Consider the following 57,671-nt stretch of genomic DNA (forward strand, 5'->3'; position numbering starts at 1 on the left):
AATCCCATCTGCAATCTCCCAGACAACTGTCAGAGCCGGGGAGTGTGACATTCCAACTTTGCAGAAACAGGACATTCTAACTTTGCGGCTACATGAAAATTACTGATAATATATATTATGGAACGTAAAGCTCCGGCGACTCAAGGGTGTTTAGGACACAATTGAAGGCGACCATTGTCGCCGCCTTGAACAGGAAAACCCACAACGACCGTCGGGCCCGGCACGCTTCGCCCGGCCCGAGCACCAGAATTGGTCAGAAGGTCCAGCATACAATTGCATTCCCACCGGGTCGCTCCCAAGAGGCCACATCAGCCAGCACAGACTTTCTCGGCTGCAGCGTCGCGGCATCCCACCATATCCTGATCAGCCTCGTCTCCGCCTGACTTGCTCCTCGGGTTTTGACTAAAGGCTGACGCGAGCAGCAAGCATCTGACATATACAGAACATCAGATCAGCAACAATTGCGGTTTGTGAATTGTGTGTTGACATCTCAACTCGATTGATCATTATGACATCCGAGTTGAGATATCAACTCATGCGATCTGGTCTGGAGGAGCAGACCAAACGCAGTGATTTGGGAGGATCACATGCTGAATCTGAAGAGCGCTGTCCTTGGGGCAGCGATCGCGGCGCTGTGTGCGAGCGCCAGTTGGGCCGACACCATCAAGGTGGGCGTCATTGCCGAATTTTCCGGCCCGTTCGCCATCTATGGCAAGCAGTACAAGGAAGCGATCGAAGTCTATGTCGCGAAGCACGGCAACAAGGCCGGCGAACACAAGATCGACTTCATCTACAAGGACGTGGGCGGCGCCAATCCTGATCTGGCAAAGACCCTGGCACAGGAACTCCTGATCCGGGAAAAGGTGGATTATCTCGCCGGCTTCACCTTCACACCCAATGCTCTGGCCGTGGCACCGCTCATCGACCAGTCCGAAACACCCACTGTCATTTTCAACGCGGCGACATCGGCCATCAACAAGGGGTCCCGCTATTTCCTGCGGTCAAGCTATACGCTGTGGCAGGTTTCCGTGCCGCTGGCCGATTGGGCCTATGACCGGGGCATCAAGACCGTCGTGACAGCCGTATCGGACTACGGGCCCGGGATTGACGCCGAAAAGGCCTTCAAATCGGCCTTCGAAAAGAAGGGCGGCACCGTGGTGGATAGCATCCGCATGCCGGTCGCGACGACGGATTTCACCCCCTTCATCCAGCGCGTGCGTGGCCAGTCCCCCAATGCGGTCTTTGCCTTCCTGCCCGGCGGGCCACCGACCTTTGGGTTTACAAAGACCTATAACGAAAATGGCCTTGCGGCGGCCGGCATCCGCTTTCTCGGCACGGCCGAGACGGAGGAATCCAATCTCCAAGCGCTCGGCGATGCGGCGATCGGGCTGACCACGGCCTATCACTATTCCGGTGCGCATGATTCCGAGCTCAACCGCGAATTCACCAAGACTCTGGCCGAGAAATTTCCCGGAGCGGTCGCGAACTGGGCGTCGGTCGGCGCCTATGACGGCACGCACCTGATTTATGAAATGGTGAAGGCAGCCGGCAGCGATGGCCCGAAAGCTCTGGAAGCGGTGAAGGACCTCAAGTGGGAAAGCCCGCGCGGTCCGCTGGAGATGGATCCGGAGACCCATACTGTCAAGCAGAGCGTCTATATTCGCGAGGTCGAGCGCGACAACGATACGGGCTTGCTCGTCAACCGCGAAAAGGGCGTCATCGCGACCGTCGGCGATCTCGGCTGGACCCAGTAAGCACTCTGTTCGTCTCAAGACCTACCCCATCCGCGTGTTCGCGCGGATGGCTGGCCCCTCTTGCCTTCCGGGAGCAGACGATGTCACTCATTCCCAACATCGCCATCGACGGCATTGCCTATGGAATGATCCTGTTCATGATCTCCGTCGGCCTGTCCGTGACCATGGGCCTGATGCGCGTGATCAACCTTGCCCATGGTGCCTTTGCCCTCATCGGCGGGGCGCTTGCCCATTTTCTCATTCTGAAGATCGGCCTTGGCTACCTCATGGCCGTACCGATGGCCATCGCTGGTGTCACTGTGCTGGCATTTATCGGTGAACGCGTGCTCTTCCGCCGCATCTATGCCCTGGGCGAGTTGCAGCAGGTGCTTGCCACGATCGGTATCACCTTCATGGTGATCGCCGTCGTCAACAAGCTTCTCGGATCCAGCCTGCTGGCCATTCCGCTGCCGGGCTTCCTGCAGCAATCCGTCAATCTCGGCTTCCGGGTGCTGCCTGCCCATCGGCTGGCCGTCATTGCCACCGGCCTCGGCGTCATCGTCGGACTATATTTCATGCTGGAACGCAGCCGCTTCGGGACACGGCTCCGCGCCGCGGTTGATAACCGCGCCATCGCCAGTGCGCTCGGCATCAACACCGATAGGATCTATGCAGCAACCTTCTGTCTGGGCGCGGCTTTGGCCGCGCTCGGCGGCATCCTGGGAGCCGAGCTTCTGCCGGTCGATGCCTATTACCCGCTGCGCTACATGGTGCTGTTCCTGATCGTCGTCTCGGTTGGCGGACTGGGGTCGATCTCGGGCTCTTTCGCCGCTGCCATCGCGCTCGGCATCCTTGAAACCGCCTCCCGCTACCTGATCCCGGATTTCGGCACCATCATCTTCTTTGCCGCCGTGATGGCACTTCTGGCCATGCGCCCCGCTGGCCTACTCGGAAAGGCGTGACATGGCCCTTAAAGACCTCATCACGGCCAAACCTCGCCGTATGGAGCACCGTCTGCCGCTCCTTCCGGAAGTGGTTATGCTGACACTGGCGATAGCAGCCTATTTTGCCTTTCCCTACGACCTGGCACTGGTCACCCGGTTCCTGATCATGATCCTGTTTGTGCTCTCGCTGGATCTGGTTCTTGGCTATGCCGGCATTGCGACCCTCGGCCATGCTGCTCTTTATGGCACGGGTGCCTATGCGGCCGGCCTGTTCGCGGTCCATGTGTCGGGCGACCCGATCATCGGTCTTGCCGTGGGCGGGGCAGCCGGCGCGCTGCTTGCCTTTGCCTCCGGCCTGCTCCTGATGCGCGTCCATGGACTGACATTGCTGATGCTGTCCATTGCCGTCACGCTGATCTGCCAGGAAATCGCCAACAAGGCACGCGATTTGACCGGAGGTGCGGACGGGCTTCGCGGCATCCGCATGGAGCCTGTGCTCGGGCTCTTCAAGTTCGATTTTGTCGGTCGGACGGGCTACTGGTACACGCTTGTTGTCGTCTGTCTCTGCTACGCCCTGCTGAAGATCGTCACCGTCTCACCGCTTGGCCTGTCGATCCGCGGCGTGCGCGACAGCGCGGCCCGCATGGTGGCGATCGGAAGCCCCGTCTACTGGCGGCTTGTCACCGCCTACACGATCGGCGGCGCCATTGCCGGTATCGCCGGCGCGCTGGCAGCGCAGGTGACCCAGCTCGTCAGCCTGGAAGCCTACGCCTTCAATCTCTCGGCCGAGGCTTTGATCATGCTGATCCTCGGCGGCGCGGGACGGCTTTATGGGGCCGTGATCGGCGTCGCCATCTTCATGACCGTCCACCATGTGGCCGCAGCGGTGGACCCCTTCAACTGGCTGTTCGTGATCGGCGCCATGGTTCTCGCCGTCGTCTTCTTCGTGCCCAAGGGCATCCTGGACCTGCCCCATACAATCACCGCGCTTATCGGGAGGAACGACAATGCAAGGACTTGAGGTGCGCGGGCTCAAAAAATCGTTTGGCGGGCTGACGGTGGCAGAAAATATCGATTTCGATCTGCCGCCCGGCGCACGCAAGGCGCTGATCGGACCAAATGGAGCCGGCAAGACTACCTTTGCCAATCTGGTCACGGGAAAACTGCCCCCCAGTGGTGGGGCCATCCGGTTCGACGGAGTCGACATCGGCAGCCTCGGCGAGGCCGAGCGGGTGAAGCGCGGGATTACCAAGACATTCCAGATCACCACCCTGTTCCGCACCCTCACCGTGCGCGAGAATATCCGCCTGCCGATCCTGGAACGGCTTGGACGCGGCGGCAGCTTGTTTCGCAGGGCGGCCGGTGACCCCTTCGTTGAAGCCGAGATCGAGGCCCTTCTTGATCAGTTCGCGCTGATGCCACTCGCGGACAAGCCGATCCATCTTCTGGCCTATGGGCAGCAGCGGCTGGTGGAACTGGCTCTGACGCTGGCGCTGAGGCCGCGTGTCGTCATCCTGGACGAGCCGGCAGCTGGGGTGCCGTCAAGCGAGAGCCATCTCATTCTTCAGGCTATCGAACGACTGCCGGACGATCTGGCCGTGCTGATCATCGAACATGACATGGACCTGGTCTTCCGCATCGCCCGCTCCATCGTGGTTCTGGTCAATGGACGCATCCTGATGGAGGGCGCGCCCCTCGAAATCAGTACTGATCCGCGGGTGCGTCAGCTCTATCTGGGGGAGGCTCACCATGCCTGAGACGCAATCCCCGACGGCACTGACCCTGGAAAATGTCACCGCCGGCTATGGTCAGACCCACATCCTGCGCGACCTTTCCCTCACCATTGCACGCGGCGAGCGGATCGCCGTAATCGGCCGCAATGGCGCCGGCAAGACCACCATGCTGTCCACCATCATGGGCCTGACGCGGCTTCACGGCGGGCGTGTTCACCTGGGCGACGAAAACATATCGCAACTTTCGCCGCACCAGCGCTCAATGCGGGGGCTGGGGCTCGTTCCCCAGACCCGCGACATTTTCCCGTCGCTGACTGTCGAAGAGAACCTCACCGCCGTCATGCGCGGCAGGACCTCGCTTGAAGAGGCCTATGCGCTCTTCCCGCGCCTGAAGGAGCGACGCAGGAACGGCGGCACACAGCTATCGGGTGGGGAGCAGCAGATGCTGACCATCGCCCGCACCTTGATGACCGAGCCCGACGTGATCCTGCTGGACGAGCCGCTGGAGGGGCTGGCGCCGGTCATTTGCGAACAACTGATGCGCGCCTTCGAACAACTCGCGGCCGACGGACGGCGCACGCTGGTCCTGGTGGAGCAGCATGCCGCAGCAGCCCTCGCCTTTGCCACCCGCGCGATCATCATCACCAACGGCGCCATCGTTTATGATGGAAGCGCCGCCGCCCTCAAACAACAACCGGATCTGCTGGAACGCCATATCGGCGTGGCCCATGGCTGACCGGCGGGGAGACAAAAAGACCATGAACATGCCCATGAATATGATCGAAGGCCACACGGTATTCGAACCCGCTGCAGGCATCCCCGTCTGGGATATCGATCCCTATGCAGAGGACATTCTGCTTGACCCCGCGCCATACTACGCCGAGCTGCGCGCCCGCGGTCCGCTCGTCTACATCCCGAAATGGTCCGTCCTGGCGTCCGGCCGCTACGAGGAGACGCGGGAGATCTTTTCAGATCATGCGCGGTTCGTTTCCTCCCGCGGCGTCGGCCTCAACGACTTCAAATACGGCAAGCCCTGGCGTCCGCCGTCGATCATCCTGGAGGTGGACCCGCCCGATCACACCAAGACACGCAAGGTGATGGCCCGTGCGCTTTCGCCAAAGGCGATCGCTGGGCTGAAGGAGGACTTTCGCACGGTGGCGGAAACGATCATCGACCAGCTTATCGAGCGTGGCACCTTCGAGGCCGTAGCCGATCTGGCGGAAGCCTTTCCGGTTGCGGTCTTTCCAAAGGCCGTCGGCATGGTGGACAGCGATCGTCGTCGTCTCGTTGACTACGGCGCGATGGTGTTCAATGCGCTTGGACCGGACAACAAGTTCCGGCGTGCCGCCATGGACCAGGCAGCCGACATCGTTCCCTGGATCACCGCAGCCTGCGCCCGCGGCCGCCTGACCACGGATGGCCTGGGTGCGCTGATTTACGCCGCAGCAGACGATGGCGAGGTAACGGCGGAGGAAGCCGCCATGCTGGTTCGCTCCTTCCTGTCAGCCGGCGTGGATACGACCGTGACGGGCATTGGCAGTGCGCTCTGGTGCCTGGCCTCCAATCCGGGCGAATATGAGCGACTGAAGGCCGATCCGGCACTGGCGCGCGCCTGCTTTGAGGAGGTGCTTCGCTTTACCTCGCCGGTCCACACCTTTGCCCGGACTGCGAACCAGGACACCGAGATTGCCGGTCTCGGCATCGCCGAAGGGAGCAAGATCCTCTGCGCTCTGGCGTCAGCCAATCTCGATCCGCACAAATGGGGGGATCCACAGGTTTTCCGGATCGATCGCAAGCCCGTAGGGCACATGGCATTTGGCGCTGGTGTTCATGGCTGCGTGGGGCAAAACCTCGCCCGGCTGGAACTGGAAACGGTGCTGACCGTGCTCACCGAAAAGGTGGATCGCATCGAGTTCGCCGGAGAGGCGGTCTGGCGGCCGAACAATGCCATCCATGCGCTCGATCGACTGCCGCTGCGCTTTGTCCGGAAGTAGGAGTAGTCCCATGACACGAATTGTTTTCGTATCGCACGATGGCGTAACGACGGAGATCGAGGCGAGCGACGGCGATAACGTCATGCGTGCTGCACTGGCCCATGACGTTGATGGCATCATTGGCGAATGCGGCGGATCGATGATGTGCGCCACCTGTCACTGCTATGTCGACGATGCCTGGGCGGATCGGGTCGGGCCGCGCGCCGATGGCGAGGACGACATGCTGGAAAGCGCGGTGAGCGAATTGAGGCCCACCAGCCGGCTTTCCTGCCAGATCCGCGTCGCGGCAGACCTCGACGGCATGATCATCCACCTGCCGGAGAGCCAGACGTGACGCCAGAGAACGGGAACAGGAACGGGAACGGCATCGTCATCATCGGCACAGGCCAGGGTGGCTTTCAGCTGGCCGCATGCCTGCGACAGGAGGGCTATCAGGGATCGATCACCATGATCGGCGATGAGCCTGGCCTGCCCTACCAACGCCCGCCGTTGTCTAAGGCATACCTGAAAGAAGGGCGTCTTGAGGCCATCCAGTTGAGACCCGACAGTTTTTATGAGCGCAATGCGATCCGACTGATGACACCGGAGCGGGCCATCCGGCTGGATCGGCAGGGAAAAACGGTCGAGACGCTCACTGGCGGGCTGATCGGTTACGATCATCTGGTGCTGGCGACCGGCGCGCGCAATACGATACCACCCATTGCCGGGCTGGGCGCCGCAAATGTGTTTAGTCTGCGCACCTCCAGCGATGCCGACAGGCTGCGCGATGGGCTCGGGGTCAAACGTCAAATCGTCGTTATCGGAGGCGGTTTCATCGGTCTGGAATTCGCCGCCGTCGCAGCATCGGGCGGGCATGACGTGACGGTGGTGGAGGCCGGATCCCGGCTGATGGCGCGTGCCGTCTCGCCGGCAATATCGGAGCATTTCCGGGCCTTTCACGAGGCTCTTGGCACGCGGATTGTCCTTGGCACCGGCGCCGCCGGAGTGACCATCGGATCGGAAGCAACAGCCGTCGGCGTGACACTGGCAGATGGAACAGACCTGCCCTGCGACATGATCCTGCTGGCGGCAGGGGTTCGACCCAATGTCGAACTGGCTGTGGCCGCCGGACTGGCCGTCAACAATGGCATTGTCGTCGATTCCACCCTTCTCACGGAAGACCCCTGTATTTCGGCGCTGGGAGACTGCACCGCATTTCCCGATCCTGTTCGCGGCGATCTGATCCGGCTTGAATCCGTCCAGGCGGCCAGTGACCAGGCGCGTATCATTGCCAAACGCCTGACCGACAAACCCTCTAGCCATGATGCCGTGCCCTGGTTCTGGAGCGACCAGGGCGACTGGAAACTGCAGATCGCAGGCCTGGGAACGGGTGCCGACGAGGATATCGCCATCGAGCAGGCGGCGGCCCGCAAGCTTGTGTTTCGCTTCAAAATGGGCCAGTTGTTGGCGGTAGAAACGATCAACTGCCCTGGCGAACATATGGCCGCCCGACAGCTTCTGCGCCGATCGCAACCGGTCACGCGGGCGATGCTGGAGGAGTGGCAGTTTGATCTCGGCGGTTTGGCGAAGGCGCTGAAAGAGTTGACTGGATGACCCAATCCAAAGGGAGAAAGAACCACGTAACAGCTGAAACGGGCGAAACCTGCCCTGAAGGCCGCATCTCGAGTTCCATTACCACGCGAGACGGCGTCGAGATTCTCGACATCAGCAACTACATCCCCTTTTTCCTTTCGAGCATCAACAATGCCCTGTCGCGCGGCGCCTCGGCAATTTACCGCGAACGCTTCGGAATTGGCATTACGGAATGGCGAACGATCTCCATGCTGGCCATCGAGCCGAAGATCACGGCTGCCCGCATCTGCGAAGTGGTGAACCTCGACAAGGCCGCCGCCAGCCGCGCGCTGGCCACCCTGGACGAGATGGGCTATCTCGGATCGGTTTCCGCCGAAACGGATCCGCGCAAGCGAACCTGGTGGCTCAATGAAAAAGGCTACATGCTGCACGCAACCATCATTGAAATCGCACTGACGCGTGAAAAGGCTCTAATCGACGGCATCGATCCCCAAGATCTGGAGGCCGCAATCCGCGCGATGCGCATCATGATGAGCAATGTCAGACTGATGTAGTATACGCGACTGAGCCACTTCGTTGTCTTGAGGTATCACATACTGCCTCGTCGTGGCCCAATCGACGATAGTCATCGGCCATTGCGCCTGACACAGATGGATCGCCTTCTCGAACTCGACGGGTGACAGCATTCCGTTTCTGACGTGCTTGCGTTTCGGATTGTAGAACATCTCGATGTAATCGAACACATCCTGTCGCGCTTCATCGCGTGAACAGTATACCCTGCGACATATCCTCTGTTGCTTCAGAAGATTGACGCGGCACATCGTGCGCACCGGAAACTGCAGACGATCAAGGGCAATTAGCGCTCAACTATAAATTTTCATCCCTGGCGAAATACGCGGCTGCTTTTTTAGGATGTCGCGCTCCTCGGTGACGCGAGCCAATTCCTTTTTCAGCCGCCTGATCTCCTCGGTCTCGTCGTCACCCTTGGCATTCGACGCTGCAAACTTCTTCTTTCATTCATACAGGGAATGCTGGCTCACGCCGAGGCGCTGCGAAACCTCCGCAACCGGATAGCCTCGCTTCGTGATCGGACGCACAGCGTCGCGCTTAAATGCTTCGGTGAAATTCGATTTGCTCATGATGCTCTTCCTGCCTCAAAATGAGGAAGGAAGGCCCCCACAAATCTCGGGGCTATTCACACAGGAGGTCGTCGGCGATCTGCATCAACGGCCGGTTTGGTGAGGCACAATGGCGTGACTACTGACGAAATTGGCTACCGTAATGGTTGCCTGGCAGCCTGTCGCCTGCACCGAACAAACGCTTGCGAAGCGTGCCATCGCTGTAGGCGGTCTTATAGGCACCGCGTGCCTGTAGCTCAGGCACCACGATATCGATGAAATCGACATAGCTTTCCGGCACCACGGTCCGGGCCAGATTGAAGCCATCGATTTCGCCTTCATCGATCCAGGACATCAGTTCCTCCGCCACCTTTGCGCCATCTCCGACGACGACCGGATAGCGTCCGCCGATCGCCAGTTCCTTCAGAAGCTGCCGCTTTGTCCAGCCCTTCTGCCGCGCCAGTTGCGTGACGGACTGAATGGCATTGCCTGTCGCGTATTCAATTGTCTCATCGAGTTCGAAGCGCGAGAAATCGATACCGCTGCCTGCGGCAAAATGGGCAAGCCCCGCCTCCGGATTGGCATGATCCAGATATTCCGCCAGCTTGGCTTCCGCTTCTGATGCTGTGCGCCCTGGCACGACGGTCATGCCAACGAAAATCTTGATGTCATCAGGCCGTCGTCCAGCCGCCACCGCCTCTTCCCGCAAAGCACGCGATGTTCTCGCCGCCGCCGCCTTGTCGGTCGCATTGATGAAGATGCATTCGGCATGGCGGCCCGCAAACCGCCTACCGCGACCCGATGTGCCCGCCTGATAGAGCACCGGCGTGCGCTGCACCGAGGGCTCCGCCAGATGATAGCCATCGCTTTGATAATAGGGGCCGTTGTGATCGATTTTCCGCACGCGCCCCGGTTCCGTAAAGACGCGGCGGGCCTTGTCCAGAACAACGGCATCATCCGCCCAGCTGCCCTCCCAGAGCTTGTAGAGCACATCGAGATAATCGTCGGCGCGGTCGTAGCGGGTGTCGTGCTCGTTCATGCCTGTCTGGCCCAGCGCACGGGCCGCACTGTCGAGATAGCCAGTGACGATGTTCCAGCCGATCCTGCCTTCGGTCAGATGGTCGAGCGTCGAAATACGCCGCGCAAACGTGTAGGGCGCTTCCACGCTGGTATTGACGGTGACGCCGAAACCGAGATGCTGCGTGGCCGCCGCCATGGCCGAGACCAGCAGGATCGGATCATTGACCGGAAGCTGGATCGACTCCTTCAGCGTCAGATCCACCGAAGACTGGTAGATGTCGTAGACGCCGACGATGTCGGCGAGGAAAATGCCATCGAACAGGCCGCGCTCCAGCGTCTTTGCCAGATCCGTCCAGTAGGACAGCCGCTTGTATTCATGCGAGCGATCGCGCGGATGCGTCCACAGGCCATGGTTGATATGGCCGACGCAGTTCATACTGAAGGCATTGAGCAAAATCTGTTTGCGCGAGGACATGGTGATTCCAGAAGTTTGGCCAGAAGCAGGGATATCGTCAGATCGCGCCGTGGCGCGGCGGACGGCGACCATTCAGATAGTACTGGCCAATGGCCTGATACTTCCAGCGAACGGGATCATGCAGCGTGTGTGTTCGCACGTTTCGCCAATGCCGATCGTAATTGTCTTGCGCCATCGTTGACGATGTGCCGGATAGCTCAAACAGCTTGTTGGCGGCCAGCAATCCGGCTTTCGTCGAGAGGATCTTGGCTTCCGCAACAGCAATCGAGGCTGCAGCGACCGTGTCGTGCGTGGGGTTGCCCATCGCCTCGTCCACCAGACACCCCGCCTTGCGCAGCAAGGCATCGGCGGCACGCAGCCTGACCCGTACCTGTCCGATCTCGCTCAGCGTCAATGGGTCTTCGGCAGCAGTCTCCACCTTGGCGTCGATCCAGGGTCTTGAGCGCTGGCGCACGAATTCAAGCGTATCCCGATAGGCACCTTCGCCAATGCCGAGATCGATCGCCGCATGGATGATCTGCGCCACCGGCCCGATGGTGGTTGCGGTTTCGAAGGAGGACTGAAAGGGCACGATCCATTCCGGCTCCACCGCGACATCCTCGAAGCGCACCGTGCCGCTGCCGGTGACGCGCTGGCCGAAGCCATCCCAATCGTCCAGAATGGTGACGCCCGCTGCATTGCGTGGAACGAAGACGATATAGGTTCTGACGCCACCCTCTTCTTCCGCCGATACGAGCGTTGGAACCCAGTGGGCATAGATGGCACCGGTGCAGTAATATTTGGTGCCGCTGATGCGCCATTGTCCGTCCTGACGGGACAAATGGGTGCGCCGCTTGAAATCCTTGTGACCGGTCTCCGCTAGGGCATTGCCGGTGCGCTCGCCCGCAAGGGCGCGGTCGTAAAAGAAGCGCTTCTGCGCCTCGCTGCCGCCAACCCGCAGCACCTCCAGGGAATAATAATGGTTCTGCGGAATTTGCGAGAGGGACCCGTCTGCCGCGGCGATGATGGCGGTAACCCGCGCCAGCGTGACCGCAGAGACACCGGCGCCTCCATAAGCCTTCGGCACGCTGATACCCCAGAGGCCGGTCGCGACGAAATCATCCAGCTCCTGCCAGGGCAGACGGCGCTCAGCATCACGGGTCGAGGCATCCGTTCGCACCCGATCCGCAAAGGCCTGTGCGACGTCAAGCGCTTCCTGATCGGATGTAATCAGGTGCGGCCTCTTGCGCGGTGCGGGGGCAGGTGTGGCAATTCGGGGATCAGTCATTGCTTAATTCCACTGGTGCCGGGCCGGCAAGATACCGTTCAATTCGTAATTACCGATGAGGTGATATTTCCAGCGCACCGGATCATGCAGCGTATGCACCCGCGCATTGCGCCAGTGACGGTCGAGATTGTGGGCTGCCCGGGTGGCGGCTGAACCGGCGAGATCGAAGAGTTTCTCGCTGGCCTCGAGCGCGATTTCCGTCGTCAGGATCTTCGCCTCCGCCACGGCAACGGAAGCGCGGGCACTGCTTTCGGCCGTTACAGGTTCTGCGGCAACGGCATCGAGAACACGCCCCGCCTCGTAAAGGATTTCCTGCGCCGCATGCAGGTTGGTCGCGAGATGCCCGACTTCGTGGATGATGGTCGGATCGTCCACCGCCCGCTCAAGTCCTGAATCCATCCAGGGACGCGCTTTCTCACGTACAAACACCAGCGCATCCTCCAGTGCTGCACGCGCGATGCCGACATCGATCGCTGCCTGGATGATCTGCGAGATGGGACCGGCCAGACCCGGCCTGTCAACAAAAGCGTAAACCGGGAAGACCAGCAGCGGATCGATGTTCGCATTGTCGAACTTTACCGTGCCGCTGGCAGTCGTTCTCTGGCCGAAGGAATTCCAGTCATCGACAACAGTCACACCCGGATCATCGCGGCGCGCCCAGACCTGGACCGCCCTGCCCTCATCATCCACGGCCCGCGTCGGGATATAATGGGCAAAGATGGAGCCGGTGGAATAGAAGCGCTCGCCGGTGAGTCGCAATGCCTCACCATGCTTTTCCACCCGCGTGGTCGCGATGTTGACGCGCTTCGTCTTGCGCTCAGGCCCGGCATTGCCGATGCGATATCCGGCCAGAACATCGGCGTAAACCCGCGCCTTCTGCGCTTCGCTACCGATGTCATGCACCAGCGCCAGAACCCCGAAATGGTTCTGTGGAATTTGCCCGAGTGCCGGATCGGCCGCGCAGAGGATCTCGAACACCTTCACCAAGGTCTCAAAGCTCACGCCAGCACCGCCATGGCTGCGTGGAACGGTGATCGCGCCGAGCCCGCTTGCCGTGTAGGCCTCGATTTCATCCCAGGGCAGGAGCCGCTCCCGGTCTCGTTCGGACGCGCCCGCCTTGAATGTTTCGGCAAGCGCTTGCGCAATCTCGATGGCCTCCCTGTCATCGCGAATACGATGAACAGGCTTCGGAGGACGTGGCCTTTGTTGCGTCTCGGGATCGCTCGCAAGGGCAAAGTTAGTCTGGGGCAAGGTCATAGCTCCCGCTTCCGTGGAATGAGCCGGATCACCGGGCGCGCAGGCGTCGCACGGCCGTATCGCCGATGAATTGGACGAGGCAGACGGTTGCAATCAGCACCACGATCACGGCCAGCATGACAGTCGTATCGAAGCGCTGGTAGCCGTAACGGATTGCCATATCACCAAGCCCGCCGGCGCCCACCGCTCCAGCCATGGCGGAGGCGCCGATCATGGACACAACCGTAATCGTGAAGCCTCCGATCAGGCCCGGCAGTGCTTCCGGCAGCAGCACATGCCGGATGATATGCCAGCGCCGGCAGCCTATGGCCTGCGCGGCCTCGATCAGACCATGCTCCACCTCACGCAGGCTGACTTCCGCGATGCGGGCAAAGAACGGCGTGGCGCTGATCGACAGGGGGACGATGGCCGCCCAGACCCCGATCGTCGTTCCCGTGACCAGACGGGTGAACGGCAGAAGCGCGACCAGAAGCACGATGAAGGGCGTGGCACGAAAACCGTTGATCACAGCGCCCAGCACACGATTGGCACGCGGGGCATGGATCAGCCCACCGGGCGCGGAGAGCACCAGAAATACGGCCAGCGGAATGCCTGCCAGAAGCGCGACGATGGCGGAGACGCCGACCATCGTCAGCGTATCGAGAAAGGCATGCCAGAGGCGGTCATACATCTGCGGCGTCATAACCGATGATCCTTGCTGCATGCGCCAGTTCAGGATTGGCGATGAGATGTTGCAGATCGGCGCGGGCGGGAGATGCGACGATCAGACGACCGCTGACATGGCTCTGTATGCGGTCCAGATTGCTCTGGATGATCCGTGTTCCATCCCCCAGAACCGCCAGAAGACGGGCGAGATCCGGCTGCAGGCCGCCTGCCCCGGTATAGGTGAATTCGATCAGCGCCGTCGCAGGCTCGCCATTCCAAAGCGAGGTCAGACGCTCCGTCAGATCGTCCGGCAGACCGCGATCCAGCGGTTTCAGGAGAGCCCTTGTTGCCTCATGGCGGGGATTGCCGAACACTTCCCAGACCCGGCCGGTTTCGGCAATCCGCCCTGCCTCCAGCACCAGAACATGGTCGCAGATTTCGCGGATGACGCTCATCTCATGGGTGATCAGAACGATGGTCAGGCCAAGGCGACGGTTGATATCCTTCAGCAGGGACAGGATCGAGAGCGTCGTCTCCGGATCGAGCGCTGAAGTGGCTTCATCGCAGAGCAGTATTTCCGGTCGGCTGACGAGGGCGCGGGCAATGCCGACGCGCTGCTTCTGTCCACCAGAGAGCCGCGAGGGATAGGTGTTCTCCTTGCCCTCAAGTCCGACAAGCTTCAGAACCTCGGCAACCCTTGTCCGGACTTCCTGCGCCGGCACGCCCGCCACCACCAGCGGCAGCGCCACATTGCCGAACACCGTCTTGGCCGAGAGCAGGTTGAAATGCTGGAAAATCATGCCGACGCGGCGGCGCAGCGCCACGAGCTGATCCTCGTTGAAGGCGGAAATATCCTCGCCGTCGACCAGCACCTGGCCGCCGGTTGGTCGCTCCAGCCGGTTGACCGTGCGAAGCAGGCTCGACTTGCCGGCACCGGAGCGCCCGATAATCCCGAAGACGGAACCAGCCGGCACATCAATGGTGATATCGGTCAGAGCCCTTACGGGCCCTGCTGAGGAGAGATAGGTCTTTTCAACCTTCTGAAAACGGATGGAGCCGGCGGCAACCGCCGCCGGTCTCCCCGCGGATGACGGCGCCGATTCCTCGGCGCTGCGCGAAGTTACCCCCACCACGCGTGTAACATCATCCGCTGCGTCGAAAAGAGCGGCGCTCATTTTTCCCACGCAATCGTGTAGAGCTTGGGGTTATTGGCAAAACCCTTGGCGATCGCCTCGCGCACCGTCTTGGAGGTCTGGTAAAGCTCGACCACCTTCTTGAGCGCCGGATTGTCGGCCTTGGCCTTGTTGGCGGCAAAGACGATCGCGAACTGCTTGTCATCGATGCCGGAGAAGATCAACGCCGAACCGGGATCAAAGGTCTTGGCGGCGATGATGAAGTGCGGATAACCCAGCGCCAGATCCACATCCCCGGTGACGCGGGCAAGCTGCGGACCTTCGACTTCCTTGAAGGTAACCTTCTTCGGGTTATCGACGATATCATCCAGCGTGCCGAGGAAGCCGACGCCATCCTTCAGCTTGATCAGGCCGCCCTTGGCGAGCAGCAGCAGCCCGCGGCCCTGGTTGACCGGATCGTTGGCAATGGCCACCGTCGCACCCTGCGGTACGCTGGCGAAATCCTTATGTTTCAGGGAATAGATGCCGATATTGGCAAGCGTACCGACGCCGATCGGCGTGATATTATAGCCCTTCTGCTTGATCGCATTGTTGAGGAAGGGCACGTGCTGGAAGTAGTTGAGATCCAGATCGCCCGCCTGAAGCGCCTCGTTCGGGGTCGTCCAGTCGCTGAACTCGATGACCTGGAGATCAATGCCGGCGGCCTTGGCCTCCGGCACGAGTGCCGCAACGGAATCACCATAGACGCCGGGAACGACGCCGATCTTCACGGTTTCAGCCAGCGCCGGACCAGCGACGGCAAGCAACAGCGCGGACAACAGAGCAGTAAGTTTCATGGAAGCCCCTTCAAATTTATATCTATAAATCTAGTAGATTAAATAGATTTGGAGAGGAATCCTCTGCTCTTTCGCAAAAACCATCAGAAAAAATATTCCAACAAATTCACTGCAAGGCTCTCCTGCACCGAATGCTGCCGAGCTTTGGCAGGGGTGGGGACATGGCGGTGAACGCGTATTGAACGCTCGATCGCCACAGAAGTGGCGATCGATGGGAACGTTGCCGCAAAGGGTCAGGCGGTCTGGATCGTCTTGATGCGCTCAATCCCGCCAACGATGCCGGCGAAATCCTGCCAGACACCCTGCGCGCCCTTCTGCCATTCATCAAAGGCTTCCGGCTTGAGAAGCTTGCCGCCATTCTTCAGCGACTGCTCGACGGATCGCGCTTCATCCTCGACGATCAGTTGATTGAAGTAGGCAGCCCCCTGACGCGATGCGTCCTGAAAGACCGTCTTCTGCTCATCATTCAACTGCTTCCAGAATCCACTCGCATAAAAGATGACGCCGGAGGCCCAGATGTGGCCGGTTTCAGTCATATAGGGTACGACTTCATAGAGCTTGAAGCCGGCATAGGCGGACTTCGTCAGATCCATCGCGTCGGCGACGCCGGTGGAGAGTGCGTTATAGGTTTCGGTAATGGGAATGCCGACCGGCGTGGTGCCGAAGGCGCTCCAGAGCTTGGTGTGCAGGGGGCTCTGGATGACACGTATCTTCTTGCCCTTCAACTGCTCGGGCCGCGTCACCGCCTCCTTGGCGAGAAGATGACGCGCACCATAATTGATGAAGTCGCCGACCACGAAATTCTGGGCCGCGAGCTTCTGCTTCAGGTCTGTGCCCACATCACCGTCAACCGTCCGGCGCACATGAGCCGCATCCCGGAACAGGAAAGGCAGGTCGAGGATCTGCAGTTCCGGCACCCAGCCGGAGAGCGAGGAAACGGTGGAAAGGCTGGCGTGAACCGAGCCCAGCCGTGTGCCTTCGGCCACCTCCTTTTCGCCGCCGAGCGCACCGTTCTTGACGATGTTGAACTTGAACTGCCCAGGCAGTCTCGCATCCACCAACTCGGCGATCTTCACCCAGACCTTGGTTTCCGGTTTGTCGTCCCCGAGAAGCGAGGCGACGGTAATCGTCGTCGTGCGGGCGGATGCGGTGCGGATAAAGGCGGGTGTGGCAAGTGCGAGGCCGGTGGTGGCGGCAGTCTTCAAAAGGCTGCGACGATTGAGATTGGTCATGTCTGATGTCCCCGAAAAGAAGCGTTAGAATAGGATCGCCCAGGCGCAAAGGATCGCGAGGGATACAAGCAGAGCGATGAGGTAGGGCACGACGGCCCGGAAAAGGGCCGTGGCCGGAATGCGTGTAACGCCGCTGACGACGAAGATCAGCATGCCGAGCGGCGGTGTCAGGCCATGGATCATCAGGTTGACGACAAGGATCACGCCGAAGTGGATCGGGTCGATCCCCGCGGCAACGGCTGCCGGCAGCAGGATCGGGCCGAAAAGCAGGATCGCAGCGCCAATATCCAGGACGAGCCCGACGAGAAGCAGGATTGTGTTCGAAAGAACGATGACCGCCAGCGCACTGCCGCCCAGCAGCGTCACGAAATTCGTGACGAGGCCGGAGACATCGTCAACCGCCAGGAGGAAAGCGAAGGGTCCGGCAGTGCCGATCAGCAGCCCGATCGCCGCAGCTTCGGTCGCCGCCTGGCGGAATGCGACGAAGATTGAGGCGAAGCCGAGCCGGGACCAGACCGCGAGACCGACGGTATAGAATGCCGCCAACGCCGCTGCTTCCGTGGTCGTGACAATACCGATGCGAATGCCGACGACCACGATGACGCCGAGGCCGAAGGCCGGGATGGCGGATACTGCGGCCTTCCATCGATCCCTCCCGGAGGCGCGCGGCTGCGTCACCTGCTCGCGAACGGTCAGATGGATGGCGACGGCAAGGCAGACAGCCATCAGCCCCCCGGCAAAGAATCCACCGACCAGCAGCGAACCGACGGAAAGATTGGTCGCGGCGGCGAGGATCAGGAAGGCGATCGAAGGCGGGATCACATTGTCCAGCACAGAGGTTGCCGCAATGATTGCACCCGCCTGCGCCGGGGGATAACCGTGCCGGACCAATTCCGGCTGGAAGGTCGACGCACCGAACGCCGCATTCGCGACAGAAGATCCGGAGGCGCCGGAGAAGAGTACGCTGGTCAGCAGCGTCGTCTGCGCCAGCCCTGCCCGGCGATGCCCCACCATGGAGGCGGCAAACCGCACAAGCTGGTTGGCGACGCCGGAGGCGGTCAGCAATCCGCCGACCAGAAGGAAGAAGGGAATGGCAAGCAGCAGGAACTTGGACATTCCGGTGACGGTCGTGGAGACGATCGCCGGCTCGGGCAGGCTGCTGCCGAAGGCGATCGCCACATAGGCCGCCGCCAGAAAGGCATGCGCCAGGGGCGCGGCCAGAACAAGTCCGAGAGCCGCGACGAGAGCCAGGAAGAGGCTTGGTGGATAGTGTGTGTCGATGCCGATCTCAGGAACGCCGAAATAGAGCGCAGCACCGACCAGGATCGACATTATCACGCCTGCGACACGGCCTTCGGTCAGACGCCGCAGGAAAAGCACAAGAAGAACGAAACCGCCGGCCGCCCCCAGGAATCCGAACCGGATCCATTCGGGAATGCCAAGCGTCGGCGAGATGCCGCCCAGCATCCGCATGATCTCGCCGCCACCGAAGAGCATGATCAACCCGGCCACGACGCTGAACACATCGCCGAGCGCCTGGGTGACCGGGGCGAAACGCTCTGGCAGCATGCGGACGAAGACATCGAGCCGCATGGCGAGTGCGCTGTTGAGGCTGAGAGGTGCACCAAGCGCAATGAGCGCCACATGCATCCAGATGCCGAGGTCTTCCGCGCCGATAAAGCCGGTCGAGAAGAAATAGCGGAGCGTCACGCTGACCAGCACCACCGTCAACAGGACAGCGAGGATGACTGCGGAAACGGCCCCGAGCACAGTCTCGATCAATGTCAGCAGCCGCCCTGCCACACCGGACGAAATTGCCGTTGCGCCATCGACAATGGAGGACTGGCCGGATGCTGCGGCAGATGCCTGCTGGCTCATATCGCTCTCCCTTACGCGCTCTTGACCGTAGAGAGATCGCGATCGAACAGCGTCGACCATGTGAAATGGCGGGCCGGCGACACATCACGGGACACATCCAGCCGGGGGAGAACCTTTTCCCCGAAACGATAGGCTTCTTCCAGAAGCGGCATGCCGGACAGGATGAACGTCTCGACGCCGGCCTTGCGATAGGCCTCCAGAGTCCGGATCACGGTGTCGGGCGAGCCCACGATCGCCGTACCGGGCCCCGGGCGCACGAGGCCGATGCCGGCCCAAAGGTTCGGCGCGACCTCGAGATCCCTGAGATTTGCCGGCTTCAAGCCGCCATGCATTGCCGTCATGCGCTGCTGGCCGACGGAATCGCTCCTACCGACAAAGCGCTGGTTCGCTGCGATCGCCGCTTCGTCCATGCGGTCGTAAAGGTCGGCCGCCGCTTCCCATGCCTTCGCGTCGGTGTCACGCACGATCACGTAGAGACGGATGCCGTATTCCAGCTTTCGGCCATATCGATCCGCCTTCGCCTTCACGGCATCAATCTTTGCCTTGATCTGCTCGGGCGTCTCGCCCCAGGAAAGGTAGGTGTCGACATGCCTGGCCGCGACCTCGAGCGCCTTGTCGGAGGAACCGCCGAACCAGAGCGGCGGCGGCGCAATGCTTTCGCCAACCGGCAGCGCCAGCTTGGCACCATCCGTCTGAAAGTATTTGCCCTGATGGGAGACACTCTCCCCGGCAAACAGGCGATGCCAGATCTGCAGATATTCATCCGCCATGTCGTAGCGCTCGTCATGCGGCATGGTCATGCCATAAGCGCCGAGCATTTTGGCGTCGCCGGACACGACGTTGATCAGCAGCCGCCCGCGGGAAAACTCCTGCAGGGTCGCGGCCATCTTGGCGAGCAATGTCGGCGCGACGAGGCCCGGATGGATCGCGACGAGAAACTTCATCCGCTCCGTCTGGGAAAGCAGCGCGCCTGCCAGGACCCATACGTCGTGGGCGCCGGTCGCAAACAAAGCACCCGTATAGCCCAGATGATCATAGGCCTGAGCAAGCTGCTTGTAATAGCCGAGGTCGACCTTGCGGGAACCTTCCGGCTGCCAGGGATAGGCACCATCGGGTGCGCACATATACCAGAACACGTTCATCTAAGGCACCTCATGCCAGCTTTGCCTGCCGCTGCAGGGCGACCGGATTGGAAAAATGGCCGTGCCGATAAAGCGTATCGGCCTCTGCCTGTTGTTCGGCAATGATGGGATCATCGGCCGGCACCACCGAGAAATCCCGTGAGCGCAGCACACGATCCCATGCAGCGGCATCGCCTTCGCTGCCGGCCTCGCCGGCCAGCAATTCGGCAGCCTTGCGGGTGTCTCCCATCACTTCGCGGCCGATACGATCAAGTTCAAGGACGAGGGCGCGTATCGTCTCCGCCGAGAGCGCATGACGTTGCAGCGTCCAGAACAGCGAGCGGTTCGGGATGGTGGATCCGCAACGCACGATCAGGCGCAGGTCCTTGCGCTCGATGACTTTTTCGAGACGCGGCGACATGGCGACCCAGGCATCGACCCGCCCCTCCAGCAACTCCTTGAGAGAATCCAGATCGCCGCTTTCCACCCTCGTAACATCGGGCAGGCCGAACCCTTCCCCTTCGAGGCTCCTGGCCAGCAGATATGTGTGAAAGGAACCATCCACCAGGGAGATGCGCTTGCCGACAAGATCCGCAACCGATCCGATGTCGCTGTCAGACCGGGCAAAAATCGCGCCATTGGCGGGGCGGGGCGCAGATGCCGCAATATAGCAGACGCCAAGGCCTCTGGCGTCGGCTTCGATCGGTGGCGTGGAGCCGGTTCCGCCAAAATGGATATGGCCACCCTCCAGCAGTGAAGCCGTATCGCGTCCTTCACCATAGGGGACGAATTCCGGATCGAAGTCCGCAAAGCTGCCCGGCCAAAGACTGGCGAGCCTCAGATGTAAATTGTTCGGATGGACCCCAATGCGCATCATCAATCCTGCCTGTCGATTTCGCAGGACAATCTACTTTTTTATAAAATGAATGCGAGCAAGAGCGTGCTCGTCGGGTTCCGGAATCGAAACTAGAAATCTATCGGAAAACTGGAATTTGAAAAAATCCTGCATTTGGTGGCTCGCTTCGTTCCGACTGATTGAATTTTCCCGGCCGACATTTTACTTTTTTCGTAAATCAATGCGGAGCAGTGAAGTGACCAAGCCGGTCTCCAATCGGGTTTGTCGGAGCGTCAGCGAGGCCAGCGAGCTACTGAAGCTGATCGGCAACGCCAATCGCCTCGCCCTTGTCTGTTATCTGATGGAAACAGAAGCCTCGGTATCTGCACTTGAGGAAGAGCTCGGCATTCGCCAGCCGACGCTCTCGCAGCAACTGGCCGAATTGCGGGAAGCCGGCATTGTCGAAGGGCGCCGGGAAGGCAAGGCGATCGTCTATCGCGTCACCGACGCGAGGGTGCAGGCACTCGTTGAAACGCTTCGTGAGCTGTTTGCGGGTCTGGATGATGTGACAGGCCGCCTCACGATGCACAAGCTGCCTGTCGACGAGATGATGTTCGACTGAGCGATGATCGATCTCTACACCTGGATCACCCCGAACGGTCTGAAGATCTCCATTGCGCTGGAAGAATTGGGGCTGGACTACCACGCTCATACCATAGACATTACCAGGGGCGATCAGTTCTCGCCGGAATTCCGCAGGATCAATCCCGGATCGAAGATCCCGGCAATCCACGACCGCAACACGGGCGTCACACTCTCGGAATCCGGCGCAATCCTTCTCTATCTCGCGGAAAAAACCGGCCGTCTCATACCCCCAACGGGTCCGGCGCGGCTTGAGGTGATCGAATGGCTGATGTGGCAGATGGGCGGCTTCGGGCCGACGCTCGGCCACGCACACTATTTCCTGACCTACAACGCGGGCCAGTCACCCATGGCAGAAGCGGTGTTCGCCAAGGAAACCCGGCGCCTCTATGAGACGCTCGATGCCCGCCTGACGGGCCGGGAGCATATCGTCGGTGAATACTCGATTGCCGACATCGCCATCTGGCCCTGGGTCTCGCGCTACGAGCGCCACAAGATCGATCTCAACGATTTCCCGCAAGTGATGCGCTGGTATCTCGCCCTCGCCGCAAGACCGCAGGTCCGACGGGGGTATGAGGTGCCGCATTTCACCGGGGCAATCCCGACGCCATAAACTGGTCCCGCCGATCTCTGTCCTGGCGCCATGCATTCTGCGGATCTGGTGATCAAATGACGGGAGTGACAAATTGGCGCCATGCGATCAGCCCGATATACGCATCTCGTCCCTCTCCAAGCTATCGATGATATCCCCGGCCGAGCGCAATCCGCTCTGCGCATTCCACCTGCAGGCCTGATTTTGCAACATCTCGTTCTGGTTGATACGGCCCCGATGGACGGGGCCGCGGATCAACAGGCCCGGCCATACCGACGGCATCCCGGTGTCCCGGCGATCCGGATCAGCGGTTCCGCCTGCTCCCGTCGGGGCCGAACCAACGGGGGGCCGACGTGTACTACGCCCGTCGCATCCGGCACCAACCCTTTTCTCTCTCGTACCCGAAATTTGGAAAACACGGCCTCCTGCCCTCAAGAAATCCATTTATTCTATGGAAAATATTAATTCGAGAGGACATCATGACCACTGACACGTTTATCGGCGTCAATCGCCGTAATCTCCTGAAGCTGACCGCGGCAGCGGGCGTCGTCGCAGGTGCGGCAGATCTGCTGGCGGCGCGCGGCGCGGTTGCAGAAGAAGCGCTGTCGCTGAAAGGCAAGCGCATTGGCATCAGCACCGCCGGTACCGACCACTTCTTCGACCTCAATGCCTACAATGCGCAGATCGAGGAAGTGAAGCGTCTGGGTGGCGAACCGATTGCTGTGGATGCCGGTCGCAATGATGGCAAGCTGGTCTCGCAGTTGCAGACACTGATTGCCCAGAAGCCGGATGCCATTGTGCAGTTGCTCGGCACTCTGACCGTCATCGACCCTTGGCTCAAGAAGGCGCGTGACGCCGGTATTCCGGTGTTCACCATCGATGTCGGTTCGGCCAACTCGATCAACAATGCCACCTCCGACAACTGGGGCATCGGCAAGGACCTCGCCCTTCAGCTGGTCTCCGATATCGGGGGCGAAGGCAATATCGTCGTCTTCAACGGCTTTTATGGCGTCACGCCCTGCGCCATCCGCTACGACCAGCTGGTCAACGTCACGAAGTACTTCCCCAAGGTGAAGATCGTGCAGCCCGAACTGCGCGACGTGATCCCGAACACCGTGCAGGATGCATTTACCCAAATCACCGCCATCCTCGCGAAGTATCCGGAAAAGGGTTCGATCAAGGCGATCTGGTCGGCCTGGGACATTCCCCAGCTTGGCGCGACACAGGCGCTGGTCGCCGCCGGCCGGACGGAGATCAAGACCTATGGCGTCGATGGCAGCCCGGAAGTGCTGCAGCTCGTTGCCGATGCTGCTTCGCCGGCCGCGGCCGACGTTGCCCAGCAGCCCGCCGAACTTGGCCGGGTGGCGATCCGCAACGTTGCGCGCTATCTCGCCGGCGAGAAACTGCCGCGCGAAACCTACGTGCCGGCGCTCCTCGCCAACAAGCAGAATGTGAAGGAAATCTCGAAAAAGCTTGGCATCGGCTGAGCCCTGGAACCGCTCCTCCCGAGCGACCGTGCCGCCCCTTGCCGAACCGGCAAGGGGCGGCGGCTGGAATACATGCTGTTTCGAGGGATATGACGCCATGCCAGAGGCCCGACAAGAGAAAGAGCCGGTGCTCCGGTTCGAAAACATCGTCAAACGCTTCGGTGGTGCCGAGGCCCTGTCGAAGGCGAACCTTACAGTTCGCCGCGGCAGCGTCCATGGCCTCGTCGGCCAGAACGGCGCCGGCAAGTCGACGCTCATCAAGCTGCTTGCCGGCCTGCATCAGGCAGACGAGGGCCGGATCGAAATCGATGGTGTCGCGCAGGATCGGCTGACGCCGCATCTGGCCGAAGCGCTCGGTATCCACTTCATTCACCAGGACAGACTGCTCGTGCCGAGCTTCACGGTCGGCGAGGCGCTCTTTCTGGGACATGAACCACGGATTGCCGGAACACCGTTTCTCGATCGCCGCGCCATGCGCCGGCAGGCTGAGGAGACGTTGCGACGCTATTTCGATCTCGGTCTTCCGAGCGGCGCCCTGATCGCCGAACTGTCCGCCGCCGAAAAGCAGATCGTGCAGATCACCCGGGCGCTGATCGCCAATCCCAAGGTGCTCGTCTTCGATGAGCCCACCGCCGCGCTCGTGCGCCGCGAGGCCGAACTTCTCTTCCGCCTTATCCGGCGCCTCAGCGCCGAAGGCATCACCATCCTCTATATCTCCCACTATCTCGGGGAGATTGTCGATCTCTGCGACACCGTGACAGTGCTCAGAAACGGGCGCGACGTCGCGACCCTGACCGTCAGCGAAACATCCGCTGCCGAGATCGGCGCGCTCATGGTCAACCGCGAGATTGCCGAGCTTTATCCCAAGCCGACGGTGTCCGCGGGAGAGGTTCTCCTGGAGGCCAGGAATCTGACACTCGCCGGCAGCTACCGGGATATCTCCTTCACACTGCGCCGCGGCGAGGTGCTCGGCATGACCGGACTTGTCGGATCCGGTGCGAAGGAGGTCGTTCGCACCCTCTTCGGCCTGGAAACAGCCACTGGCGGATCGATTGCCGTGAAGGGAGATGTCGTCGTACCAGCCAATCCTGTCGGCGCAGCGTCGCGGGGTCTTGCCCTCGTGCCCGAAGATCGCCGCCGCGACGGCGTTGCCCTGTCGCTTTCCGTGCTGGAAAACACGACACTTGCAAGCCTGAGGCGCTTCTCCCGCGGGCTGATCAACCGTCGCGCGGAACGGCATGGCGCAGACGATCTCGTTCGCCGCCTTCAGATCAAGACGAACGGCATCGATGCGCTGGTCGGCACGCTGTCGGGTGGCAACCAGCAGAAGGTGGCGATTGCGAAATGGCTGAGCCGGCAATCGGAAATCTACCTGCTCGATGAACCGACCGTTGGCGTTGATATCGGGGCCAAGGTCGAAATCTACCGCCTGATCGGCGAGCTTGCCGAGCGCGGCGCAGGCATCATCGTGCTTTCCTCGGACATTGAGGAACTGCGGGGCATCACCGATCGCCTGCTTGTCTTCTTCCGCGGACGCATCGCCCGCACCGTCGCAACGGCAGAAGTCTCCTCCGAACAGATTCTTGCCGACGTGACCGGCGCCCATGAAAGCCTTCGCCATGTCGGTTGAAATTCCCTCCTTCCCCGTGCCGCCTGCCTCCACGTCCCAGACCGCTGGAGCTGAGAGCGGGTACGAGCGTTGGCAGACGACGGACGCCGATCCGCAAACGACACGGCCGGCGCGCCGTAGCCTTGCCATGCTTGCCGTGCGTGCCGGTGCTTTCGCGATCTTTCTCGGCGTCTTCCTCATCTTTGCAGTGACGGCACCTTATTTTCTGACGATCGGCAACATCGGCAACGTGCTCGGCCAATCCGCCATTACGGGTGTTTTGGCGATAGGCCTGACCCTCGTCATCATTGCCGGCGGCTCCAATGTGGTGACCGGGGGCATTGACCTGTCGCTGGCGGCAAACATGGGCCTGAGTGCCGCCGTCTATGCCGCGATCATCCAGGCAGGCTACGGCGATGCTGTTGCCGTGGCCGGGGCGCTGGCAACGGGGCTTGCCATCGGTGCGGTCAATGCCGCAGCCGTCACGCTTGCCGGCATCGTGCCGCTGCTGGCAACCCTGGCCGTGATGAATGTCGTGGCGGGACTTGAACTGGTGCTGACGCAGAATACCGTCATTCCGGCTGCCACGGATTTCCTTGCCGCACTCTCGGCGAGCGGTCCGCTCGGCCTTCCGGTGCTGGCCTATATCCTCGTCGGCTTCACGCTCAGCGTGGCAGTGATCGTGCAGGCCACCCCGCTCGGTCTGAGGCTCTATGCCGTCGGTGCCTTTCCCGAGGCGGCGCGTGCCGCCGGCCTGCCGGTGAAAACCTTCATTGGCGGTTCGTTCCTCGCAAGCGGGCTCAGCGGTGGTATCGCCGGCATCCTCTCTGTTTCCTATCTCTCCGGCAGTACCACCGGCGCCGGCGACATGCTGCTGCCGGTCGTCGTGACCGCCCTGCTCGGCAGCGTCTTTTCGAACCGTCTCATTCCGACCGTCACCGGAACCCTGCTCTCCGCGCTTTTCGTCGGCGTCCTGATCAACGGTTTCCAGTTGCTCAATATTCCGAGCACGCTGGTCAGCGGCGTTCAGGGACTTCTGATCCTGCTGGTCGTCTCCGCCACCACGCTGCTTGGCCGCAAGGAGGCGGCATGACATGGCTGCTTCCGCCCAATCCACCCATGCAGTCGGGCCATCCCGAAAACTCTCCGGGACCATCGGTCGCTACGCTCTTGTCGCGGCGCTCGTCCTCGTCTTCGCCCTGTTTGCAAGCATCGCGCCCGGCTTCCTGTCGGGTGCAAATCTGCTGAGCGTGCTCGTCAACAATGTCGCGCTTCTGGCGATCGCCGCCGTGGCGATGACCTTCGCCGTTTCGGCCGGGGGTATCGATCTCTCGGTTGGTACCGCCATCGATTTCGCCAGCTTCGCATTCGTCTCGCTGGTCCTGGCCGGGCAGCCCGTTCTGCTTGCCATCGTCGGTGGCCTGGCAGGCGGGGCCCTGGTCGGCCTGTTCAACGCAATTCTGATCGCGGGCATCGGCATTTCACCTTTTCTGGCAACCCTCGGCACGCTGTTTGTCGGGCGCAGCGTCCAGCAATTGCTGACCAATGGCGGCAATCCGGTCTACCTACCGCCGAACAGTGTGCCGGACGCATTCCGCGTTCTGGGGCATGGAACGATCGCCGATATTCCCTTGCCAATCCTGGTCACACTCGTGATCCTCGCAGCCAGCTGGATCGTACTGGCGCGCACCGCCTTCGGCCGCTCCGTTATCGCCGCTGGGATGCAGGCGAGCGTCGTGAGATATTCAGGCCTCAGCCTGCCGCGCATAAACGCGGTCACATACATCTTGGTATCCCTGATCGCGGCCGTGGTCGGCCTCATTCTGACCTCGACGGTTACGGTCTACATCCCGTCATCCGGCAATGCCTTCTTGCTGAACGCCATCGGAGCAACCTTCATCGGCACCACCTTTGATCGACATGGTCGACCGAACATCCCCGGCACCGCCCTCGGGGTCCTGCTGCTCGGCATCGTCGCCAATGGCCTGCTTCTGTCCGGACTGAACTTCTACTGGCAGCAGGTCGGTACCGGACTTCTGATCTTTTCGGTGCTTGCCATCGGATTTGGGCAGAGAGAAAACGTCAGACGTGCTTAGCAACACGTGTGCCGGCAATGTCCCCTTCACTGAATACGGATTGACGTGCGACGTTCTGCCTTTGGGAACTATGTCAGGCCATTGCGCCGGCTCTGTTGCAAAAAATTCTTGCGATAGAATGGAATTCCAGACGATCTGCGTTTCCTGACGAGAAAAGCCCCGCATTTACTGCCCAAGGTTGCATGCAGCCATCGCCGGGCGATTGTTCAGGGCTGGTTATGGTGGGGAGACGGTATCGTTTTCCCTGATTTCAAGGCTTTGCAATTTTCTTTCAACAGAGCCCAAAAATCTGCGTCGTCTCTCCCACTCAATTTTTTCATGTTCCTTCAGGGCGTGCGCGCGGCCTATCACTTCCGGATATGCCTGCGATCGAGAAAGATCGAGATGGCATCGGAAACGGCGGCAATGGCACCGATGCCCCAGACCGTTCCGGTTCCGATCACCCCGGCCCCCATGGCCGAGCCGATGGAAAAGCCTAGATACATGGTGGAGGTATTGAGCGCCAGGGAAACAGACGCCTGCGAAACGGGGCCTGCCGCGATCAGTCGGGCCATTTGCGCCGGAAAGAAGGACCAGACGCTGAAGCCCCAGACGGCAATCGCCACCAGCACCGGCACCAGCGCCAAGTCCGCAGAGAGCCGCGGGGCGACGGCCATCGTTGCAAAGGAAGCGCCGAGAAAAATGAGCGACCACAGCACCACCCGGTTCGAGCCGAAACGGTCATTCAGCCGGCCGCCAATGGTCACGCCTATAGCAGCCGCAATGCCCCACATGGAAACGGTCGCGCCGATGTCCGCCGGGCCAAAGCCCAGAACCCGCGTCAGATAGGGTGCAATATAGGGATAGGCCGTGTAGGCGCCGATGGACCAGAACAGGGTAACGCCGAGCAGGCGCAGGACAGGCCTCTGGCGGACAACGCCGACGCGCTGGGCCAGCGAGGCAACCGCGATCTGGGATCCCGCATCACGCTGAACGCCGGACAGAATGCCAGGGATCGCGACAAGTCCCATGGCGGCAACCGCCAGAAAGGTGGAGCGCCAACCAAAGGTGTGGCCGACCAGCGCGCCCAATGGCAGGCCAAGCGCAATGGCAATCGTCATGCCGCCGCTGACGATGGCGAGCGCCCTGCCCCGCTTTTCCGCCGGCACGATGGCGCCGGCCAGCGAATTGGCACCCGGCACGTAGAGCCCTGATGCCACGGCCATCAGGATGCGCGCGACCATCAAGGTGGCGAACGAGGAAGAGAAGGCTGCAACCAGATTACCGGCCGCAAACAGCGTCATGGCCGCCAAAAGCGTGCTGCGACGCTTGAGGCTGGCAGTCATGACCGTGGTGATGGGTGAGCTGAGCGACATCACCAGCGTGAAGACCACCACCAGGGTTGCTGTGGCAGACAGGCTCATGCCGAGATCCTGCGCAATGGTCGGCAACAGTGGGGCAATCATGAAGCCTTCGGTTCCGATGGCAAACGTACCGAGCGCCAGGAAATAGGAAGGCAGGATGGAGGCGCTTGCCGGCGCGGCGTTGGGCGACGGCACAGGTGCGGCGGGAGGCGAATGTTCAGAGGACATGGAGCGAACTTTCCTGTCTGCGCAACAACCGTGAAAGGCAGTTGCAGCAGTGTGAAATGGAGAGAAAGGCGCGACAGACACGCCGTCGGGCGACGCTAGGCAACGTGGAATGATGGAGATTCACATTCCCTTGTCTTTCAGACGCGCGGTGCCCCACATTGAATCCATTTGGGCGCAACCAACCCGATATTGAGACGGTCTCGCGGGGCGTCACATCCCGCGAGACCATGCAGCATGGCGGGTTCAGCGCTGATAGCGGGCAGCTGGTGTACGGCTGGAGAGATGCGGCAGCATCACCGCGCGTGCGGCTTCCCAGGCATCCCATTCGGCAGCATCGGTCAGCGAAGGAATGCTGGCGAATTCGCCGCGATCCAGCCCCAGAAGGGCGGCGTCGACGAGGTCAGCGGCGGACATGACCCATTCCGTCGGCAGATTGCTGGCCGGCAGGCCAGCCACATCCCAGAACTCTGTGCCCGTGGCACCGGGCAGCACGACCTGAACATTGACGCCAGTGCCCACCAGTTCCTTGCGCAGCGAATGGCTGAATGCGAGCAGGAAGGACTTGGTGCCGCCATAGACACCGTTAAGGATTTCCGGGCCGATGGCAACGATCGAGGCAATGTTGATGATCGTGCCCTTGCCACGGGCGATGAAGCGAGGGACTGCCGCATAGGTCAGTCGCAGGGGCGCTGTGACATTGATCGCCACCATGGCCTGCATGCCTCCCACGTCGGCTGCCGTCAGCGGGGCGGCGCTGCCGAAGCCGGCATTGTTGACCAGATGCGTGATTGTCTGGTCCTCTGCAAGTGCGGCTTCGACGGCGCTGAGACCTTGCTCGGACCCGAGATCGGCGGCGATCGTCTTCACCTGAACGCCGTGCTTTTCCTTCAACGAAGCTGCAACATCAGCCAATCGGCCAAGATTGCGCGCCACGAGAATAAGGTCATGGCCGCGGGCTGCGAAGCGGTCCGCATAGATGGCGCCGATGCCGGACGATGCGCCGGTGATCAGAACGGTGCCCTTGGTGTCAGTCATTGTTCTATCCTCTTCTGGCAGGACGTTCGGCCCTGCTGTTTCGATGACTGAACCTTAGCGCTGGACGAACACGGCTCAAATGTCATATATCCGTCAAAAAAAGACACGACTTCTGTTAGGAGACCCGACATGCGTCACATCGGCTTCATCATGGAAAACGGTTTCCAGGTCATGGGCATGGCCGCGCTCACCGCTTTCGAATTTGCCAATGAGACGCTTGGGATCGAAGCCTATCGCCTGACCGTGATGTCGGAAAAAGGCGGCGCGATCCGCTCCTCGCTGGGCATCAAAATCGAAACACAGCCGCTCCGTGACTTTCCGGATACGCTGATGGTGGTGGGCGAACTGATGCCACAGCCGGTCTCGTCCGCCCTGCGAAACTATATCAAATCGGCGGGCGCTGAATCGCGTCGTGTCGCCGGGGTCTGCACCGGGGCCTTTCTTCTGGCCGAGGCAGGGCTTCTTGATGGCCGCCAGGCGACAACCCATTGGGCACATGCCCGCACGCTGCAGGAGCGGTTTCCGAAGATCGAGGTCGATGAGGATCGCATCTTCATTCAGGACGGGTCGATCTGGACATCTGCCGGCATGAGCTCCGCCATAGACCTGACGCTCGCGCTGATCGAGGATGATCATGGCGCGGAGCTTTCGCGTCAGATCGCGCGCAAGCTTGTGGTCTATCACCGGCGGCCCGGGGGACAGTCACAGTTTTCGGCCCTGCTGGAACTAGAGCCTCGCTCGGATCGCGTTCGGCGTACGCTGGTTTATGCCAAGGAGCATCTGCGCAATCCGCTGACGGTAGAGGAACTGGCGGAAGTGGCAAGCCTCAGCCCGCGCCAGTTCAGCCGTCTCTTTCACGAGGAAACCGGGCAATCGCCCGCCAAGGCGGTGGAGCGGCTCCGCCTGGAGGCGGCCAAGGTCATGCTGGAGGAAGGACGTCATCCCCTCGATATTGTCGCCCGTGACACCGGCTTTGCGGACCGCGACCGCATGCGGCGCGCCTTCCTGCGCTTCTTTGGCCAGCCCCCGCAGAGCCTGCGTCGCAGCCTGAAGCTCATTGAAGGCGAAGACGACAAGATCGCCACAGGCTGACAACGCTTGTCCTTATTTGACGTTTTTATGTCATTTGAGACGTAGAGAAACCGGCCTATGTTCCTTTCATCGAAACAAGCCCGGCGGGCAAATGAAGGAAAGGCCCATGTCTTCTGCAACCAATCTGGAGTGGATTGACACCACCCATGGCAGCCTTGCGGTTCGCAAGGATGGCCCCGAGAGCGGTATCTCTCTCCTTCTGCTTCAGCGTTTTCGCGGCACCTTAGATGATTGGGATCCGGCCTTCATTCAGGCCATCTCCAGGGATCGACGGGTAATCCGCTTCGACAGCGCCGGTATCGGCAGATCGGAGGGAGAGGTTCCTGAAACAATCGCCGGCATGGCAGCTGTCGTCGTCGAGGTTCTGGCAGCACTTGGTCTTTCGAAGGTCGATGTTCTCGGCTGGTCGCTTGGCGGGATTGTCGCGCAGCAGTTCGCTCTGGATTATCCGCATCTGGTGCGCCGCCTGATTGTCGCCGGATCCAGCCCCGGCGGCATCACGGATGGCCCGCAGCAGCATCCGCGGGTACCGCAGGTGATGACCAAGGGCGAGAACGGCGACGATGACTTCCTCTTCCTGTTCTATCCTGAAACGGAAAGCGCCGTTGCCCAAGGGCGGGCATCGCTGGCCCGCATCCAAGCGCAGCCGGATTACGGACCGAAGACGTCCGCGCTCGCTTTCATGGGTCAGGCCAAGGCGATTTCAAGCTGGCCGGGCGTGCTGCATCGCGTGAACGAACTGCGGCTACCGATCCTGGTCGCCAATGGCGCCCATGACGTGATGATCCCGGCCTACCGCTCCTATGTGCTCTCGCAGCAGGCGCCGGACGCCAAGCTGGTGCTTTACCCCAATGCGGGTCACGCCTTTCTCTTCCAGGAGATCGAGGATTTCTCCCAGGAGATCGATCGCTTTCTCGAGGGTTGATCCGGGCAAAAGGCCGGATCCGCCAATCCTTCTGTCCACCCTCTCAACGAATATCACCCAAAAATGGAGATTGACCATGTCTGCCATCACCACCCTGACGGATGACGAAGTCACACCGCATGTCGCCGAAATCTTCGCGGGAGCGAAAGCCGCAATGGGCAAGGTGCCAAACCTGTTCCGCGTTCTCGCCCATGCGCCGGCAGCACTTGAGGTTTACACCGGAAGCAAGCGCTTCCTGAGCGGCGGCGTGCTGACGCCACAGGCTCAGGAGCAGATCGCGATTGCGATTGCGGCGGCCAACGGCTGTGACTATTGCCTCGCAGCCCATACGGGCGGCGCCCGCGCTGCCGGCGTCTCGGCCGAAGATCGCGCCTCCGCCCAGACGGGACGCACCTCCGATCCCAGGATCCAGGCCATTCTCGACCTCGCGCTTGCGATCAACGCGACACATGGACAGGCCTCCGCCCCGGCGCTGGAAGCCGCGCGTGCCTATGGACTGTCAGACGCCGAGATCCTGGAAACGGTGGCACATGTCGCCGTCAACATCCTGACCAATAGCGTGAACAACATCGTCGGAACGACACTCGACTTCCCCAAGGTCGAACGCGTCGCCTGACGCCGGCAACCGGCCGGGAGGGGCTGCTCTCCCGGCGGTATCCTCCCAACGAAATCCTTCAAACATCGCTGAAATCACCACGAAACGCGGCGCGGCCCCTATGCCCGCCCGACCAAGGAGTCATGACCATGAACATCACCGGAAACACCATTTTCATTACCGGCGGCACATCCGGCATCGGCCGGGCGCTGGCGGAAGCCCTGCATTCCCGCGGCAACAAGGTGATCGTCGCAGGCCGTCGCAAGGCCCTGCTGGACGAAGTCTCTGCCGCCAATCCCGGCATTGATGGTGTCGAACTGGATATTGCCGATGCCGCCGATATCGAGCGCGTGGCTGCACGCCTGGTCAAGGACTATCCGACGCTGAACGTGCTGATCAACAATGCCGGCATCATGCCGTTCGACGACGCTGGAGCGAAGATCGACGACGAGGTCTCCCGCCGGATCATCGAGACCAACCTGCTGGGGCCGATCCGTCTGACATCGGCGCTGATCGACCATCTGAAGAGCCAGCCGGCCGCAACGATCATCCACAACACGTCCGTGCTCGCCTATGTGCCGCTCGCATCGACGGCTGTCTATTCGGCCAGCAAGGCGGCGCTGCATTCCTATGCGCTCTCGCAGCGCTTCCAGTTGCGCGACACCTCGGTCCGCGTCCAGGAAATCGCGCCGCCATGGGTCGACACGGATCTCATCAAGAAGAGCGGCGATCCCCGCGCCATGCCGCTCGATATCTTCATCGAGAAGACGATGGCCAAGCTTGCCACCGACGCACCGGAAATCATTGTCGACGAGATCCAGGCCCTTCGCGACAATCCGGGTAGCGGCGAACATGCGTTTGTTCACGGCTTCAATCAGTCGCTGGTCGAGACCCCCATTCCGGTCTGAGCAATAACGACACCACCGCGCTTTTCAAAGGCGCGGTGGCGCTTCCTTGTTGCCGGGAACCAAACATTCAACAGCTTACTTTCCATTGCTCTTGAATGGGCTCGAACTGAACCGCCATGGCTGGTTCGCCCAGCATGGCGTAATATCGCTCCTCAGCATCAGCTGGCGGTATGTTTCCGATGGGCTCCAGAAGGCTTCATCTCCGCAAGACGGACGCTCGACCTCAGGATCGGACGCCTCTGACACGATTATACGGCCATCGCAGGTCTGTCGGACTTGCCTTCCCCTTCGTGCTGGAAAGCCTGGCCGGGATCGGGGGAGAATGAGACGAAGGCACCATCGCTTTGTTTGCGGCTCGCGGGCTTCGTGATCTGGTCCGGCGCCTTCCTGCTGCTCCATGCGGTGCAGGCTGCCACCTCGCCCGGCATCAGATCGAGATAGGCTCGATCTCGGCGCTACGCCTGCTGCTCTTCACCATCCTCGCGGCTGTCACAACGCTGATGAGCGGACTTTTCTTGTACACGAAAGCAGGGCGAGACAGCGCACCGGCGGGCGAAACCAGTTCTTCCTGCAGATCGCGAGCACGCTGCAACTCGCGGCACTCTTGGCGACGCCCATCCCCTTGAGCAGTGTGTTGTGGCTGACGCTCTGCTGAACACCGGCCTGCATGCCCGGCCGAGGCGACCCCATGCCATCATGGCAGCGTCCAGGCTATCGCGATCTTCCAAAAGCAATGAGGCTCCGGCTATTACCACGCCAATCAATCAAGTGCCGGCAGAGAGATTGTGTTTCGGCGTTTGCCTCTCTTCGACGTCGAAGGTTGGCTATGACTCATATGTGGAGCGGCCCGGTTGGCAGGGCGTTGGCGGCACGAATCTTCGTCGGGCGGCACAGTCATATGTCCGGGCTGTGAGCGCGGTCATCGACCGTTGGCCACGATCAGATCTCCGATGTCGATCGCATACCCATGCTCGATCTGCGCTGTCCGAGTTCGCTCAAACAATCAACCCGCGCCGTAATCCAGGCTCATGCCGCCGAAATGGCTCATCTCCCGACAAATACCCAATAACCCGCCAGTCTGATAAATTCATTGGATATTCGAATTGGGGAGATCGTAATAATTCAACGGCGATCCATTTATAAATTGGCAATATCAAATATATTCTTTCGAAGCCAAAAATGACAGGGATCGGAATCCAAATACTTAGGCCAAACGATCACTTCCTTAAGTGGCTGCATGGCGAATGGAGCCTCGAATAATTTCAAGGGATACTGCTGCTTCATTCGATTTGCCACACGGCGATGTAGGGTTGCTATACGTCGTGTTCCCAGAAGCAGATGTGGAACCGCTCCGAAATACTCTACCGTGCATTCCACCCGCCGCTGCTGGCCGTAGCGCGGCAGGAACCAGTCCTCGAAGGCGATGCTGCTGTCTTCACCGAACCGTACCGCCACATGTCCAAGGGCCAAATAGTCCTCCATGCTGAGGGTCTCCTGATCCTTGAAGTTTTCCTGGCAGCCCAGGCAGACCTGGTCGTCGCTAAAAAGCAGCGTTTGCGGATGCTGCAGCCGTGCTGCATATTGCTCGGGAATGATCAGAATATCGATGTTGCCGCGGTCGAACACTTCCACCACCTGCTTTGGGGGACGTCTGAGATCCAGCCGGATGCCCGGCGCTGCGGTGACAAGCTTTCGCACGACTGTCGCAAACAGGGTCTCCACCATGTGATCCGACGCGTGAACGGTGAAGCGCCGGTTGGCGGTTGCGGGATCGAAACTCGCCTTCAGCGCCATCGTGGTGCGGGCATGGTTCAGCGTTTCGCGCACGGGGCCGATCAGGGTCTGGGCAAGCGGCGTGAGTTCCAGGCGCCGTCCCACCTGCACCAGAAGCGCATCCTCGAAATAATCCCTGAGCCGCGAAAGGGCGGCACTCGTGGCCGATTGGCCGATATGCAGCCGCTCGCTGGCCCGCGTGACGTTGCGCTCCTCCAGGAGCACATCGAGCACGACCAGCAGGTTGAGATCAAACCGGTCCAGCCGCATCGGCTTATCCTCCTCGGTCTCCAACTATTAATCTTATCGATGAATGGCATGAATACAATCTGATTTTCATTTGCTTGACCATTGTTAATTCTATCCTCGTGGCAAACGCAGATGGAGGCGTTTTGCCCCCCGCATGTTCGGCAGGCACCGGTAGCTGCCTACAACGAAACATGCAGACACACAGATCTGGGCGCTGCGGGGGCCTTTAGGCAACCCGATCTGCCTATTCGGGAGGGGATCATGAAACGACACTGTTGGGTGGCCGTCGCGGCCGCCGGCTTTTTGACGCCTTGGGTTTGGACTGGGGGAGCACTGGCTGCGGATTCGGCCATCGCTGACACCGGTCCGCCGGATCAATACCTGCCACCGGCCATCGCGGCGGAAAACAATCTGGGGCGGGCGGGGCTGCTGCGGTCTTATTTCGAGAGCGATCAGTTCGGGTCGGTGCAATGGCGCATCGGCCAGGAGCGCAATACGGTTTCCGATGCTGCCGCCTCGGGCCGCCCGAAAAGCGATTACAAGGATGGGACGACCGACACCATCGTTCCCACCAACTTTCTTTTCATGCTGCCGGATCAGGAATCGATGATCCGTCTCGGTCTGCGCGGGACATTTTCAAACGGTGCGAACTATCCGGTGGAGCTGGATGGCGGAACCGGACGCCTTGATCTTCAATATCTGCGTTTTCTCAACCCGCAGACCATGATCGCAATTGGCGGGCTGTATGAATATACCGATCTGGACATCGAAGGATCAGGTTCGGTGAAACGGTCCGCAGGCGGGATCCGCGGCGATGTGTTGAGCGAGTTCTCCACCCATTGGGGCATTGCCGCCCGTGCCGAATATAGCCGGGGCCAGACCGATCTCAGCATTGCCGCCGGGCCGGGCGTCACCATGCGGCACAAGCAGGGCGATGATCATCTCTACACCCAGGCCGAACTGATCGGCCAATATCGCCATGACGACATCGCTCTCGTACCTGAGGGCTGGGTTTTCCATCCGGTGTTGGGCATTCAGTTCCAGCGAAGCTTCCTGGAGGCCACTGCCAATAATTTCGGTGTGGTGTCCTCCGGCGTGGCTGGTCCCAGGGAAGACTACGGCACGGCCTGGGCGCATCTGCGCCTGGAACAGGAAACCGCGCCCGGCCACTGGTCGCCCAATGTGCTCGTCGGTTTCGAACGGGAATATGTCAACGATCTCGATTCCGTTGTCTACGAGCCGAATTACGCGGTTTTCGGGGTGGGCGCCTCGATCATGTTCGGCAAGGGCCAGCGCTTCGAGATTTCCTATACGCGCCATGAGGGCCTGCGCGACGAGCGCTGGAATCAGGCGCTGGTCGGTACGTTGACCATGAATTTCTGATGAGGCCGGGGCCGGCGAAAAAGGTGGCACGGGTAAAGCGTCGCCCTTCCACCGCCGGCCCCGGCAAATCCCCGGCAGGGTTTTCCTGCACCTGTTTTCTCGGGAGGAGAAAATGTCGAAACTCAACAGCTTCACCGTTCATGCAGCCCTCAGCGTCTGTCATATGGCCGGAATGATCGATCTGGCGGCCCTTCCTCTATGGATCGGCACCCTCATGAAGTTCTACGGTCTCGGTGCGCCCCGGGCCGGGTTGACGGTCACGGCGTTCCTGGCTGCGGCCGTCGCATCCAGTTCGGTGTTTGCGCCCATGTTCACGCGGCTGCCGCATCGGCTGTTTGCCGTCGGTGGATTTGCCATCGCGAGCTGTGCCTTCCTTGCCGCATCACGCCTGCCGACATCGGCAGACAGCTTTTCCGTTTTCCTCATCCTGCACGCGGTTGCGGGGATAGGGGCAGGCGGCGCGCTCTCCGTGACCCATGGGTCCATCGGACGCACCTCCAATCCGCACCGGCTGTTCGGCATCGTCAATGTGGCCATGGGCTTGCTGGCGATCGTCATGTTCGCCGTGCTGCCGGGGGCGATCGCTACGGCCGGGGGATCGGTGCTGTTTCTGGCCTTTGCGCTGACCATGGGCTTTGCGGCCCTCGTCTCGCTGCTCTTCTTTCCCTCGGTGGAAAAGCCCGTCGCCGGTGACGCCTCGCATGCACCGCGTGCTCTTTCGGCGGAACCTCTGTCGGGCATCGCCTGGTTGATCATCGGCGCCATTATCTGTCTGGCGCTTGCCCAGGCCACGGTATTTTCCTTCGTCGAACGCATTGGCGACGCCAGGGGCTTCGGCAGCGATAGCGTGCAATTCGTTCTGATTGTCATGGGCTTCATCAACCTGATCCCCGGCGCCCTTGCTGCCCTTCTGCAAAGGCGCCTGCCGCCGCTGGGTGTCGGGCTGGCGGGCCCGGTTCTTCAGACGGTTCTGGCCATGGGCATTACCCATGCCACGATCTTCCCGGTCTATGCCGTGCCGGCAATGGCCTATGTCTCTGTCGTCATTTTTACCCATACCTTCCTGTTCGGCTTTCTGTCGAAGGTGGACCGAACGGGCAGAGCCGTGGCCGCAACGCCTGCGATGATGATGTCCGGCTCGGCCATCGGCCCGGCGCTTGGCGGCGTCATCGTTGCCAATGTCGGCTATGGCGGACTTGGCTGGGCAGTGCTGGCCATCGCCACCCTGGCCGTGACTTTTCTTGCCATTGCCCGCCGCAAACTGGCCCGTGATGCGCTTCGGCCCTTGCTGGCGACCGCCTGATTCCATGCCTGACCTGAAAAGGAGTATTCCGATGAATGAACGTTTCAACGTGCTGCCGGGCCTGCAATTCCCGCAGGACATCGTCTTTACCGGCTATGCGGCACCGGTACGTATCGAGGGTGAGGTCCATGACCTCGAGGTGATCGGTCGCATTCCGCACGAGCTGGAGGGCATGTATATCCGCAACAGCGCCGATCACGCCTATCCGCCGTTGCATGGCAAAGACATCTTTCTGAACGGCGATGGCATGGTGCATTCCGTGCGGATCCAGAACGGCCATGCCGATCTGACCATGCGCTATGTCCGCACTCGTAAGTTCGAGCTGGAGCGGGCAGCCCGCAGGGCGCTGTTCGGGGCCTATCGCAATCCCTTCACCGACTCGCCCGAGGTGACCGGCGAGGATGCCAATACTGCCAATACTTCCGTGCTGTGGCATCACGGCAAGCTCTATGCGCTGAAGGAAGCGGGCCGCCCCTATGAGCTGGATCCGAACGATCTCACCACCAGGGGCGAAAGCGATTTTGGCGGCCAGCTCAAGAGCCGCACCTTTACCGCCCACCCGAAGATCGACCCGGTCACCGGCGATTGCATTGCCTTTGCCTATAACTGCGAGGGTGTCGCCAGCGACGAGATCGAAGTCTATGTCATCGACAAGGAGGGCGAGTTCAAGAGCACCGAGCGCTTCAAGGCGCCCTATTGCTCCATGGTGCACGACTTCCTTGTTTCCCGCAATTTCATCGCCTTCGTCATCTGCCCGATGGTCTGCGATTGGGAGCGGGTGAAGAACGGCGAGCCCTACTGGCATTGGGACAGCCACAAGAACACCTATATCGCCGTCATACCGCGCGATCAGGGCGTGTCTGCCATTCGCTGGTACACCGCGCCGAAGATTGCCATGCAGACCCACACCTTCAATGCCTGGGATGACGGAAGCCGGCTGGTGCTCGACCATTTCGTCACCGCTTCCGGCTGGCTCAGCCAGTTCCCCGACATCCACGATCCGCATGCGCATGAAATGCCGCCCTTCGGCGAGCGCTGGATTGTCGATCTGTCGAGCCCGGAAAGCGCGGTAAAGGTGGAGCGCTTCATCAATCACATCGGCGAAATGCCTGTTGTGGACGGGCGCTTTGCCATGCGGCGCACGCGCCACTATTGGTTCGGCACCAACCATCCGGAAAGCTGGCCCATGCTGCAGCCGGGACCGAAAGGCCCGCCCTTCACCTGCCTCGGACATTTCGACGAGCATACCGGCAAGATCGATCTCTTCTACGCCGGCCCCGACGCCTCGCCGGAAGAGCCCTGCTTCGTGCCGCGCAGTCCCGATGCCGAGGAAGGCGATGGCTGGCTGATGACCATGGTGGGACGCCGGGCGGAAAACCGCACCGACCTCGTCATCCTCGATGCCCGCAATCTGTCCAAGGGGCCGGTGGCAATCGTCAAGTTCCCCTGCCGGGTGCATGAAGGTTTCCACGGCATCTGGGTGCCGGGCAGCGGGCTTGCATCGGACCGTCTTTGATCCCTGCTCTTTTGCCCTGGCAAATGCCGCCTGATCTGGCGGCATTTGTTGCATCACCGGACGGCCTCCGGAAGGAGGACAAGGGAGGAACATAATGATTACATTGTATGGCGACCCCGCCAAAACCCGCGCCAATCGCTGTAGCTGGATGCTGAAGGAGCTTGAAATCGAGTTTTCGCTGGAGAAGCTCGCCTTTCATCCGGGACAGCCGAAGCCGCCGGAATTTCTCGCGCTCAACCCGAACGGCAAATGCCCGACCCTGGTGGATGAGGGTTTCAGCCTGTTCGAATCGCTGGCGATCAACCTCTACCTTGCCAAAAAATATGGCGGCCTGCTCGGTCCTCAGACGGATGAGGAGGAGGCGCTGGTCACCCAATGGTCGCTCTGGGTGATGGCCGAGGTGGAAAAGCCGCTTCTCATGGCCGCGGCCATTCGCACCCTGTTCACCCCCGCAGAGCCCAGCGATGATGAACTGGAGCTGGCGCTGTGGAAATTGGCGCGTCCCTGGGGCGTGCTGAATGCGCATCTGGAGCGGCAGCCCTTCATTCTCGGCGAGCGGTTCAGCGTGGCGGATATCAATGTCGCATCCGTCATGCATATGGCACTGATTGCCGAGTTGGACATATCGGCCTGGCCCGCGCTGAAAGCCTGGCTTGACACCTGCCTGTCGCGACCGCAGGCGGTCGATCTGCTGAGTGTCAGTTTCAAGGTGCCGCGCCCGAAGACGCCGCGCGATATCATCGCGATGTTTCTATAAACCGTATTTTCATGAGGTCAGTTTTGACACGTCTTCCCCTGAACCAGGCCACGCTCATCATCGATGCCGCCCTTGCCGAAGGCCGCAAGCGCAACCTTGCCCCGCTTGCCGTGGCGGTGCTGGATGCCGGTGGTCATCTGATTGCCTACAAGCGCGAGGGCGGTGCCGGTATCGTTCGTTTCGAAATTGCCTTCGGCAAGGCCTGGGGGTCGCTCGGCATGGGTTTCGGCTCGCGTGAACTCGCCCAGCGGGCTGAAAAGCTTCCCACCTTCTTTTCCATGCTGGGCAATGTCAGCTGCGGGCGCATGGTGCCCTCACCCGGTGGTGTGCTGATCCTCGAGGCAAATCGCGAGGTGATCGGGGCCATCGGCATTTCCGGCGATGTCGGCGACAATGACGAACTCTGCGCGCTGGAAGGAATTAAGGCTGCCGGTCTCTTGAGTATCTAAAGCGTGTCGCATTTATTCGGCCTCCTATCCTGCTGCTTTCAAGACGTTTCTGCATTCAGTGACAGAGAAGAGAGCGATGATACCGTCGAGCGCATGGGTTATCGCATCGAAGCTTCTGGCGACTCGCTTTCGTAAGCGCGCCTTGAGCTTTGAGAACGCCATTTCGATGGGGGTTCAGGTCCGGCGAATGGGGCGGCAGGAAGAGAAGCCACGCGTCCGTCGCCCTGACCAGTTGTTCGGCTTTCTCGCTTTTGTGGAAGCCGACATTGTCGAGGATGACAACATCACCGGGCGACAATGTCGGCGCAAGCTGTGTATCGATCCATGTTTCGAAGATACGGCTGTTGAGGGGCGCATCGACAATCCATGGCGCGGTCAGGCCATGGCAGCGCAGTCCCGCGATGAAAGTCTGAGTTCTCCAGTGGCCGAAGGGGCGTAAGCCGCAAAGCGGCTGCCTTTGGCAGACCATCCGGTGCGCTTCATCAGACAGGTATTCGTTGACGTCTCATCGACAACGATGAGCCAGGACAACGCCTTGTTGAAGAACAGCTTCCGGCGATTGATCCAAAGCCCTGGCGATCTCCGGTCTGCGCTGCTCGCTTGCCTTGAGGCTTTTTCATCGTTGAGCCCAAGGCGATGGAGAAGCCGCCCGACGGTGGCGCGGTGGACGTCGATGCGGCGCTGGGCCAGTTCGATAGACAATCGGTCCGGGGTCACTGCGCCATGCAGAGCCACACGCACGCCGAACCATTCCCCGTGGGGAGAAAGTTTACTGCCAGGTGGAGGGCCCTGTCTGGCCGGGGAAAGACAACCAGATGATCGGTGCAGGATCATCTGGTTGTTGACCAACCGGGAAGAAACCCGGAAATGCCGGGCGGCTTCCCGATTGCTATTGCCTTCATTCACAAACGCAATGACACGCTCACGCCACTCTGGCCTGCCACTGAAGTTTCATCCGGCTGCGATGAGAGCCTTGGCGGGCCGGACTCTAATCAAATCTGGAGGCAATTCTCAGTGGCAGGTCATCTTGCATCGACGGCTCCTGCCTTGGCGATCAGCACATACGCGGCCGGCACGACGAAGAGTGTGAACAGCGTGCCGATGGACAGGCCAGCGGCAATGACGAGGCCCATGTTGAAGCGGGAGGCAGCACCGGCCCCGGAGGCGGTGATCAGCGGGATGACGCCGAGCACCATAGCCGCCGTAGTCATCAGGATCGGTCGAAGGCGGATTTCGGCGGCTTCGACGATGGCCTGACGCTTGGACTTGCCGGCATTCCGATGTTCGTTTGCCACTTCCACCATCAGGATGCCGTGCTTGCTGACGAGCCCCATCAGCGTCACCAGACCAACCTGCGTGTAGATGTTGATGCTGGCGCCGCCGAGCCCGAGGCTGATGAAGATCAGCGCACCGGCGAGCGACATGGGCACCGAGACCAGGATCACGATCGGGTCGCGGAAGCTGTTGAACAGGGCTGCCAGCGACAGAAAGATGATGATCAGCGCGAAGGCGAAGGTGGTGACGAAGCCGCCGCCTTCCTGCTCCAGCTGGCGCGACTGGCCGCCGTAGTCCACCGTATAGCCCGGCGGCAGCGTGTCGGCCGCCAGCTGCTTCAGCGTCTGCAGGGCATCGCCCATCGCCACGCCCGGCATGGCGACGCCGGAAATAGTGGCGGAATTCACCTGCTGGAAGTGGTTGTAGGACTGCGGCGACACCTTGGTCTCGATATGCGCAATGGTCGAGAGCGGAATGCTGCTGCCGTCGCTCGCCTTGATGTAATAGTTCAGCACATCCTTGGCGTTCAGGCGGGACGCCTGCTGGACCTGGGGGATGACCTTGTAGGAACGACCATCGAGGCTGAAATAGCCGGTATAGCCGCCGCCCAGCATGGTGGCGAGCGAACTGCCGACATCGGACATGCTGAGGCCGAGTTCGGCTGCCTTCTCACGGTCGAACACGACACGCGCTTCCGGCTGGTCGAACTTCAGATCGTTGTCGAGGAAGATGAACTTGCCGGTCTGCAGCGCCTTGGCGATGAAGTCCTTGGAGACGTCGTTCAGCTGGCCGAAGTCGTTGGTCGTGGTGATGACGAACTGGATCGGCAGACCGCTGCTGCCCGGCAGCGGCGAGGTCTGGAAGGCGACGGTACGGACGCCGGCAATGCCGTTCAGCTGGTTCTGGATTTCCGGCTGCAGCACCTTCGTGCTCTTTTCGCGCTGCTCCCAGGGCTTCAGGACCCAGCCGAGGATCGACTGGCCGGGCGCGTCGATCTGGAAGACCAGATTGGTCTCTGGCTTGTCCTTCAGGATATCGTAGGCCTGCTGCGAGTAGAATTGCCGCTGCCGCAGCGTCGAGGTCGGCGAGGCGGTGGTCAGGCCGAGGATGATGCCCTGGTCCTCCTGCGGCGCGAGTTCGGTGGTCGAACTGGTGTAGAGCCAGTAGATGCTGCTGAGCACGATCAGACCGAACACGATGACGACCGAGAGCGTGTTGAGCGTGCCTTCCAGCATGCGGCGATAACCGCGGCTGAGCGCTGCCATGAAGCGATCGATCGCATGAACGATCCGCGCTTCCAGCGTGGCGCTGTCCTTGTGGATGGGCTTCAGCATGTGGGCGCAGTTCATCGGCGAAAGCGTCAGCGCGATGACCGCCGACACGGTGACCGCACCGGCGAGCGTGAAGGCGAATTCGGTGAAGAGTGCACCCGTCAGGCCGCCCTGGAAGCCGACCGGGACGTAGACAGCGATCAGCACGATGGTCATGGCGATGATCGGGCTGGCGAGATCGCGCGCGGCCTGCAAGGCTGCGTTGAACGGCGTCATTCCCTCTTCCATATGCCGGTTCACGCCTTCGACCACGATGATCGCGTCGTCGACGACAAGACCTATGGCGAGAACGAGGGCAAGAAGCGTCAGCAGGTTGATCGAGAAGCCCATGGCAAGCATCAGCGCGAAGGTGCCGATCAGCGACAGCGGAATGGCGACGATCGGGATCAGAACGGCGCGCCAGGAGCCGAGGAAGGCGAAGACCACGATGGTCACGATCACGCCGGCTTCCAGCAGGGTATCGATCACCTCGTTGATCGAGCTGTTCACGAAATCGGTGGAGTCGTAGATCACCGTGCCTGTCAGGCCGACCGGCAGCTGCGACTGGATGTCCGGCAGCACGGATTTGACGCCGTTGATCACGTCCAGAAGATTGGCCGTCGGTGCGACCTGGATGCCGATATAGACCGCCGTCTGGCCGTTGAAGCTCGTCACGCTTTCGTAATCGTCGCTGCCGAGGGTGACATTGGCCACGTCCTTCAGGCGGATGATGGCATTGTTGGTCTGCTTGACGACGAGGTTCTTGTATTCCTCCAGCGAGTGGAGATTGGTCGAGGAGGACAGGTTCACCTGGACCAGCTGGCCCTTGGTCGTGCCGAGGCCGGAGATATAGTCGTTGCTCGTCAGCGCGGTGGATACTTCGGAGGCGCTGAGGCCATAGGCGGCGAGCTTGACGGGATCGAGCCAGGCGCGCAGCGCGAATTTCTTGGCGCCGAGCAGTTCGGCCGTCTGGACGCCCTTCACCGATTGCAGCTTGGGCTGGACGACGCGGGTCAGGTAATCGGTCACCTGGTTGGGCGCCAGCGCATCGCTCTTGAAGCCGAGATACATCGAATCGATGGTCTGGCCGACCGACAGCGTCAGCACCGGCTGCTGGGCATTGGCCGGCAGCTGGTTGATGACGGAGTTCACCTTGGTATTGATTTCCGTCAGCGCCTTGCCGGAATCATAGTTCAGGCGAAGGTTGACGGTGATGGTGCTGGTGCCGGTCTTGCTGGTCGATGTCATGTAGTCGATGCCGTTGGCCTGCGCGATGGCATTTTCCAGCGGCGTGGTGATGAAGCCGGCGATGATGTCCGCATCCGCACCCGAATAGGTGGTCGTCACCGTCACCGTGGCATTCTGGGTGCGGGGATATTGCAGAATGGACAGCGTCGTCATCGACTTCAGCCCGAGGACGAGGATGAGCGCACTCACCACCAGCGCCAGCACGGGGCGGCGCACGAAGATGTCCGTGAAGCTTTTCATGGGTGGATGTCCTATTGATCCGTAACGACAGGCGCGTCTTCGGCAGGCGGCACGTGGCTGTTGTCGATGTTGACCGGCGTGCCGTTGCGCAGCTTCAGCTGGCCGGCGATCACGACCTTGTCGCCCGGCTGGATGCCGTCGACGACGGCCACATTGTCGCCGCGCACATTGCCCGTCTTGACGAAGGTCTGGCGGGCCACGCCCTGGGCCTGGTCGCCCTTGGCCTTGTCATCGACGATGAAGACGCTGTCGCCATAGGGATTGTAGACGATGGCCGTCTGCGGCAGCGTCACGAGCTGCTGGACGGAACCGATCGCGATGGCAACCTTCGTAAACATGCCGGGCAGCAGCGCGCCATCGGGGTTCTTGATCGTGGCACGCACCAGAACGTTGCGGGTGGTGGAATCGACCTTGGGATTGATGGCCGAAATCTCGCCCTTGAACACGCGGCCCGGATAGACATCGACCGTGGTATTGACCTCCTGGCCCACCTTCAGGCGGCTGAGGGCCTGCTGCGGCAGATAGACATCGACATAGAGCGGATCGAGCGCCTGCAGCGTCACCACGGTGGTGCCGGCCGTCAGATACTGGCCGAGATCGACGGAGCGAATGCCGAGGCGGCCGCCGAAGGGGGCGGTCAGCGTCTTCTGCGCCACCACGGCCTTCTGCTGATCGACCAGCGCCTGGGCGTTGCGGACATTGGCGGTGTCGGTATCGACCGTTGCCTGGCTGACGGCCTTGATGGCCTGCTGCGCCTTGTCGCGATCGAGCGTGATGACGTAATTGTCGAGCGTAGCCTGGAGGGAGGCAAGCTTGGCGATGTCTTCCTGAGCGGCCAGTTGCAAAAGCGTCTGGCCAGCGGAGACGGAATCGCCCGACTTGAAGCTGATGTTCTGCACGATGCCCGAAACTTCAAGCGCGAGATCGGCGCCATTGGCGGCCTTCAGCGTGCCGACAGCCTCGATCTCGTCCTGCCACGGCGTGCGCGCGGCAACGGCGGTGGAGACGGTCTGCGGCGGATTGCTCATGCCGGCCATCACCTGCTTGATGATTCCGGCCTTGAAGTTCTGGAACCAGTAGAGCCCGCCAAAGACAGCGCCGGTGGCGAGCAACATGATCACCATTCGCTTGATCATTGTTCTTGGACCTTCTTGTTCTTGATATCGGTGGTGGTGGCGTTTGTGGCGGGAACCGAATCGGGGCCGGCAAAGCGGCCGGGCTGGACGCGGGGACGCGACAGCGCGGTCTCGTCTTGCCGGTTCCACCAGCCGCCGCCGAGCGACTGGTAGAGCGCGACCGTATCGGTGTAGCGGGTGGCCTGCGCCTTCACGCGGGAAATGACCGCGTTCTGGTAGGTCTGCTGGGCGCTGGAGACCGTCGGGTAATCGACGGCGCCGGTCTTGTACTGCTCTTCGGCCATGGTGAGGCTTGCCTGGGCGGCCTTCTCCGCGGCCGTCTGCGCCTGCAGCGCCTTGGCGTCGTACTGGATCGCCCTCAGGCTGTTGGCCACGTCCTGGAAGGCGGAGATGACCGTGGACTTGTACTTGGCGAGGTCCTGCTCGAAGGTGGCGACGCTGGCTTCCTTGGTATGGAAAAGCGTGCCGCCATCCAGCAGCTTCTGGGTGACCGAGCCGGCCACGCTCCACGCGATCGAATTCGCGGAGAACAGATCCGACGGGGTGCTGGCGCTGGTCGAATAGCTGCCGCTGAGACTGATCTGCGGCAGCATGTTTGCAATCGACACACCGACACTCGCAGTAGCCTCATGCAGGGTTGCCTCGGCGGCACGAATGTCCGGCCGCTGGCGCACAAGCGCCGATGGAAGGCTGACCGGAAGTGCCTGCGGCAGGCGCAGATCCGCAAGCCGCACGCTTTCGCCGCGGTCCTGGCTCGGCAGACGGCCGAGATAGGCCATCAGTTCGTTGCGCGTCTGGGCGCGCTGCTTCTGCAGCGAGGGAAGCGTCGCCTCCGTCTGGGCCAGCGTCGATTGCTGCGACAGCACGTCGGAGGCTGGAACCGCACCGAGGTTGAACTGCTGCTGGATGCGCTGCAGCTGGTCGCGCTGCAACCGGATGATATCTTGCGTCGCGGCGATCTGGGCGCTGAGCGAAGCGTCGGTCAGGGCCGATGTCACGACATTCGCCGTAAGGGAAAGATAGGTCGCCTCCAGCTCGAAACGCTGGTATTCGGCCGCCGCCCACTTGGCCTCGATCTGGCGACGCGTGCCGCCGAAGATATCGAGGGTGTAGGAAACATCGACCGACGCGTTGTGCAGCGTGTAGATCGAGGCGGGCGAGCTTCCGCTGGCGGCGGTGCGTTCCCGCGTTGAGGATGCGCTCGCACTGACCTGAGGCAGCAATCCTCCCTGCTCCGCGATTGCCGTTTCGCGGGCTGCACGCAACGCATACTGGGCGGCAGCGACGTCCGGATGGTTGCGGATGGCCTCCTCCACGAAGGCATTCATCTGTTTCGACTGGAACAGACTCCACCAGGCCGGGTTAACATCGCTGCCCATGACAAAGCGCTGCGCTTGACGACCATCCGAGACGGTAGAACCCACGGTTTTGCCAAGGCCGTCATTGGTGTATCCAGACACGTCAGGCGCGTAGGGAATTTTGAAATCGGGGCCAACCGTGCAGCCGGACAGTGCCAGGAAGGTCGACATGAGAATGAGATGGGGGCGTCCGAACAGGGTGTCCGGACGCGATAGGGACGAGAAGCAGGACTTGACCATGAAGTACGACCGACTGAACCGAACCGTTTAGTTTATTTCACTGAGATCGCAGTGCGCCTTGCAAAAGTCAAGAGTGAACCGAACCGTTTAGTTCGATGAAGGGATTTTGCCCGATGAACAATGCCGGACAGCGTAAAGACCCGCCCCATTCGCCAGGCCAGATGGAGCGCAAGACAACGCCCAAATCGCGCCTCGTCCTGCAGGCCGCCCGATCCTGCTTCCTGGAACTGGGCTATGATCGGACCAGCATGGACCTGATCGCGAAAAAAGCAGGGGTATCAAAGGCGACGGTCTATGCACACTTCGAGAGCAAGGAGGCCTTGTTGTACGGCCTCATCGAAGAGGAGTTCGAGATCGACGGGCCGCCCCCGCTCTGGGATCCGAACAGGCCGATCGTCGATATAACAGCTGCCTTGACGGATATTGCTCATCGCTTCACCGCAATCTTTCTCACCGACAAGAAGCTCGGCTTCCATCGTCTCATCATGACGAACGCTTCCCACTTCCCCGCAATCGCGGAGATCTTCATGAACGGCGGTCCTCGCCGGCACCTCAAAGAGGTGCGGACGTTTCTGGAACGGGGTATCGACGCTGGCTGGCTGCGCATCGACGACCTCGACCTCGCCGCGAAACAGTTTCTCAGTCTCGTTCAAGGCGATCTGCCGCTGAACTGGGCTCTCTCCATGCAGCCACCTGAACCCGGCCGCTACGAAGCCCTCATCGAGGGAGGCGTTCGTGTCTTCCTGGCCGCCTACGGCGCCACTCGGACGGAGTAGAAACTGCACTCCGGGCGCCATCGCATGGCTGGGTGAACCGGGAGCACGTCAGGATCGCCAGCTTTTCGAGGAGCCAGGGAAGCGATCTTGTCCCAATGTCCATCGCTCCGTTCATATCGCTTCGCCACCATTCCGAGGTCCCCGTGTTGCGGACGGCAATCTGGAGCATTTCGGGGGAAAACCGGATCACCTGACGTGTTCCACCTCTTTGTTTTCACGCGGTCCGGACGCAACATCGCTGACGCACTCCTGCTGGACGCTCCATGAGCCACTCATCGAATTCGGTCCGCTTTTCAAATCGCGGACACGCGCTTGGTCCATCTCATCGCGTTTGTCGTAGAAGATACGGTATGAAGTCATCGGCTGCAGCCCGATATGTGACTTGAAGCGAACCTCATGAGGGAGGGGCCTGAGAATGACAGAAACCGGTTTTCCTCTCAGCCGGACCGATGCCTTTCAACGTCTGCAATCGTTCCTCCCCGCGGCAGGGCGAGCTTATGCGCGCCTGCGCAACATGGATCAAGGGAAGGGTCGCCATGTGCACGTATCCCGGCTTTCGCCGGCTGTGCGTCGACGGCTCATCACGGAAGCGGAGATCATCGAGACTGTCCTCGCGCACCATGATCTCGCATCGGCCGAGAAGTTTGTCAGCGAGGTGTTCTGGCGCAGCTACTGGAAGGGTTGGCTAGAACAGCGCCCGACACTGTGGCCGGACTATCGCGCGGCGTTGGAGCGGGAGAAAGATCGCCTCGATGCGTCTGCCGATCTCCGACTGCGGCATGAGGCAGCGATTGACGCGCGCACGGGCATCGATTGTTTCGACGCCTGGGTCGAGGAACTGAACGTCACAGGCTATCTTCACAACTGGGCGCGGATGCAGTTCGCTTCGATCTGGATCTTTACCCTTGGACTCCCGTGGGAACTCGGCGCCGCCTTTCTGTTCGACAGGCTGATCGATGCAGATCCTGCATCCAACACGCTGTCGTGGCGCTGGGTGGCGGGTCTTCATACGGTCGGCAAGGTCTATCTTGCTGATGCCGGCCGTATCCGGTCCATGACAAACGGCCGCTTTTCGCCGACAGGACTGGCGCACACGGCCATCATTCCCACAGATTGCCTGCAGACGCCCCAACCTGCCGCCGTCCGTCCTTTTGCTCGCCCCAGCCCGTCTGCGCCGACGCTTCTGCTGTTGACCTCGGAAGATCTTTCACCGGAGACGTCGCCGGAGATGTGCGGACTGCCGGTCCGCGCCATCGCCTGCATCGACGGCTGCAACGCATGGGATCGAATGGCCATGGCCGACGGCATGGAGCGCGCCTGCAAAGCCTGGCCGGAAGCAGACTGTCTTGGAATCGTCGAGCCGGGCCACCTGCTGGCCAAGGCCCATGCGGCGGGATGTAGCCAGGTCACAACCGCGTTTCTTCCTGTGGGACCCGTGGCGGATGTCCTGATGCCGTTACAGGTCGAGGGGCCCACACGCGGTGTGCTCTTTACGGAATACATGCACGATTGGGACCGGCGCACATGGCCCCATTGCCGGAAAGGGTTTTTCGCGCTCAGGGAGAAGATCCCGGCGCTGGTTCGTTGCGGGAGAGACTGACTTGACGCCATCCGTGACCGTGTTTTTCGATGGAGCCTGTCCGCTCTGCCGCCGCGAGATCATCCTGATGCGCAGGCTGGACCGTCGGGGCGCGATCTGTTTCATCGATGTGTCCGACGCGACGACGGCCTGTCCCATCGATAGAGCAGCGCTTCTCGCCCGCTTCCATGCGTCCGAAAATGGACGCCTCTTCTCAGGCGCGCGCGCCTTCGCCGCCATGTGGCGGGCGATCCCGATGCTGCGGCCACTAGGCATCCTCGCGGATCTGCCGTGGGCGAGGCCCGTGTTCGAGGCGGCCTATCTCGGCTTTCTGCGCCTGCGTCCCCGTCTGCAGAGGTCGGTCTCATGAGCGACAGGGATCGCTACCGGCCCGTGCCACAGGGTCGATTGAATCGGCTTGCGGCACTCGGCCAGATCGCCGGCGGCGTCGCCTCGGGCGTGGTGTCGGAAGGGCTGAGCCGTCTGGCGAAGGGTGAGCGACCGCATCTGCGCGATCTTCTTCTGACGCCGTCGAATGCACGCAAGGCTGCGGACCAGCTGTCGCGCATGCGCGGCGCGGCGATGAAGCTCGGCCAGATGGTGTCGCTCGATCCAGGCGAGTTTTTGCCACCGGAACTGCAGGCGATCTTCTCCCAGTTGCGGTCATCGGCGTATTTCATGTCGCCCGGCCAGCTTTCCGCGAGTCTCGCAAGCGCCTGGGGTCCGGATTGGCGGCGCCATTTCAGCCGCTTTGACGTAACGCCAATGGCTGCCGCATCGATCGGACAGGTTCATCGGGCCGTGCTCATCTCAGGTCGTTCCTTGGCTGTGAAGGTTCAATATCCCGGCGTCGCCCGCAGCATCGATTCCGATATCGACAATGTCGCGACATTTCTGCGGCTCTCCGGTCTCGTTCCCGCCGGGCTCGACCTCGCGCAGCATCTGGCCGAAGCCAGGCGCCAGTTGCACGAGGAGGCAGATTATCTGCGCGAGGCCGAACAGATGCGCCGGTTTCGCGCGCTGCTTGCCGGAGATGCCCGCTTCGTGGTTCCCGCGCCTGTGGAAGAACTCCTGCGTCCCACGGTGCTTCCGATGGACTTTGTCGAAGGCGTTCCAATCGAGCGGCTCGCGGTGGTGCCGGAGGCAACGCGCGAGACCGCCATGCGGGCGCTTGCCGATCTCGCCCTCTCCGAACTCTTCACGTTGGGCGTAATGCAGACCGACCCGAACTTCGGGAACTACCTCTGGCGACCCGAGGATGGGCGCATCGCGCTTCTTGATTTCGGCGCCGTGCGGCCTGTCATGCCCGATAGTGCCGAATCCTATCGCAGGCTGTTGCAGGCGATCCTGAGCGGCAGGAACGAAACGGTCCGCGCAGCTTTCCTCGACATGGGCTATCTCTCGTCGGCGCAAGTCGCACGCCATGGCCGCATGCTCGACGAAATGATGTCGACAGTGCTGGAATACGTGCTTCAGGCGCCGGAAGGCCTGGTCGATTTCAGCGACCGCGGACCGCTCGTTGCCGTGCGTGAGAGGTCGCAATCGCTCTTCGCGGACCGGTCTCTCTGGACGTTGCCGTCTCCGGACAAGATGTTTTTGCAGCGAAAGATAACCGGCATGGCGCTTCTCGCCCTGAAATTGCGCGTTCGGTTACCGGTTGTCGAAATGCTGTCCCGCTACGCATAGGGCATTGGACACCCGGAAAGGCGATCGGGTTGGCGGGCTTTGACCCGCCGCTCATGGCCCGAAGCCAGCCTCGTTCTATGGGCTGCTCGGCGACGAAGCCGCCCCGCCAGGCACAGGCAGAAGCTCCGCCATCGCGCGATAATGGGCCATCTGTCCCGCCACGAATGTGCGAAACTCCAGAAGCAGCTCCGGGGACATATCTTCGAGCCTGCCATTGACGACCCGGAACAGGCCGGCGGCCTCTCCTTCGGCATAGAGGTTGCCTATATGCTGGCGGGAGACCTGAAAGCGACGCGCCATGGCGTGATAGCTGAGCGACACGTCCCAGCGTTCATCGCCACGGCCGCGGGCCAGGGCAGCACCCACCACGGCTGTCAGGATCAGGTAGCCGGCATCGCGACCGCTGAAGCTGACGATGGTCGGAAACGGACGAAACAGGATGTCCTGCGCATGAAACTGCCGGGTCGACAGGCCAAGCAGGCGGCATAGCACGTCGGGATCCTCGAGGAGGCGCAAATGCAGCCTGTCGGCTCCAGGCGTGATCGCCTCTGCGACCTGGAGGGCCGATAGCGGCGAACGAGCAATCTCCCGTACGAGCGACGGGCTTGGGACCAGATGCAGGGCACGGGCGTCCTGCCCGTCACGCCGGGTCTGTACATAACCGCCGGCCCTGAGGCCCCGGATCTGGTCGGCCACCTGGCGAGGGCTTGCGGGAACGACCGCCTGCAGTGCGCTAAGGCTTGGCACGAAGGCCGGATCGTCGAGTGACCGGGCATAGTTCCCGATCAGACAATAGCAGGTGATGTACCGGATCTTCTGGCCGAAAATCTTGGTTGCCGGCCAGTGCAGGTCCGGCGGCGCGCACATAAGCCGGCAATAATCGAGCAGAGCCTCCGGAAAGTCCGGCTGCGCCAGAAACGCGGCGGCCCGAAGCCACACATCCCGGTCTCGATAGGCAGAAACGGTGTGGTACAGCACCGCATCACCCGGAATGCTGTCTCGCCTCGACTGCATGAATGTCACCCTCCCCAATGCCTTCGCCGATGGCGATAACCGCGCTGCTGCACCGCACAACCGACATTATTCGGCGAACGATATATCTTGGCAAAGCATTCGTCACAAAAGACAGACTGGGCAGGCAAGGCAACCGCCCTCGCCTCTCTATTCATAGCCAGACTGAATAGCGGCAGAGTTTAGACTTTTCCATGCCCTGTGCCCCCTTCTAGAAGTTGCAGGCATGCCAGAGGTCCACAGGGGGACGGCTCATCACTGCGGATCCATCCGCGCCGACCCTTCCGGCGGATGGCTGCCGTCGTTCGGAGCCGGTTCCGTCCGCCATCATCGTCGAGAGCCTGATGACCGCAATTTCACGTCCGCATCTGCGCCTGCTGCTTGCCACCTCGTTCGCCATCGCCGTTGCCCCGCTGGCAGCGCTTGGCCAGACGGCCGGTCAACTCGTCGCGCCGACCTATGCGCCGAACCTGCAGCGCCCGGGAGGTGGGCTCGAACTGCTGGCAAGCAACGGGCTGGAAACGCCGCCGGGCGCCGAACGGCTTTTCGTCACGCCTGCCGGCCTTGAGGTCGAGGGTGGATTGCCGGCCATGGCGGCCGCCACGCGCGAGATCGAGGCCCGCCTCAGGGGACACCGGGTTTCGGGGGCCGATCTGTTTGCCGCGGCGCGCGATCTGGAACGGGCCTATGCGGAGGCCGGCTATGTTCTGGTGCGCGTCTCCCTGCCGCCCCAGACCATCGTTGATCATGCCCCGCTGCGGCTGCTGGTCACCGACGGTTTCATCCAGAGGGTCGACACGACAGGGGTGCCGGCCGGCGTCCGGCCGCGTGTCGATGCCTATGCCGCGCCGCTCGTCGGACGAACGGGCATCACGCGCGCACAGATCGAACGGCAGTTGCTTCTCGCCGGCGATACGCCGGGGCTCGCGCTACGCTCGACCATCAAGGCCGGGGACAAGACCGGGGCTGCCATTCTGGTGCTGGAGGGCCGCTATGATCCTGTGGCGGTGACCCTGTCGGCCGGTAACGGACAATCCGATGCACTCGGCGACTATACGGTCGGCATCGGTGCGGATCTGAACAATCTCGCCGGCCTCGGCGAGATCAGCTACTTTCGGTTCAGCGGCTATCCCGGCCTGACCGACGGCCATCTTTTTGCAGAGCATCCGCGCAACAGACAGATGGTTGCCGGCATTCTCCTGCCGCTCGGCTTCGATGGCATGGCGCTGAATGTCGAGGCGACCGACTCGCGCAACAGGCCGGACAATGACGATCTTCTGGAGATCGACGACCACTATCGGCGTCTGTCGACGCGTCTGTCCTACCAGTGGATCCGCTCCCGCGCGTTCAATACCGCCACAGAACTCAGTCTCGACGTCATCGACGAAAGACAGACGATCGACTTTGGCGGCACCGGGAGTCCGTTCACCAGGGATTCGCTCCGGGTTGTGCGCCTGGGCCAAAGCTTCGATTCGCTGACCGCCGCGAGCGCCAGCATCGATGGGCGCGTCACGGCTTCCTTTGGCCTGGATGCGCTCGGGGCCCGCAGCGCCACCACGGACCTGCCTCTGACGCGTGCCGGCGCGGAGCCCGATTTTCAGAAGCTGGACGCCAGCCTGCGTTACCGGCAGGCCCTTCTGAAGCGGCTGGACTTTACCGCGGTGGTGCGCGGTCAGGCCTCGTTCGGCCAGGCGCTTCCGTCGTCGGAACAGATCGGTCTTGGTGGAAGCGGTGCCCTGTCCTCGTTCGACTCAAGCAGCCTGCAGGGCGATAGCGGTGTGATGGCGCGCCTCGACCTCGCCCTTCCGATGCCGCTGGTCTCACGATCGCCGGATCGGCTGATGGATGGTGTCTGGGCACCCTATGTCTTTGCCGCGGCCGGGATCGTGGAACTGGCCGCGCCGACGGCACTGGAGCGCAAGGTCACCCGCGGCGCCTCGCTCGGCCTTGGCATAAAGCTCAATCTTGCCGAGACGCCGCTCGCGGGCAACAGCCTGCTGACCCTGGAATATGCGCACGGCTGGGCGGACGGCGAAGATCAAAGCAACCGGCTGCTTCTCAATACGGTGTTCAGGTTCTAGCCGGGACACGGACTTCCCGAAACCATTACGGGGCCCTCAAACGGCTCGCCCCACAGGAGGAAGATCATGAAACCGGTCACGCGACTGACGATGTCCACCCCGCCTTTAGCACAACGCCGCACTCTGCGCCGGCAGATGCTGTGCCAGACGGCCCTTGCCGGCGCAGTTGGTCTCTCGGGCGGCCTGTTCATGCCCGGTGCGGCCGCCAGAGCTGATTCGCTGCCGGTGGCGCCGACCGTCGTAGCCGGCAGCGCTACCATCAGAACCGGTGGTAACGAGATGACAGTGAACCAGTCGTCGCATAACGCGATCGTCAACTGGAACAGCTTTTCCATCGGTGCCGGCCACGGAGTGACCTTCGTGCAGCCCGATACATCCTCTGCCATCCTCAATCGCGTCAACGGCAGCACCGCCTCGACCATCGCCGGACGTCTTTCCGGCAACGGCCAGATCTATCTCGTCAATCCAAACGGCATTGCCATCACGCCGAGCGGAAAGATCAAGGCGGGTGGCGGTTTCGTTGCCTCGTCGCTCGACATCGGTGACGACGACTTCATGGCGGGCCGGCGCATCTTTTCCGGCACGGATAGAGCCGGTTCGGTGGTGAATGAAGGCGAAATAGCCGTCGGATCCGGCGGGTATGCCGCGCTTCTCGGTCGGAGGGTCCGCAATGACGGTCTGGTTTCGGTCCCTCTCGGCCGGGTCGGCCTCGGTGCGGGCCAGCAGGCGACACTCGATGTATCGGGCGACGGCTTCCTGCAGGTTGCCGTGCCCGACCCGACAGCCGGCGAGGACCCGCTGATCGTGCATAACGGCCGGCTATCCGCCGATGGCGGACGCATCGTCATCTCTGCGGCAACGGCCCGCGAGGCGGCAAGACAAGCGGTCAACATTGCAGGCGTGACGGAAGCGAAATCGATCGGCGGGCGCAATGGTGCCATCAGCATCGGCGGCGGCGAAGGTGGCAAGGTTTCGATCCGCGGCAAGGTCGATGTCTCCTCGGGTACAGGCAAGGGTGGCAGCATCACCGTCTCCGGCCGCGATGTCGCGCTGAGCGGGGCGACACTCGACGCGTCCGGCAGAGAAGGTGGCGGCGCTGTCCGCGTCGGCGGCAATCGCAAGGGCGCGGCGGGGTTGCAAACGGCAGCGACGACATCCGTCGATGCCGCAAGTGTCATCCGCGCGGACGCAACCGGATCCGGCACCGGCGGCCAGATCGTCATCTGGTCCGACCTCGCCACGAACTATGCCGGCACCCTCAGTGCGCGCGGCAAAGGCTCAGGCGCGGGCGGCGAGGCGGAAGTGTCGGGCAAGGCCGGGCTCGACTTCATCGGAGCCGTCGATCTCTCCGCCGAAAGCGGCGTTTTCGGCAATCTGCTGCTTGATCCGTACAATGTGACGATCTCCAGCGCAGCATCGACCAATGCCTCCGGCGTGACACCGACCGGCAACGACAGCATCATCAACGTTGCAACGCTGCAGAACGCCCTTGCCAATGCCAATGTGACGATATCGACAGGCAGCGAAGGATCTGCCGGCAACCAGGCCGGCGATATTCTGGTCGCTTCCGACCTCATGTGGAACCAGGGCACCAGACTGACACTGTCGGCCTATCGCAACATTGCGCTGAACGCCAACCTGAGTGGCAGCGGCGGTGCCTCCGTCGTGCTGCGGGCGGACAATGCCGGCACGGGAACAGGCACAGTCACGGTCGCCGGCGATCGTCGGATCACCGCAGATGGCGGCGTCTCGATCTATTACAATCCTGCGGGCAAGGATGCCGGCAGCGTCAATACCGACAGCTACCTCAACCTCCCGGACTTTTCCGGGATCGGGGGAACCCGCACCGCGGTGACCGCCTACGCGCTGGTCAACACCATCTACGACCTGCAGAACGTCCGAAACAACAAGACCGCGAATTACGCCCTCGGCCGGGATATCGATGCCGGCGTGACACATGACTGGAGCAGCGGGTTTCTCTCGATCGGCGGCAACCGCACGATGGGCTTTTCCGGCACCTTCGACGGTCTTGGCCATGTGATCACAGACCTCTATATCGGTCGCCAGCCACTGATGGGTTATGGCTCGACGGGTCTGTTCGGCCTGACGGCGAATTCTGCACTGATCCGCAATATCGGCCTGGTCGATGTGGAGGTGGAAGGCAATTCCAGCAACGACATTGGCGCACTGGTCGGCGCGCATTACGGCCGGATCGAGAACGCCTACTCCACGGGCAGTGTCACATCCGATGGCATCGACATCCTTCGCGCCTTCAATACGGGCGGGCTGGTCGGCTATCTCGGTGGCACCATCGACAATTCCTATTCCACAGCTTCGGTGCGCAGCGGAACATATGTGGGTGGCCTCGTCGGCTACAATGCAGGCGGCACGATCAGCCGTTCCTATGCGACCGGTCCGGTCTCCGGTCAGGAGGTTGTCGGCGGACTGGTCGGCGGCAATTCCCTCGGCACCGTCAGCACCTCGTGGGCGACAGGCACGGTACGCGGCGATTTTCTGGTCGGCGGGCTGGCAGGCATCAACGTGGGAGGACAGATTACGCAGTCCTTCGCGACCGGCGACGTCAGAGGCACCGTCGATGCTGTCGGCGGCCTGGTGGGCAAGAATTACGATGGCGAGCGGGACGGCGTGATCTATGGAGGAAACATCAGCCAGTCCTACGCTCGCGGGTCGGTCGCCGGTGGCACGAAGGTTGGCGGACTTGTCGGCTGGAATGTGGCAACCGTCACCCAGTCCTATGCGACGGGCAGCGCGACAGGCAGCCAACAGGTGGGCGGCCTCGTCGGCCTCCATTCCGGCAGCCTTGCCGAGACCTACTCGGCGGGTGAAGTTCAGGGGAATTCCGAGCAAGGCGGCCTGGTCGGCGCCAGCAATGGCGGGCGCGTGACCTCGTCCTACTGGGATATCCTCGGCTCGAGTCTCTCCACAAGTGCCGGCG

At 61.5% G+C, this 57,671-nt stretch carries 48 protein-coding genes and 1 pseudogene (1 of these 49 running past the window's edge); 30 read left to right on the top strand and 19 right to left on the bottom strand.

Annotated features, from left to right (window positions below):
* Positions 1-596: 596 nt before the first annotated feature.
* The 9 genes from F3H95_RS24695 to F3H95_RS24735 all read left to right on the top strand — a co-directional run bounded on the left by F3H95_RS24695 (position 597) and on the right by F3H95_RS24735 (position 8,530).
* Positions 597-1,754, top strand: coding sequence for an ABC transporter substrate-binding protein (locus tag F3H95_RS24695; protein WP_149747950.1), 1,158 nt, complete (start codon positions 597-599; stop codon positions 1,752-1,754).
* Between the two features lie 80 nt (positions 1,755-1,834).
* Positions 1,835-2,695 carry a branched-chain amino acid ABC transporter permease gene (locus F3H95_RS24700; RefSeq protein ID WP_149747897.1) on the top strand — a complete coding sequence of 287 codons (861 nt, stop codon included), beginning with the start codon at positions 1,835-1,837 and terminating at the stop codon, positions 2,693-2,695.
* Between the two features lies 1 nt (position 2,696).
* Positions 2,697-3,698 carry a branched-chain amino acid ABC transporter permease gene (locus F3H95_RS24705; RefSeq protein WP_210248586.1) on the top strand — a complete coding sequence of 334 codons (1,002 nt, stop codon included), beginning with the start codon at positions 2,697-2,699 and terminating at the stop codon, positions 3,696-3,698.
* Complete coding sequence (locus F3H95_RS24710) at positions 3,685-4,434, top strand: ABC transporter ATP-binding protein (RefSeq protein WP_149747898.1); 750 nt, start codon at positions 3,685-3,687, stop codon at positions 4,432-4,434. Before F3H95_RS24705 ends, F3H95_RS24710 begins: the two co-directional genes overlap by 14 nt.
* Positions 4,427-5,146: an ABC transporter ATP-binding protein gene (locus tag F3H95_RS24715; protein WP_149747899.1), complete on the top strand. Its 720-nt coding sequence runs from the start codon at positions 4,427-4,429 to the stop codon at positions 5,144-5,146. Before F3H95_RS24710 ends, F3H95_RS24715 begins: the two co-directional genes overlap by 8 nt.
* A 34-nt stretch (positions 5,147-5,180) precedes the next feature.
* Entirely contained in the window at positions 5,181-6,404 is a 1,224-nt protein-coding gene (locus tag F3H95_RS24720) for a cytochrome P450 (RefSeq protein ID WP_188134477.1), read from the top strand.
* A 10-nt stretch (positions 6,405-6,414) separates the two neighbouring features.
* Positions 6,415-6,738, top strand: coding sequence for a 2Fe-2S iron-sulfur cluster-binding protein (locus F3H95_RS24725; RefSeq protein WP_149747900.1), 324 nt, complete (start codon positions 6,415-6,417; stop codon positions 6,736-6,738).
* Entirely contained in the window at positions 6,735-7,997 is a 1,263-nt protein-coding gene (locus F3H95_RS24730; protein WP_149747901.1) for an FAD-dependent oxidoreductase, read from the top strand. Before F3H95_RS24725 ends, F3H95_RS24730 begins: the two co-directional genes overlap by 4 nt.
* On the top strand, positions 7,994-8,530 hold the full coding sequence (locus F3H95_RS24735; protein WP_149747902.1) for a MarR family winged helix-turn-helix transcriptional regulator: 537 nt from the start codon (positions 7,994-7,996) through the stop codon (positions 8,528-8,530). The genes F3H95_RS24730 and F3H95_RS24735 overlap by 4 nt, the downstream gene beginning before the upstream one ends.
* 105 nt (positions 8,531-8,635) lie before the next feature.
* Here F3H95_RS24735 and F3H95_RS24740 read toward each other — a convergent pair.
* The 11 genes and pseudogenes from F3H95_RS24740 to F3H95_RS24790 all read right to left on the bottom strand — a co-directional run.
* Positions 8,636-9,115: pseudogene (locus F3H95_RS24740) on the bottom strand (transposase); the annotation flags it as partial.
* 118 nt (positions 9,116-9,233) lie between these two features.
* Positions 9,234-10,589, bottom strand: coding sequence for an LLM class flavin-dependent oxidoreductase (locus F3H95_RS24745; RefSeq protein WP_149747903.1), 1,356 nt, complete (start codon positions 10,587-10,589; stop codon positions 9,234-9,236).
* Between the two features lie 37 nt (positions 10,590-10,626).
* Positions 10,627-11,856: an SfnB family sulfur acquisition oxidoreductase gene (locus F3H95_RS24750; RefSeq protein ID WP_149747904.1), complete on the bottom strand. Its 1,230-nt coding sequence runs from the start codon at positions 11,854-11,856 to the stop codon at positions 10,627-10,629.
* Positions 11,857-11,859: 3 nt separating this feature from the next.
* On the bottom strand, positions 11,860-13,107 hold the full coding sequence (locus F3H95_RS24755; RefSeq protein ID WP_244618132.1) for an SfnB family sulfur acquisition oxidoreductase: 1,248 nt from the start codon (positions 13,105-13,107) through the stop codon (positions 11,860-11,862).
* Positions 13,108-13,141: 34 nt separating this feature from the next.
* A complete protein-coding gene (locus tag F3H95_RS24760; protein WP_149747906.1) occupies positions 13,142-13,795 on the bottom strand; it encodes a methionine ABC transporter permease in 654 nt (217 codons plus the stop codon).
* Positions 13,776-14,933, bottom strand: coding sequence for an ATP-binding cassette domain-containing protein (locus F3H95_RS24765; protein ID WP_149747907.1), 1,158 nt, complete (start codon positions 14,931-14,933; stop codon positions 13,776-13,778). The genes F3H95_RS24760 and F3H95_RS24765 overlap by 20 nt, the downstream gene beginning before the upstream one ends.
* A complete protein-coding gene (locus F3H95_RS24770; protein ID WP_143127497.1) occupies positions 14,930-15,727 on the bottom strand; it encodes a MetQ/NlpA family ABC transporter substrate-binding protein in 798 nt (265 codons plus the stop codon). The genes F3H95_RS24765 and F3H95_RS24770 overlap by 4 nt, the downstream gene beginning before the upstream one ends.
* A gap of 233 nt (positions 15,728-15,960) precedes the next feature.
* The gene (locus F3H95_RS24775; RefSeq protein WP_143127496.1) at positions 15,961-16,959 is read right to left on the bottom strand and encodes a TRAP transporter substrate-binding protein; all 999 of its coding nucleotides are present in this window, start codon (positions 16,957-16,959) and stop codon (positions 15,961-15,963) included.
* Positions 16,960-16,983: 24 nt separating this feature from the next.
* Complete coding sequence (locus tag F3H95_RS24780; protein ID WP_143127495.1) at positions 16,984-18,837, bottom strand: TRAP transporter large permease subunit; 1,854 nt, start codon at positions 18,835-18,837, stop codon at positions 16,984-16,986.
* Between the two features lie 11 nt (positions 18,838-18,848).
* Positions 18,849-19,979 carry an LLM class flavin-dependent oxidoreductase gene (locus F3H95_RS24785; RefSeq protein ID WP_149747908.1) on the bottom strand — a complete coding sequence of 377 codons (1,131 nt, stop codon included), beginning with the start codon at positions 19,977-19,979 and terminating at the stop codon, positions 18,849-18,851.
* A gap of 10 nt (positions 19,980-19,989) precedes the next feature.
* Positions 19,990-20,832 carry an ABC transporter substrate-binding protein gene (locus tag F3H95_RS24790; RefSeq protein ID WP_149747909.1) on the bottom strand — a complete coding sequence of 281 codons (843 nt, stop codon included), beginning with the start codon at positions 20,830-20,832 and terminating at the stop codon, positions 19,990-19,992.
* Between the two features lie 217 nt (positions 20,833-21,049).
* Between F3H95_RS24790 and F3H95_RS24795 the strand changes: the two genes are divergently transcribed.
* The 6 genes from F3H95_RS24795 (at position 21,050) to F3H95_RS24820 (ending at position 27,219) form a co-directional block, all read left to right on the top strand.
* Positions 21,050-21,415, top strand: coding sequence for a metalloregulator ArsR/SmtB family transcription factor (locus F3H95_RS24795; protein WP_149747910.1), 366 nt, complete (start codon positions 21,050-21,052; stop codon positions 21,413-21,415).
* Between the two features lie 3 nt (positions 21,416-21,418).
* Positions 21,419-22,048 (top strand): glutathione S-transferase N-terminal domain-containing protein, encoded by a 630-nt coding sequence (locus F3H95_RS24800; RefSeq protein ID WP_149747911.1) that lies wholly within the window; start codon positions 21,419-21,421, stop codon positions 22,046-22,048.
* 458 nt (positions 22,049-22,506) lie between these two features.
* Positions 22,507-23,514, top strand: coding sequence for a sugar ABC transporter substrate-binding protein (locus F3H95_RS24805; protein ID WP_149747912.1), 1,008 nt, complete (start codon positions 22,507-22,509; stop codon positions 23,512-23,514).
* A 97-nt stretch (positions 23,515-23,611) separates the two neighbouring features.
* On the top strand, positions 23,612-25,144 hold the full coding sequence (locus F3H95_RS24810) for a sugar ABC transporter ATP-binding protein (protein ID WP_149747913.1): 1,533 nt from the start codon (positions 23,612-23,614) through the stop codon (positions 25,142-25,144).
* Positions 25,145-25,271: 127 nt separating this feature from the next.
* Positions 25,272-26,216: an ABC transporter permease gene (locus tag F3H95_RS24815; RefSeq protein ID WP_188134480.1), complete on the top strand. Its 945-nt coding sequence runs from the start codon at positions 25,272-25,274 to the stop codon at positions 26,214-26,216.
* 1 nt (position 26,217) lies between these two features.
* The gene (locus tag F3H95_RS24820) at positions 26,218-27,219 is read left to right on the top strand and encodes an ABC transporter permease (protein ID WP_149747915.1); all 1,002 of its coding nucleotides are present in this window, start codon (positions 26,218-26,220) and stop codon (positions 27,217-27,219) included.
* 347 nt (positions 27,220-27,566) lie between these two features.
* Here F3H95_RS24820 and F3H95_RS24825 read toward each other — a convergent pair whose 3' ends face one another.
* A complete protein-coding gene (locus F3H95_RS24825; protein WP_149747916.1) occupies positions 27,567-28,790 on the bottom strand; it encodes an MFS transporter in 1,224 nt (407 codons plus the stop codon).
* Between the two features lie 243 nt (positions 28,791-29,033).
* Positions 29,034-29,825: an SDR family oxidoreductase gene (locus tag F3H95_RS24830; protein WP_149747917.1), complete on the bottom strand. Its 792-nt coding sequence runs from the start codon at positions 29,823-29,825 to the stop codon at positions 29,034-29,036.
* 129 nt (positions 29,826-29,954) lie between these two features.
* Here F3H95_RS24830 and F3H95_RS24835 point away from each other — a divergent pair, with 129 nt between their 5' ends.
* The 4 genes from F3H95_RS24835 (at position 29,955) to F3H95_RS24850 (ending at position 33,345) form a co-directional block, all read left to right on the top strand.
* Complete coding sequence (locus F3H95_RS24835) at positions 29,955-30,917, top strand: GlxA family transcriptional regulator (RefSeq protein WP_149747918.1); 963 nt, start codon at positions 29,955-29,957, stop codon at positions 30,915-30,917.
* A 106-nt stretch (positions 30,918-31,023) separates the two neighbouring features.
* Complete coding sequence (locus tag F3H95_RS24840) at positions 31,024-31,842, top strand: alpha/beta hydrolase (protein ID WP_149747919.1); 819 nt, start codon at positions 31,024-31,026, stop codon at positions 31,840-31,842.
* A 76-nt stretch (positions 31,843-31,918) separates the two neighbouring features.
* On the top strand, positions 31,919-32,458 hold the full coding sequence (locus F3H95_RS24845; RefSeq protein ID WP_149747920.1) for a carboxymuconolactone decarboxylase family protein: 540 nt from the start codon (positions 31,919-31,921) through the stop codon (positions 32,456-32,458).
* Positions 32,459-32,586: 128 nt separating this feature from the next.
* A complete protein-coding gene (locus F3H95_RS24850; RefSeq protein ID WP_149747921.1) occupies positions 32,587-33,345 on the top strand; it encodes an SDR family NAD(P)-dependent oxidoreductase in 759 nt (252 codons plus the stop codon).
* 1,137 nt (positions 33,346-34,482) lie between these two features.
* Here F3H95_RS24850 and F3H95_RS24855 read toward each other — a convergent pair.
* A complete protein-coding gene (locus tag F3H95_RS24855; protein ID WP_149747922.1) occupies positions 34,483-35,412 on the bottom strand; it encodes a LysR family transcriptional regulator in 930 nt (309 codons plus the stop codon).
* A gap of 87 nt (positions 35,413-35,499) precedes the next feature.
* Here F3H95_RS24855 and F3H95_RS24860 point away from each other — a divergent pair, with 87 nt between their 5' ends.
* The 5 genes from F3H95_RS24860 to F3H95_RS24880 all read left to right on the top strand — a co-directional run bounded on the left by F3H95_RS24860 (position 35,500) and on the right by F3H95_RS24880 (position 40,775).
* On the top strand, positions 35,500-36,750 hold the full coding sequence (locus tag F3H95_RS24860) for a hypothetical protein (protein WP_149747923.1): 1,251 nt from the start codon (positions 35,500-35,502) through the stop codon (positions 36,748-36,750).
* A gap of 112 nt (positions 36,751-36,862) precedes the next feature.
* Complete coding sequence (locus F3H95_RS24865) at positions 36,863-38,053, top strand: MFS transporter (RefSeq protein WP_149747924.1); 1,191 nt, start codon at positions 36,863-36,865, stop codon at positions 38,051-38,053.
* Between the two features lie 31 nt (positions 38,054-38,084).
* Positions 38,085-39,569, top strand: coding sequence for a carotenoid oxygenase family protein (locus tag F3H95_RS24870; RefSeq protein WP_149747925.1), 1,485 nt, complete (start codon positions 38,085-38,087; stop codon positions 39,567-39,569).
* A 94-nt stretch (positions 39,570-39,663) separates the two neighbouring features.
* On the top strand, positions 39,664-40,326 hold the full coding sequence (locus tag F3H95_RS24875; RefSeq protein ID WP_149747926.1) for a glutathione S-transferase family protein: 663 nt from the start codon (positions 39,664-39,666) through the stop codon (positions 40,324-40,326).
* A 23-nt stretch (positions 40,327-40,349) separates the two neighbouring features.
* The gene (locus F3H95_RS24880) at positions 40,350-40,775 is read left to right on the top strand and encodes a heme-binding protein (protein ID WP_210248587.1); all 426 of its coding nucleotides are present in this window, start codon (positions 40,350-40,352) and stop codon (positions 40,773-40,775) included.
* Between the two features lie 55 nt (positions 40,776-40,830).
* Here F3H95_RS24880 and F3H95_RS27550 read toward each other — a convergent pair whose 3' ends face one another.
* The 4 genes from F3H95_RS27550 to F3H95_RS24900 form a co-directional block, all read right to left on the bottom strand.
* The gene (locus F3H95_RS27550; protein WP_244618133.1) at positions 40,831-41,244 is read right to left on the bottom strand and encodes a transposase; all 414 of its coding nucleotides are present in this window, start codon (positions 41,242-41,244) and stop codon (positions 40,831-40,833) included.
* A 553-nt stretch (positions 41,245-41,797) separates the two neighbouring features.
* Positions 41,798-44,848 (bottom strand): efflux RND transporter permease subunit, encoded by a 3,051-nt coding sequence (locus tag F3H95_RS24890; RefSeq protein WP_149747928.1) that lies wholly within the window; start codon positions 44,846-44,848, stop codon positions 41,798-41,800.
* 11 nt (positions 44,849-44,859) lie between these two features.
* Positions 44,860-45,984 (bottom strand): efflux RND transporter periplasmic adaptor subunit, encoded by a 1,125-nt coding sequence (locus tag F3H95_RS24895; protein WP_149747929.1) that lies wholly within the window; start codon positions 45,982-45,984, stop codon positions 44,860-44,862.
* The gene (locus F3H95_RS24900; RefSeq protein WP_149747953.1) at positions 45,981-47,513 is read right to left on the bottom strand and encodes an efflux transporter outer membrane subunit; all 1,533 of its coding nucleotides are present in this window, start codon (positions 47,511-47,513) and stop codon (positions 45,981-45,983) included. The genes F3H95_RS24895 and F3H95_RS24900 overlap by 4 nt, the downstream gene beginning before the upstream one ends.
* Before the next feature lie 182 nt (positions 47,514-47,695).
* On the opposite strand from F3H95_RS24900, the gene F3H95_RS24905 reads away from it, so the two are divergent.
* The 4 genes from F3H95_RS24905 (at position 47,696) to F3H95_RS24920 (ending at position 51,623) form a co-directional block, all read left to right on the top strand.
* Entirely contained in the window at positions 47,696-48,358 is a 663-nt protein-coding gene (locus tag F3H95_RS24905) for a TetR/AcrR family transcriptional regulator (protein ID WP_244618134.1), read from the top strand.
* 415 nt (positions 48,359-48,773) lie between these two features.
* Positions 48,774-49,958 carry an FAD-binding domain-containing protein gene (locus tag F3H95_RS24910; RefSeq protein WP_149747930.1) on the top strand — a complete coding sequence of 395 codons (1,185 nt, stop codon included), beginning with the start codon at positions 48,774-48,776 and terminating at the stop codon, positions 49,956-49,958.
* Between the two features lies 1 nt (position 49,959).
* Positions 49,960-50,307, top strand: coding sequence for a DUF393 domain-containing protein (locus tag F3H95_RS24915; protein ID WP_149747931.1), 348 nt, complete (start codon positions 49,960-49,962; stop codon positions 50,305-50,307).
* Positions 50,304-51,623, top strand: a complete 1,320-nt coding sequence (locus tag F3H95_RS24920) for an AarF/ABC1/UbiB kinase family protein (RefSeq protein ID WP_149747932.1) — start codon at positions 50,304-50,306, stop codon at positions 51,621-51,623. Before F3H95_RS24915 ends, F3H95_RS24920 begins: the two co-directional genes overlap by 4 nt.
* Positions 51,624-51,698: 75 nt before the next feature.
* Here the strand turns inward: F3H95_RS24920 and F3H95_RS24925 are convergent, their stop codons facing one another.
* Entirely contained in the window at positions 51,699-52,637 is a 939-nt protein-coding gene (locus F3H95_RS24925; protein WP_149747933.1) for a MarR family transcriptional regulator, read from the bottom strand.
* 341 nt (positions 52,638-52,978) lie between these two features.
* Here F3H95_RS24925 and F3H95_RS24930 point away from each other — a divergent pair, with 341 nt between their 5' ends.
* Both F3H95_RS24930 and F3H95_RS24935 read left to right on the top strand, forming a co-directional pair.
* Positions 52,979-54,715, top strand: a complete 1,737-nt coding sequence (locus F3H95_RS24930) for a ShlB/FhaC/HecB family hemolysin secretion/activation protein (RefSeq protein ID WP_149747934.1) — start codon at positions 52,979-52,981, stop codon at positions 54,713-54,715.
* Positions 54,716-54,781: 66 nt separating this feature from the next.
* Positions 54,782-57,671: the 5' portion of a GLUG motif-containing protein gene (locus F3H95_RS24935; RefSeq protein WP_149747935.1), read on the top strand. The gene runs 1,013 nt beyond the window's last position; the window shows 2,890 of its 3,903 coding nt (coding positions 1-2,890); its start codon is at positions 54,782-54,784; the stop codon falls past the right edge of the window.

Source organism: Rhizobium sp. RU35A (assembly GCF_900156005.1).
GTDB classification, from domain to species: domain Bacteria; phylum Pseudomonadota; class Alphaproteobacteria; order Rhizobiales; family Rhizobiaceae; genus Neorhizobium; species Neorhizobium straminoryzae.

What these genes read in the sequence shown, in the direction of transcription:
- F3H95_RS24700 (WP_149747897.1), top strand. Translation starts at nt 1,835, where the DNA reads ATGTCACTCATTCCCAACATCGCCATCGACGGCATTGCCTATGGAATG.
- F3H95_RS24705 (WP_210248586.1), top strand. Translation starts at nt 2,697, where the DNA reads ATGGCCCTTAAAGACCTCATCACGGCCAAACCTCGCCGTATGGAGCAC.
- F3H95_RS24710 (WP_149747898.1), top strand. Translation starts at nt 3,685, where the DNA reads ATGCAAGGACTTGAGGTGCGCGGGCTCAAAAAATCGTTTGGCGGGCTG.
- F3H95_RS24715 (WP_149747899.1), top strand. Translation starts at nt 4,427, where the DNA reads ATGCCTGAGACGCAATCCCCGACGGCACTGACCCTGGAAAATGTCACC.
- F3H95_RS24720 (WP_188134477.1), top strand. Translation starts at nt 5,181, where the DNA reads ATGAATATGATCGAAGGCCACACGGTATTCGAACCCGCTGCAGGCATC.
- F3H95_RS24725 (WP_149747900.1), top strand. Translation starts at nt 6,415, where the DNA reads ATGACACGAATTGTTTTCGTATCGCACGATGGCGTAACGACGGAGATC.
- F3H95_RS24735 (WP_149747902.1), top strand. Translation starts at nt 7,994, where the DNA reads ATGACCCAATCCAAAGGGAGAAAGAACCACGTAACAGCTGAAACGGGC.
- F3H95_RS24745 (WP_149747903.1), bottom strand. Translation starts at nt 10,589, where the DNA reads ATGTCCTCGCGCAAACAGATTTTGCTCAATGCCTTCAGTATGAACTGC.
- F3H95_RS24750 (WP_149747904.1), bottom strand. Translation starts at nt 11,856, where the DNA reads ATGACTGATCCCCGAATTGCCACACCTGCCCCCGCACCGCGCAAGAGG.
- F3H95_RS24760 (WP_149747906.1), bottom strand. Translation starts at nt 13,795, where the DNA reads ATGACGCCGCAGATGTATGACCGCCTCTGGCATGCCTTTCTCGATACG.
- F3H95_RS24765 (WP_149747907.1), bottom strand. Translation starts at nt 14,933, where the DNA reads ATGAGCGCCGCTCTTTTCGACGCAGCGGATGATGTTACACGCGTGGTG.
- F3H95_RS24770 (WP_143127497.1), bottom strand. Translation starts at nt 15,727, where the DNA reads ATGAAACTTACTGCTCTGTTGTCCGCGCTGTTGCTTGCCGTCGCTGGT.
- F3H95_RS24775 (WP_143127496.1), bottom strand. Translation starts at nt 16,959, where the DNA reads ATGACCAATCTCAATCGTCGCAGCCTTTTGAAGACTGCCGCCACCACC.
- F3H95_RS24780 (WP_143127495.1), bottom strand. Translation starts at nt 18,837, where the DNA reads ATGAGCCAGCAGGCATCTGCCGCAGCATCCGGCCAGTCCTCCATTGTC.
- F3H95_RS24785 (WP_149747908.1), bottom strand. Translation starts at nt 19,979, where the DNA reads ATGAACGTGTTCTGGTATATGTGCGCACCCGATGGTGCCTATCCCTGG.
- F3H95_RS24790 (WP_149747909.1), bottom strand. Translation starts at nt 20,832, where the DNA reads ATGCGCATTGGGGTCCATCCGAACAATTTACATCTGAGGCTCGCCAGT.
- F3H95_RS24800 (WP_149747911.1), top strand. Translation starts at nt 21,419, where the DNA reads ATGATCGATCTCTACACCTGGATCACCCCGAACGGTCTGAAGATCTCC.
- F3H95_RS24805 (WP_149747912.1), top strand. Translation starts at nt 22,507, where the DNA reads ATGACCACTGACACGTTTATCGGCGTCAATCGCCGTAATCTCCTGAAG.
- F3H95_RS24810 (WP_149747913.1), top strand. Translation starts at nt 23,612, where the DNA reads ATGCCAGAGGCCCGACAAGAGAAAGAGCCGGTGCTCCGGTTCGAAAAC.
- F3H95_RS24815 (WP_188134480.1), top strand. Translation starts at nt 25,272, where the DNA reads ATGCTTGCCGTGCGTGCCGGTGCTTTCGCGATCTTTCTCGGCGTCTTC.
- F3H95_RS24820 (WP_149747915.1), top strand. Translation starts at nt 26,218, where the DNA reads ATGGCTGCTTCCGCCCAATCCACCCATGCAGTCGGGCCATCCCGAAAA.
- F3H95_RS24825 (WP_149747916.1), bottom strand. Translation starts at nt 28,790, where the DNA reads ATGTCCTCTGAACATTCGCCTCCCGCCGCACCTGTGCCGTCGCCCAAC.
- F3H95_RS24830 (WP_149747917.1), bottom strand. Translation starts at nt 29,825, where the DNA reads ATGACTGACACCAAGGGCACCGTTCTGATCACCGGCGCATCGTCCGGC.
- F3H95_RS24835 (WP_149747918.1), top strand. Translation starts at nt 29,955, where the DNA reads ATGCGTCACATCGGCTTCATCATGGAAAACGGTTTCCAGGTCATGGGC.
- F3H95_RS24840 (WP_149747919.1), top strand. Translation starts at nt 31,024, where the DNA reads ATGTCTTCTGCAACCAATCTGGAGTGGATTGACACCACCCATGGCAGC.
- F3H95_RS24845 (WP_149747920.1), top strand. Translation starts at nt 31,919, where the DNA reads ATGTCTGCCATCACCACCCTGACGGATGACGAAGTCACACCGCATGTC.
- F3H95_RS24850 (WP_149747921.1), top strand. Translation starts at nt 32,587, where the DNA reads ATGAACATCACCGGAAACACCATTTTCATTACCGGCGGCACATCCGGC.
- F3H95_RS24860 (WP_149747923.1), top strand. Translation starts at nt 35,500, where the DNA reads ATGGAGGCGTTTTGCCCCCCGCATGTTCGGCAGGCACCGGTAGCTGCC.
- F3H95_RS24865 (WP_149747924.1), top strand. Translation starts at nt 36,863, where the DNA reads ATGTCGAAACTCAACAGCTTCACCGTTCATGCAGCCCTCAGCGTCTGT.
- F3H95_RS24870 (WP_149747925.1), top strand. Translation starts at nt 38,085, where the DNA reads ATGAATGAACGTTTCAACGTGCTGCCGGGCCTGCAATTCCCGCAGGAC.
- F3H95_RS24875 (WP_149747926.1), top strand. Translation starts at nt 39,664, where the DNA reads ATGATTACATTGTATGGCGACCCCGCCAAAACCCGCGCCAATCGCTGT.
- F3H95_RS27550 (WP_244618133.1), bottom strand. Translation starts at nt 41,244, where the DNA reads ATGGTCTGCCAAAGGCAGCCGCTTTGCGGCTTACGCCCCTTCGGCCAC.
- F3H95_RS24890 (WP_149747928.1), bottom strand. Translation starts at nt 44,848, where the DNA reads ATGAAAAGCTTCACGGACATCTTCGTGCGCCGCCCCGTGCTGGCGCTG.
- F3H95_RS24895 (WP_149747929.1), bottom strand. Translation starts at nt 45,984, where the DNA reads ATGATCAAGCGAATGGTGATCATGTTGCTCGCCACCGGCGCTGTCTTT.
- F3H95_RS24900 (WP_149747953.1), bottom strand. Translation starts at nt 47,513, where the DNA reads ATGTCGACCTTCCTGGCACTGTCCGGCTGCACGGTTGGCCCCGATTTC.
- F3H95_RS24905 (WP_244618134.1), top strand. Translation starts at nt 47,696, where the DNA reads ATGAACAATGCCGGACAGCGTAAAGACCCGCCCCATTCGCCAGGCCAG.
- F3H95_RS24910 (WP_149747930.1), top strand. Translation starts at nt 48,774, where the DNA reads ATGACAGAAACCGGTTTTCCTCTCAGCCGGACCGATGCCTTTCAACGT.
- F3H95_RS24920 (WP_149747932.1), top strand. Translation starts at nt 50,304, where the DNA reads ATGAGCGACAGGGATCGCTACCGGCCCGTGCCACAGGGTCGATTGAAT.
- F3H95_RS24925 (WP_149747933.1), bottom strand. Translation starts at nt 52,637, where the DNA reads ATGCAGTCGAGGCGAGACAGCATTCCGGGTGATGCGGTGCTGTACCAC.
- F3H95_RS24930 (WP_149747934.1), top strand. Translation starts at nt 52,979, where the DNA reads ATGACCGCAATTTCACGTCCGCATCTGCGCCTGCTGCTTGCCACCTCG.